This window comes from Lentzea sp. NPDC055074, assembly GCF_053608005.1.
In genome coordinates this window covers 54,552-109,774 of sequence record NZ_JBSGUQ010000017.1, presented here as the reverse complement: position 1 = coordinate 109,774, position 55,223 = coordinate 54,552, and the positions used below count along the sequence as shown (strand labels likewise).

56 protein-coding genes and 1 pseudogene (2 of these 57 cut by a window edge) are annotated in these 55,223 nt (G+C 69.4%); 36 read left to right on the top strand and 21 right to left on the bottom strand.

The features are described from left to right. From ACWF7A_RS32105 to ACWF7A_RS32085, 5 genes are all read left to right on the top strand, one after another. Positions 1 to 443, top strand: the 3' portion of a protein-coding gene (locus ACWF7A_RS32105; RefSeq protein ID WP_452254251.1) for a copper homeostasis protein CutC. It extends 217 nt beyond the left edge of the window; only the last 443 of its 660 coding nucleotides appear in the window; its start codon lies beyond the left edge, outside the window; its stop codon occupies positions 441 to 443. 85 nt (positions 444 to 528) lie between these two features. After that, on the top strand, positions 529 to 1,806 hold the full coding sequence (locus ACWF7A_RS32100; protein WP_452254344.1) for an extracellular solute-binding protein: 1,278 nt from the start codon (positions 529 to 531) through the stop codon (positions 1,804 to 1,806). Positions 1,807 to 1,808: 2 nt separating this feature from the next. Next, positions 1,809 to 2,693 (top strand): carbohydrate ABC transporter permease, encoded by an 885-nt coding sequence (locus ACWF7A_RS32095; protein WP_394614177.1) that lies wholly within the window; start codon positions 1,809 to 1,811, stop codon positions 2,691 to 2,693. Further along, complete coding sequence (locus tag ACWF7A_RS32090) at positions 2,690 to 3,523, top strand: carbohydrate ABC transporter permease (protein ID WP_452254250.1); 834 nt, start codon at positions 2,690 to 2,692, stop codon at positions 3,521 to 3,523. The genes ACWF7A_RS32095 and ACWF7A_RS32090 overlap by 4 nt, the downstream gene beginning before the upstream one ends. Next, positions 3,520 to 4,890, top strand: a complete 1,371-nt coding sequence (locus ACWF7A_RS32085; RefSeq protein WP_452254249.1) for a beta-N-acetylhexosaminidase — start codon at positions 3,520 to 3,522, stop codon at positions 4,888 to 4,890. Before ACWF7A_RS32090 ends, ACWF7A_RS32085 begins: the two co-directional genes overlap by 4 nt. On the opposite strand, the gene ACWF7A_RS32080 is transcribed toward ACWF7A_RS32085, so the two are convergent. Next, positions 4,891 to 5,121, bottom strand: a complete 231-nt coding sequence (locus ACWF7A_RS32080; RefSeq protein WP_452254248.1) for a PspC domain-containing protein — start codon at positions 5,119 to 5,121, stop codon at positions 4,891 to 4,893. It abuts the gene before it with no gap. 83 nt (positions 5,122 to 5,204) lie between these two features. Next, on the bottom strand, positions 5,205 to 5,588 hold the full coding sequence (locus ACWF7A_RS32075) for a VOC family protein (RefSeq protein ID WP_452254247.1): 384 nt from the start codon (positions 5,586 to 5,588) through the stop codon (positions 5,205 to 5,207). Between the two features lie 29 nt (positions 5,589 to 5,617). Here ACWF7A_RS32075 and ACWF7A_RS32070 point away from each other — a divergent pair, with 29 nt between their 5' ends. The 9 genes from ACWF7A_RS32070 (at position 5,618) to ACWF7A_RS32030 (ending at position 14,632) form a co-directional block, all read left to right on the top strand. After that, a complete protein-coding gene (locus ACWF7A_RS32070; RefSeq protein ID WP_452254246.1) occupies positions 5,618 to 6,448 on the top strand; it encodes an AAA family ATPase in 831 nt (276 codons plus the stop codon). Further along, complete coding sequence (locus ACWF7A_RS32065; RefSeq protein WP_452254245.1) at positions 6,445 to 7,419, top strand: vWA domain-containing protein; 975 nt, start codon at positions 6,445 to 6,447, stop codon at positions 7,417 to 7,419. The genes ACWF7A_RS32070 and ACWF7A_RS32065 overlap by 4 nt, the downstream gene beginning before the upstream one ends. Continuing rightward, entirely contained in the window at positions 7,412 to 8,503 is a 1,092-nt protein-coding gene (locus tag ACWF7A_RS32060) for an XdhC family protein (RefSeq protein ID WP_452254244.1), read from the top strand. Before ACWF7A_RS32065 ends, ACWF7A_RS32060 begins: the two co-directional genes overlap by 8 nt. 81 nt (positions 8,504 to 8,584) lie before the next feature. Next, entirely contained in the window at positions 8,585 to 9,118 is a 534-nt protein-coding gene (locus ACWF7A_RS32055) for a (2Fe-2S)-binding protein (RefSeq protein ID WP_452254243.1), read from the top strand. Beyond that, positions 9,115 to 11,541 (top strand): xanthine dehydrogenase family protein molybdopterin-binding subunit, encoded by a 2,427-nt coding sequence (locus tag ACWF7A_RS32050; protein ID WP_452254242.1) that lies wholly within the window; start codon positions 9,115 to 9,117, stop codon positions 11,539 to 11,541. Before ACWF7A_RS32055 ends, ACWF7A_RS32050 begins: the two co-directional genes overlap by 4 nt. Further along, positions 11,538 to 12,359 carry an FAD binding domain-containing protein gene (locus ACWF7A_RS32045; protein ID WP_452254241.1) on the top strand — a complete coding sequence of 274 codons (822 nt, stop codon included), beginning with the start codon at positions 11,538 to 11,540 and terminating at the stop codon, positions 12,357 to 12,359. Before ACWF7A_RS32050 ends, ACWF7A_RS32045 begins: the two co-directional genes overlap by 4 nt. Next, positions 12,356 to 12,952, top strand: a complete 597-nt coding sequence (locus tag ACWF7A_RS32040) for an SRPBCC family protein (RefSeq protein ID WP_452254240.1) — start codon at positions 12,356 to 12,358, stop codon at positions 12,950 to 12,952. The genes ACWF7A_RS32045 and ACWF7A_RS32040 overlap by 4 nt, the downstream gene beginning before the upstream one ends. Positions 12,953 to 12,978: 26 nt before the next feature. After that, entirely contained in the window at positions 12,979 to 14,073 is a 1,095-nt protein-coding gene (locus ACWF7A_RS32035; RefSeq protein ID WP_452254239.1) for a CapA family protein, read from the top strand. 28 nt (positions 14,074 to 14,101) lie between these two features. Beyond that, complete coding sequence (locus ACWF7A_RS32030) at positions 14,102 to 14,632, top strand: Uma2 family endonuclease (RefSeq protein ID WP_452254238.1); 531 nt, start codon at positions 14,102 to 14,104, stop codon at positions 14,630 to 14,632. On the opposite strand, the gene ACWF7A_RS32025 is transcribed toward ACWF7A_RS32030, so the two are convergent. The 4 genes from ACWF7A_RS32025 to ACWF7A_RS32010 are packed head-to-tail and all read right to left on the bottom strand — an operon-like array spanning position 14,622 to position 18,116. Then, entirely contained in the window at positions 14,622 to 15,542 is a 921-nt protein-coding gene (locus ACWF7A_RS32025; protein WP_452254343.1) for an o-succinylbenzoate synthase, read from the bottom strand. The genes ACWF7A_RS32030 and ACWF7A_RS32025 overlap by 11 nt on opposite strands. 8 nt (positions 15,543 to 15,550) lie before the next feature. Continuing rightward, on the bottom strand, positions 15,551 to 16,066 hold the full coding sequence (locus ACWF7A_RS32020; protein ID WP_452254237.1) for a GerMN domain-containing protein: 516 nt from the start codon (positions 16,064 to 16,066) through the stop codon (positions 15,551 to 15,553). Next, on the bottom strand, positions 16,063 to 17,439 hold the full coding sequence (locus ACWF7A_RS32015; protein WP_452254236.1) for an ATP-binding protein: 1,377 nt from the start codon (positions 17,437 to 17,439) through the stop codon (positions 16,063 to 16,065). The genes ACWF7A_RS32020 and ACWF7A_RS32015 overlap by 4 nt, the downstream gene beginning before the upstream one ends. Beyond that, entirely contained in the window at positions 17,436 to 18,116 is a 681-nt protein-coding gene (locus tag ACWF7A_RS32010; protein WP_452254235.1) for a response regulator, read from the bottom strand. The genes ACWF7A_RS32015 and ACWF7A_RS32010 overlap by 4 nt, the downstream gene beginning before the upstream one ends. A 129-nt stretch (positions 18,117 to 18,245) precedes the next feature. On the opposite strand from ACWF7A_RS32010, the gene ACWF7A_RS32005 reads away from it, so the two are divergent. Beyond that, positions 18,246 to 19,700 (top strand): trypsin-like serine protease, encoded by a 1,455-nt coding sequence (locus ACWF7A_RS32005; protein ID WP_452254234.1) that lies wholly within the window; start codon positions 18,246 to 18,248, stop codon positions 19,698 to 19,700. Here ACWF7A_RS32005 and phnE read toward each other — a convergent pair. From phnE to ACWF7A_RS31985, 4 genes are read right to left on the bottom strand one after another with little or no spacing between them, the layout of a single operon-like run. Next, positions 19,689 to 20,483, bottom strand: coding sequence for a phosphonate ABC transporter, permease protein PhnE (gene phnE / locus ACWF7A_RS32000; RefSeq protein WP_452254233.1), 795 nt, complete (start codon positions 20,481 to 20,483; stop codon positions 19,689 to 19,691). The two genes, ACWF7A_RS32005 and phnE, sit on opposite strands and share 12 nt — an antisense overlap. Further along, positions 20,480 to 21,097, bottom strand: a complete 618-nt coding sequence (locus ACWF7A_RS31995) for a phosphonate ABC transporter ATP-binding protein (RefSeq protein ID WP_452254232.1) — start codon at positions 21,095 to 21,097, stop codon at positions 20,480 to 20,482. Before ACWF7A_RS31995 ends, phnE begins: the two co-directional genes overlap by 4 nt. Further along, positions 21,097 to 21,996, bottom strand: coding sequence for a phosphate/phosphite/phosphonate ABC transporter substrate-binding protein (locus ACWF7A_RS31990; protein WP_452254231.1), 900 nt, complete (start codon positions 21,994 to 21,996; stop codon positions 21,097 to 21,099). Before ACWF7A_RS31990 ends, ACWF7A_RS31995 begins: the two co-directional genes overlap by 1 nt. Further along, complete coding sequence (locus ACWF7A_RS31985; protein ID WP_452254230.1) at positions 21,996 to 23,159, bottom strand: TIGR03364 family FAD-dependent oxidoreductase; 1,164 nt, start codon at positions 23,157 to 23,159, stop codon at positions 21,996 to 21,998. Before ACWF7A_RS31985 ends, ACWF7A_RS31990 begins: the two co-directional genes overlap by 1 nt. A gap of 106 nt (positions 23,160 to 23,265) precedes the next feature. Here ACWF7A_RS31985 and ACWF7A_RS31980 point away from each other — a divergent pair, with 106 nt between their 5' ends. Further along, a complete protein-coding gene (locus ACWF7A_RS31980) occupies positions 23,266 to 24,012 on the top strand; it encodes a GntR family transcriptional regulator (RefSeq protein ID WP_452254229.1) in 747 nt (248 codons plus the stop codon). Then, positions 24,009 to 24,698 carry a phosphonatase-like hydrolase gene (locus ACWF7A_RS31975; RefSeq protein ID WP_452254228.1) on the top strand — a complete coding sequence of 230 codons (690 nt, stop codon included), beginning with the start codon at positions 24,009 to 24,011 and terminating at the stop codon, positions 24,696 to 24,698. Before ACWF7A_RS31980 ends, ACWF7A_RS31975 begins: the two co-directional genes overlap by 4 nt. A gap of 146 nt (positions 24,699 to 24,844) precedes the next feature. Here the strand turns inward: ACWF7A_RS31975 and ACWF7A_RS31970 are convergent, their stop codons facing one another. Together ACWF7A_RS31970 and ACWF7A_RS31965 are read right to left on the bottom strand one after the other, a co-directional pair. Next, on the bottom strand, positions 24,845 to 25,273 hold the full coding sequence (locus ACWF7A_RS31970; RefSeq protein WP_452254227.1) for a hypothetical protein: 429 nt from the start codon (positions 25,271 to 25,273) through the stop codon (positions 24,845 to 24,847). Beyond that, positions 25,270 to 26,910, bottom strand: coding sequence for a DNA repair helicase XPB (locus ACWF7A_RS31965; protein ID WP_452254226.1), 1,641 nt, complete (start codon positions 26,908 to 26,910; stop codon positions 25,270 to 25,272). Before ACWF7A_RS31965 ends, ACWF7A_RS31970 begins: the two co-directional genes overlap by 4 nt. A gap of 109 nt (positions 26,911 to 27,019) precedes the next feature. Between ACWF7A_RS31965 and ACWF7A_RS31960 the strand changes: the two genes are divergently transcribed. Together ACWF7A_RS31960 and ACWF7A_RS31955 are read left to right on the top strand one after the other, a co-directional pair. Next, entirely contained in the window at positions 27,020 to 27,607 is a 588-nt protein-coding gene (locus ACWF7A_RS31960; protein ID WP_452254225.1) for an LppU/SCO3897 family protein, read from the top strand. A 50-nt stretch (positions 27,608 to 27,657) separates the two neighbouring features. Next, positions 27,658 to 28,140, top strand: a complete 483-nt coding sequence (locus ACWF7A_RS31955) for an LppU/SCO3897 family protein (RefSeq protein WP_452254224.1) — start codon at positions 27,658 to 27,660, stop codon at positions 28,138 to 28,140. A gap of 18 nt (positions 28,141 to 28,158) precedes the next feature. On the opposite strand, the gene ACWF7A_RS31950 is transcribed toward ACWF7A_RS31955, so the two are convergent. Continuing rightward, the gene (locus ACWF7A_RS31950; protein WP_452254223.1) at positions 28,159 to 28,524 is read right to left on the bottom strand and encodes a hypothetical protein; all 366 of its coding nucleotides are present in this window, start codon (positions 28,522 to 28,524) and stop codon (positions 28,159 to 28,161) included. A gap of 137 nt (positions 28,525 to 28,661) precedes the next feature. Here ACWF7A_RS31950 and ACWF7A_RS31945 point away from each other — a divergent pair, with 137 nt between their 5' ends. From ACWF7A_RS31945 to ACWF7A_RS31935, 3 genes are all read left to right on the top strand, one after another. Next, positions 28,662 to 29,174, top strand: a complete 513-nt coding sequence (locus ACWF7A_RS31945; protein WP_452254222.1) for an LppU/SCO3897 family protein — start codon at positions 28,662 to 28,664, stop codon at positions 29,172 to 29,174. A gap of 126 nt (positions 29,175 to 29,300) precedes the next feature. Beyond that, complete coding sequence (locus tag ACWF7A_RS31940) at positions 29,301 to 29,861, top strand: LppU/SCO3897 family protein (RefSeq protein ID WP_452254221.1); 561 nt, start codon at positions 29,301 to 29,303, stop codon at positions 29,859 to 29,861. Between the two features lie 84 nt (positions 29,862 to 29,945). Further along, positions 29,946 to 30,785, top strand: a complete 840-nt coding sequence (locus ACWF7A_RS31935; protein ID WP_452254220.1) for an LppU/SCO3897 family protein — start codon at positions 29,946 to 29,948, stop codon at positions 30,783 to 30,785. Positions 30,786 to 30,852: 67 nt separating this feature from the next. Here the strand turns inward: ACWF7A_RS31935 and ACWF7A_RS31930 are convergent, their stop codons facing one another. After that, the gene (locus ACWF7A_RS31930; RefSeq protein WP_452254219.1) at positions 30,853 to 31,794 is read right to left on the bottom strand and encodes an ABC transporter substrate-binding protein; all 942 of its coding nucleotides are present in this window, start codon (positions 31,792 to 31,794) and stop codon (positions 30,853 to 30,855) included. Between the two features lie 520 nt (positions 31,795 to 32,314). On the opposite strand from ACWF7A_RS31930, the gene ACWF7A_RS31925 reads away from it, so the two are divergent. The 4 genes from ACWF7A_RS31925 (at position 32,315) to ACWF7A_RS31910 (ending at position 37,456) form a co-directional block, all read left to right on the top strand. After that, positions 32,315 to 35,653 (top strand): nitrate- and nitrite sensing domain-containing protein, encoded by a 3,339-nt coding sequence (locus ACWF7A_RS31925; protein ID WP_452254218.1) that lies wholly within the window; start codon positions 32,315 to 32,317, stop codon positions 35,651 to 35,653. Further along, entirely contained in the window at positions 35,650 to 36,069 is a 420-nt protein-coding gene (locus tag ACWF7A_RS31920) for a roadblock/LC7 domain-containing protein (protein WP_030470879.1), read from the top strand. The genes ACWF7A_RS31925 and ACWF7A_RS31920 overlap by 4 nt, the downstream gene beginning before the upstream one ends. 216 nt (positions 36,070 to 36,285) lie before the next feature. Continuing rightward, entirely contained in the window at positions 36,286 to 36,870 is a 585-nt protein-coding gene (locus ACWF7A_RS31915; protein WP_452254217.1) for a DUF742 domain-containing protein, read from the top strand. Then, complete coding sequence (locus ACWF7A_RS31910; RefSeq protein WP_030470877.1) at positions 36,851 to 37,456, top strand: GTP-binding protein; 606 nt, start codon at positions 36,851 to 36,853, stop codon at positions 37,454 to 37,456. The genes ACWF7A_RS31915 and ACWF7A_RS31910 overlap by 20 nt, the downstream gene beginning before the upstream one ends. 149 nt (positions 37,457 to 37,605) lie before the next feature. On the opposite strand, the gene ACWF7A_RS31905 is transcribed toward ACWF7A_RS31910, so the two are convergent. Together ACWF7A_RS31905 and ACWF7A_RS31900 are read right to left on the bottom strand one after the other, a co-directional pair. Continuing rightward, positions 37,606 to 38,361: a hypothetical protein gene (locus tag ACWF7A_RS31905; RefSeq protein ID WP_452254216.1), complete on the bottom strand. Its 756-nt coding sequence runs from the start codon at positions 38,359 to 38,361 to the stop codon at positions 37,606 to 37,608. Between the two features lie 119 nt (positions 38,362 to 38,480). Beyond that, positions 38,481 to 40,727, bottom strand: coding sequence for a helicase-associated domain-containing protein (locus ACWF7A_RS31900; protein WP_452254215.1), 2,247 nt, complete (start codon positions 40,725 to 40,727; stop codon positions 38,481 to 38,483). Positions 40,728 to 40,814: 87 nt separating this feature from the next. Between ACWF7A_RS31900 and ACWF7A_RS31895 the strand changes: the two genes are divergently transcribed. The 5 genes from ACWF7A_RS31895 to ACWF7A_RS31875 all read left to right on the top strand — a co-directional run bounded on the left by ACWF7A_RS31895 (position 40,815) and on the right by ACWF7A_RS31875 (position 43,901). Next, entirely contained in the window at positions 40,815 to 41,000 is a 186-nt protein-coding gene (locus ACWF7A_RS31895; RefSeq protein WP_452254214.1) for a hypothetical protein, read from the top strand. Positions 41,001 to 41,107: 107 nt separating this feature from the next. Then, entirely contained in the window at positions 41,108 to 42,490 is a 1,383-nt protein-coding gene (locus ACWF7A_RS31890) for a malic enzyme-like NAD(P)-binding protein (RefSeq protein WP_452254213.1), read from the top strand. A gap of 48 nt (positions 42,491 to 42,538) precedes the next feature. Beyond that, positions 42,539 to 43,012, top strand: a complete 474-nt coding sequence (moaC, locus tag ACWF7A_RS31885) for a cyclic pyranopterin monophosphate synthase MoaC (RefSeq protein WP_452254212.1) — start codon at positions 42,539 to 42,541, stop codon at positions 43,010 to 43,012. After that, a complete protein-coding gene (locus tag ACWF7A_RS31880; RefSeq protein WP_452254211.1) occupies positions 43,009 to 43,479 on the top strand; it encodes a MogA/MoaB family molybdenum cofactor biosynthesis protein in 471 nt (156 codons plus the stop codon). Before moaC ends, ACWF7A_RS31880 begins: the two co-directional genes overlap by 4 nt. Further along, complete coding sequence (locus ACWF7A_RS31875) at positions 43,476 to 43,901, top strand: molybdenum cofactor biosynthesis protein MoaE (protein ID WP_452254210.1); 426 nt, start codon at positions 43,476 to 43,478, stop codon at positions 43,899 to 43,901. Before ACWF7A_RS31880 ends, ACWF7A_RS31875 begins: the two co-directional genes overlap by 4 nt. Before the next feature lie 690 nt (positions 43,902 to 44,591). Here the strand turns inward: ACWF7A_RS31875 and ACWF7A_RS31870 are convergent. Then, positions 44,592 to 45,239, bottom strand: coding sequence for a transglycosylase family protein (locus tag ACWF7A_RS31870; protein WP_452254209.1), 648 nt, complete (start codon positions 45,237 to 45,239; stop codon positions 44,592 to 44,594). A 491-nt stretch (positions 45,240 to 45,730) separates the two neighbouring features. Between ACWF7A_RS31870 and ACWF7A_RS31865 the strand changes: the two genes are divergently transcribed. Then, positions 45,731 to 48,121 (top strand): tetratricopeptide repeat protein, encoded by a 2,391-nt coding sequence (locus ACWF7A_RS31865; RefSeq protein WP_452254208.1) that lies wholly within the window; start codon positions 45,731 to 45,733, stop codon positions 48,119 to 48,121. On the opposite strand, the gene ACWF7A_RS31860 is transcribed toward ACWF7A_RS31865, so the two are convergent. Next, a complete protein-coding gene (locus ACWF7A_RS31860; RefSeq protein WP_452254207.1) occupies positions 48,085 to 48,351 on the bottom strand; it encodes a MoaD/ThiS family protein in 267 nt (88 codons plus the stop codon). The two genes, ACWF7A_RS31865 and ACWF7A_RS31860, sit on opposite strands and share 37 nt — an antisense overlap. After that, positions 48,348 to 49,406 (bottom strand): GTP 3',8-cyclase MoaA, encoded by a 1,059-nt coding sequence (gene moaA / locus ACWF7A_RS31855; RefSeq protein ID WP_452254206.1) that lies wholly within the window; start codon positions 49,404 to 49,406, stop codon positions 48,348 to 48,350. Before moaA ends, ACWF7A_RS31860 begins: the two co-directional genes overlap by 4 nt. A gap of 114 nt (positions 49,407 to 49,520) precedes the next feature. On the opposite strand from moaA, the gene ACWF7A_RS31850 reads away from it, so the two are divergent. The 3 genes and pseudogenes from ACWF7A_RS31850 to ACWF7A_RS31840 form a co-directional block, all read left to right on the top strand. Continuing rightward, complete coding sequence (locus tag ACWF7A_RS31850; RefSeq protein ID WP_452254205.1) at positions 49,521 to 49,967, top strand: MarR family winged helix-turn-helix transcriptional regulator; 447 nt, start codon at positions 49,521 to 49,523, stop codon at positions 49,965 to 49,967. Between the two features lie 4 nt (positions 49,968 to 49,971). Beyond that, entirely contained in the window at positions 49,972 to 50,763 is a 792-nt protein-coding gene (locus ACWF7A_RS31845; protein ID WP_452254204.1) for an HAD-IIA family hydrolase, read from the top strand. 311 nt (positions 50,764 to 51,074) lie between these two features. Continuing rightward, positions 51,075 to 51,293: pseudogene (locus tag ACWF7A_RS31840) on the top strand (HD domain-containing protein); the annotation flags it as partial. A gap of 194 nt (positions 51,294 to 51,487) precedes the next feature. Here the strand turns inward: ACWF7A_RS31840 and ACWF7A_RS31835 are convergent. Beyond that, complete coding sequence (locus tag ACWF7A_RS31835; RefSeq protein WP_452254203.1) at positions 51,488 to 53,557, bottom strand: discoidin domain-containing protein; 2,070 nt, start codon at positions 53,555 to 53,557, stop codon at positions 51,488 to 51,490. Between the two features lie 106 nt (positions 53,558 to 53,663). Beyond that, positions 53,664 to 54,173, bottom strand: coding sequence for a hypothetical protein (locus tag ACWF7A_RS31830; RefSeq protein ID WP_452254202.1), 510 nt, complete (start codon positions 54,171 to 54,173; stop codon positions 53,664 to 53,666). Between the two features lie 266 nt (positions 54,174 to 54,439). Between ACWF7A_RS31830 and ACWF7A_RS31825 the strand changes: the two genes are divergently transcribed. Then, on the top strand, positions 54,440 to 55,223 hold the start of the coding sequence (locus ACWF7A_RS31825; RefSeq protein ID WP_452254201.1) for a polymorphic toxin-type HINT domain-containing protein. 3,293 nt of this gene lie beyond the right edge of the window; only the first 784 of its 4,077 coding nucleotides appear in the window; its start codon is at positions 54,440 to 54,442; the stop codon falls past the right edge of the window.

The following is a 55,223-nucleotide window of genomic DNA, read 5'->3' as shown; positions in this document are numbered from 1 at the left end:
GCAGGCAGGCGCGCGACCTCAGGGACGCCGGCGCCACCGAGTTCGTCCTCGGTTTCCTCGACGCGGGCGGCGAGATCGACGAGGGTGTCACCCTCAACCTCGTCGCCGAGCTGGAGGGCTGCGCCTGGACCTTCCACCGCGCTCTCGACAACTCCGGCGACGTCTTCCGGTCGTGGGAGGTCGTCAAGACCCTCGGGTGTGACACGGTGCTCGCCGCGGGCAGCGCGAAGGGCGTCGAGGACGGCATCGAGAACCTGAAGAAACTCGTCACCCAGGCCCCGCCCGCGCTGCTCGTCGGCGGCGGTCTGCAGACGCGTCACGTGCCGGAGTTGCTGGCAGCGGGCGTGAACGGATTTCACGTCGGCAGCGCGGTCCGTCCGTCCGGATGGGACTCCCCGGTCGATTCGGCATCAGTTCGGGAATGGGTCAATCGTCTGGTCTAGACCCTTGACGTAGTCCGTTCTACAGTCACGTTGCTTCCTGTGAAATAGCTGTTGCAACATACGCAACGTGAAGGGCGCGACGACGATGCGGCTGAAGACACTTGCGGCGGTGCTGGGCGTGGGCGCGGTGGTCGCCTGCGCACCGGTGCAGTCGGGACCGACCAACTCCGGCACGGACGAGCAGACGGGACAGCTGCGCGTGTGGCTGTTCGACGAGGTCAACCGCGGCCCCAAGGAGGCCGTGGTCAAGGAGGCGATCTCCGAGTTCCAGGGCAAGCACGCCGGCGTGACCGTCGACGTGCAGTACATCCAGGTGTCCAGTCGGGCAGAGCGCTTCAAGGCCGCGTTCAGCGACCCGAAGAGCGCTCCGGACGTCGCCGAGTTCGGCAACACCGACCTCGCGGGCTACGTGTCCGCGGGCGGCTTCTCCGAGCTCGACCTGGGCAAGTGGGACGAGTCGAAGGACCTGGTCCCGACGATCCTCGACACGGCCAAGGTCGATGGCAAGACGTACGGCGTGCCGTGGTTCGTCGGCGTGCGCGCGTTGTACTACCGCACGGACGTGTTCACCGAGCTCGGCCTCAAGCCGCCGACGACGTTGGACGAGATCGCGACGACGGCCCGTGAGATCCGGCAGCGCAAGCCGGAGCTCATCGGAATCTCGGCCGGTGGCAAGTACCTGTTCGCCGCGCTGCCCTTCATCTGGGCGCAGGGCGGGGACCTGGCGAAGTCCGACGGCGGCAAGTTCACCGCCGCGATCGACAGCGCCGAGGCCAAGGCCGGTGTCGCCAAGTACACCGAGCTGATCAAGGACGACATCTGCCCGCCCGCCACCTGCGCGGGCAACGGCGGTGACGCGAGCGTCGAGGCGTTCCGCGCGGGCAAGGCCGCCATGACCATCGGTGGCGACTTCAACCGCAAGTCCGTCGACGCGTCCAGCGCCGCGGGCAAGTACGGCGTCGTACCGCTGCCCGGCAAGGAGAAGGGCTCGATCGCGCCCGCGTTCGCCGGCGGCAACCTGCTCGGCGTCATGAAGGGCACGCAGCGCAAGACGCTCGCCAACGAGTTCACGCAGCTGCTCGCGTCGAAGAAGTACCAGCAGAAGATGTACACGGCGATGGGCAACCTGCCGACGTTCACCGACGTGCAGAAGCAGGTCGCGGACTCCGACAAGTTCCTGGAGCCGTTCACCAAGACGCTGCAGTCCGGCACGAAGTTCGTCCCCGTCACGCCGGCGTGGGCGAAGATCGAGGCGCAGACCGTGGTGCCGACGATGCTCCAGGAGATCGTCACCGGAGCGAAGAACGTCGACACAGCGACCGCCGACGCCGCCAAGACCATGAACGCGGCCTTCACGTCGTGAGCATGACCGCCAAAGGCCAGGGGCGGACCGCGTTCGCCTACCTGGCTCCAGCGCTGCTGATCCTCGGGGGCCTGCTGGCCTACCCGATCTATCAGCTGGTGCTCATCTCGCTCTACGACTACGGCCAGGAACAGGTCAGCGGCGGCGCGCCGCTCGAGTTCCTCGGTCTCGGGAACTACCAGAAGCTGCTGGGAGACCAGCAGTTCTGGACGGTGTTCGGGCAGACCGTCGCGTTCGCGGCGGTCTGCGTGGTCGGCACGTTGCTTGTGGGCGCGTTCCTCGCAATCCTCGCCACCCGCGTACGCACGTGGGTGCGCATGACGTTGTTCCTGGCGGCGCTCGGCGCGTGGTCCACGCCCGCCGTCGCCGGTTCGACGATCTGGCTCTTCCTGTTCGACGCGAACTTCGGGTTCGTGAACGAGGTCCTGGGCATCCAGGGCTTCTCCTGGACGTTCGACAAGTGGACGGCGTTCGGGCTCGTCGCCGCACAGGTGATCTGGTGCTCGTTCCCGTTCGTCATGGTGACGCTCTTCGCGGGCATCAAGGCGATCCCGGGCGAGGTGCTGGAGGCCGCCGCGCTGGACGGCGCGTCGGCGTTCCGCACGGCGTGGAGCGTCACGCTCCCGTTGCTGAAGCCGATCATCCTCGTGGTGACGATCCAGTCGATCATCTGGGACTTCAAGGTCTTCACGCAGATCTACGTGATGACGAACGGCGGCGGCATCGCCGGGCGCAACCTCGTGCTCAACGTCTACGCCTACCAGCAGGCGTTCGCGGCGTCGGAGTACGGCCTGGGCGCGGCCATCGGTGTCGTGATGACCGTGCTGCTGCTGGGAATCACGATGTTCTACCTGCGTGCGCTCAAGAAGTCGGGGGAGGTCCTGTGAGGCGCTGGCTGACCGAGGGCTTCGTCCTCATCGTCGCCGCGGTGGTGGCGTTCCCGCTGTTCTGGATGGTGCTGAGCGCCTTCAAGCCGGAGGACGAGATCATCTCGGCCGACCCGGTGCCGTGGACGACGCGGCCCACGCTCGACAGCTTCACGCGGGCGCTGACCGTCGCGAACTTCGGGCGCTACTTCATGAACAGCATCATCGTCGCGTTGATCGTGGTCGCCCTGAGCATCCTGGTCTCGTTCCTCGCGGCGACCGCGCTGACCCGCTTCCGGTTCCGCAGCCGCACGACGCTGCTGATCATGCTGCTGGTCGTGCAGATGGTGCCGGTCGAGGCGTTGACCGTGCCGCTGTTCTTCCTGATGCGGTCCGTGGGCGACTCGGTTCCGGTCTTCGGCCTGAACCACCTCGGCTCGCTCGTGCTGGTGCACCTGGCTTTCAGCCTGCCGTTCGCGATCTGGATGCTGCGGGGCTTCGTCGCCGCGGTGCCGGTGGAGCTGGAGGAGGCCGCCACCCTGGACGGCGCCTCGCGGTTGAGGTTCCTGTGGCAGGTGCTGTTCCCGCTCGTCGCGCCCGGCCTGGTGGCGACGAGCGTGCTGTCGTTCATCCACGCCTGGAACGACTTCCTGTTCGCCAAGACGTTCATCATCTCGGCCGTGGAGAACCAGACCCTGCCGCTGGCTCTCCAGGTGTTCGTCAAACCCGACCAGAACGATTGGGGCGCGATCATGGCGGGCTCCACCCTGATGACCATCCCTGTGCTCATCTTCTTCGTGCTCGTGCAGCGCCGGCTCGTGTCCGGTCTCGCGGGGGCGGTGAAGGGATGAACCTCCTCCCGCGACCGGTGTCCTACGTGGACGGCGGCAGACTCTGCGAGTACCAGGGCTGGGAGACCGTCCTCGTCGACGGGCCTCCCGGCGGCTATCGGCTGCTGTCCTCGGACGACGGCGTGCTGATCGAGGCGAACGACGCGGCCGGCGAGATGAACGCGCTGCAGACGTTGCGGCAGCTCCTCGGCGTGCAGTCGTTCCGGGCCGCAGGGGAGAAGCCGTCGGTCATCCCCGCGTGCGAGATCGTGGACCACCCGCGGTTCGCGTGGCGGGGCGTGATGCTCGACGTCGCCCGGCACTTCCTGCCCAAGCGGGAGGTGCTGCGCTACGTCGAGCTGCTGTCCGTGCACAAGCTCAACGTCCTGCACCTGCACCTCACCGACGACCAGGGCTGGCGCTTCGAGTGCCGGCGCTACCCGAAGCTCACCGAGGTCGGGTCGTGGCGGGAGGACTCGCGGTTCGGCGACCGGCGCTCCGGTGGGCTGAAAGGCCGTCCGCACGGCGGTTTCTACACGCAGGACGACCTGCGGGAGATCGTCGAGTACGCGCGGGCACGGCACATCACCGTCATCCCGGAGATCGACGTCCCGGGGCACTCGCAGGCGGCGATCGCGGCCTACCCCGAGCTGGGCGCGCACGGCGGTGGCGTCTGGACCGACTGGGGCATCAACGAACGCGTGCTCAACACGGAGGAGTCCACAGTGGACTTCTACCGGAGCGTGTTCGACGAGCTGATGGACGTCTTCCCCGCGGAGATCATCGGACTCGGCGGCGACGAGGCGCCCGGTCACGAGGACGGCGTGCTGGTCCGGGCGATCGCGGAGCACGTCGTCAGCCGGGGACGCCGGCCGTACGGGTGGGACGAGGTCCTGGACGCCCGTCCGCTGCCTCCGGACACGGTCGTCGCGTCCTGGCGCGGCGTGGAGAACGGCGTCACGGCGCTCGGCGCGGGTCACGACGTGGTCATGTGCCCCGAGCAGCACGTCTACCTGGACTACCGGCAGTCGGACTCGCCCGACGAACCGATCCCGGTCGGAACGGTGACGACGCTGGAGGACGTCTACGCGTGGGACCCGGTGCCCGAGGGCCTCACGGGCGAGGAACCCGGACGGCTGCTCGGCGCGCAGGCGAACATCTGGACCGAGCACCTCGACTCGGCCCGGCGGGTGGACTACGCGGCGTTCCCCAGGCTGGCCGCGTTCGCCGAGGTCGTGTGGTCCCCGGCGGAGAAGGACCCCGAGTTCGTGCGACGGCTCCAGGAGCACCACCTCCCCAGGCTCGACGCCCTGGGGGTGGAGTACCGGCCCCTCACCGGTCCCCACCCCTGGCAACGGCTACCTGGTGTTCCCGGGTTCCCACGGTGATCACACGGCCGGCTCTTCCTCGGGCATGAGGATCCAGGCGGCGACGTAGAGGATCGCTCCGGTGCCGAACCCGAGCAGCGTCGCCGCCACGAGGATGATCCGCAGGATCGCGGCGTCCACGCCGATCATCTTGGCGACGCCGCCGCAGACACCGGCGAGCATCTTGTCGCTGCGGCTCCTGCGGAGCTTCTTGACCTGGGCTGTCGCGTCGTCGAGCACGTTGTTCGTCATGCACCAAGAATCGCGATCTCCACGACCCGGCACATCGGTGAGCACCCCGAATCCGACCCTGATTCGGGGTGCTCACCCCAGGGTCAGTCGAGGCAGAACTCGTTGCCCTCGACGTCCTGCATGACGATGCAGGACTCGTTCTCCTCGTCCGCCTCCATCACGCGCACCAGCGTCGCGCCCAGTGGTTCGAGCCGGGCGCGCTCGGCCTGCAGCGCGGCGAGACGTTCCACGCCCACGAGCCCGGTGCCGGCCCGCACGCAGACGTGCACGCGGTTCTTGACGACCTTGCCCTCGGGAACGCGCTGGAAGAAGAACCGCGGACCCTCACCCGACGGGTCGGCGCAGGAGGACCACGAACCGTCGGACTCCGGCGGAGCGTCGTAGCCCAGCACCTGGCTCCAGAACTCCGCGACGCGCACGGGTTCCGCGCAGTCGAACGTGACCTGGATTTTCTTGATCGACGCCATTCGCCCACGGTAGTCGTACCCTGAGCCTCATGGAGTCCCCTGAGGAACTGGCGTCAGGGCTCGACCGCGCGGGCTACCTGCCGGACGGCGGCATCGCCACGGCGGCGTTCCTCGCGGTCGCGATGGGCCGGCCGTTGTTCCTCGAAGGCGAACCCGGCACCGGCAAGACCTCGCTCGCACTGGCGCTCGCCAGAGCGCTCGACGTGCCGCTGATCCGCCTGCAGTGCCACGAGGGCATCGACGCCACCCAAGCCCTCTACGACTGGGACTACCCGCGCCAGCTCATGCACCTGCGAGTCCTCGAGACCCGTGGCGAGGTGGACGAGGCGTCCCTCTACACGCGACGGTTCCTGCTGGCCAGGCCGCTGCTCCAGGCGTTGGAGACCGCGCCGTGCGTGCTGCTCGTCGACGAGATCGACCGGGCGGACGACGAGTTCGAGGCGTTCCTGCTGGAGGTGCTCTCCGAGAACGCGGTCAGCATCCCCGAGTTCGGCGAGATCAGGGCGACGACACCGCCGCTGACCGTGCTGACCTCGAACCGCACCCGCGAGGTGCACGACGCGCTGAAGCGCCGCTGCCTCTACCACTGGCTGGAGCACCCGTCCCTGGACCGCGAGGTGGCGATCCTGCGCCGCACCCTGCCCGGCCTCGACGACCGGCTCGCGCAGAAGGTCGCCGAGGCCGTGCAGAAGATGCGCGGCCTCGATCTGCTCAAGCCGCCGGGCGTCGCGGAGTCGCTGGACTGGGCGCGCGCGTTGCAGGCGCTGGGCCGCGCGGAGCCGGACGAGGAGACCCTCGGCGCGGTGCTGAAGTACCGGGAGGACGCGGAACGCGTGGTCGGGAGCACAATCGTGGGGTGACGGAAGCCTGCGTGGGGTTCACGAGCGTCCTTCGGGGCGCCGGCCTTCAGTGCGGGCCCGATCGCGTCCAGGCGTTCCTGCGGGCCACCGAGCACGTCGGCCTCTACTGGGCCGGGCGCCTCACGCTGTGCGCCGATCCGGACGACCTGCCGCGCTACGACGCCGTCTACCGGGCGTACTTCGGCGGCACCCCGCCCCGTCCACGCACGACGGTCGAACTGGACTCGCTGACCGTCGGCGTGGCCGCGTCCGACGTGGAAGTGTTGAAGCACAAGGACATCTCCGAGTTCAGCGCCGGTCCGTTGATCGCCCGGCTGAAGCCGCTGCCGCCGCGCAGGCGGTCACGCCGGCTGCGCAGGGCCCGGCGCGGGCGGATGGACCTGGCCCGCACGGTGCGCGCGATGATCGAGACCGGCGGCGAGATCGCCCTGCCGCGCCACCGCCGCCGGGGCGTGAAGGCGCGCCGGCTGGTGTTGCTGATCGACGTCTCCGGCTCGATGGCCGCCTACTCGGACGCGCTGCTGCGGTTCGCGCACGTCGTCGCGCACGCCATGCCCGTCGAGGTCCGCACGATCGGCACCCGGCTGACCCGCGTGACCCGTCAGCTGCGGGAACGCGACCCGGAACGGGCCGTCCGCGCCGCGGGCCGGGCGATCCCGGACTACGAGGGCGGCACCCGGCTCGGGGACGCGCTGCGGCGGTTCAACCAGCAGTGGAGGCAACGGGGTGCGGTGGTCGTGCTGTTCAGCGACGGCTGGGAGCGGGGCGACCCGAGCCTGCTGGCGACCGAGATGGCGAGGCTGCGGCGGGTGAGCCACAAGGTCATCTGGGCCAACCCGCACGCCGGCAAGGCCGGGTACCGGCCCGTTCAGCGCGGGGTGTTGGCCGCGCTGCCCCACGTCGACACGATGGTCGCGGGCCACAGCGTGCACGCGTTGGAAGAACTGCTGAAGGAGGTGCGCCGTGCGTGATGTCCTCTACGACCTCGCCGAACGGGTGGCGAACGGCGAGACGGTCGGGGTCGGCACGGTGGTCGCGACCTTCAGCTCGGCACCGAGGCCCGCGGGTGCGGCGATGCTCGTGACGCAGGACGGCGAGGCGGTCGGCAGCGTGTCCGGCGGGTGCGTCGAGGGGGCCGTCTACGACCTGGCGCAGTCGCTGGAGACCCCGGTGCTGCAGCGGTACGGGGTGAGCGACGACGACGCGTTCGCGGTCGGGCTGACCTGCGGCGGGATCATCGACATCTACGTCGAGAAGATCAACGCCGAGACTTTTCCGCAGCTCGGCGAGGTGGTCGAGACGGTCCGCGCCGAGGAACCGGTGGCGGTCGCGACGGTGATCGAGCACCCGGACGGCATCGGCCGGCGCATGGTCGTCTGGCCGGACCGGCGTGACGGCAGCCTCGGGTCCGCGCGGATCGACGACGCCGTGGCGGACGACGCGCGCGGCATGCTGGCCTCCGGTCGCAGCGGCGTGCTGCAGTACGGACCGGACGGTCAGCGGCGCGGCGAGGGCATGAGCGTCTTCGTGAGCTCGTTCGAACCGCCGCCGCGCATGCTCGTGTTCGGAGCGATCGACTTCGCCGCCGCGATGGCGAGGCTCGGCGCGTTCCTCGGCTACCGCGTGACGGTCTGCGATGCACGGCCCGTGTTCGCGACACGGAGCCGTTTCCCGGAAGCCGACGAGGTCGTCGTCGGCTGGCCGCACAAGTACCTCCAGGCCGAAGCGTCCAAGCTCGACGAACGCACGGTGATCGCGGTGCTGACGCACGACCCGAAGTTTGACGTGCCGTTGCTGGAGGTCGCGTTGCGACTGAAGGTCGGGTACGTGGGGGCGATGGGATCGCGCCGGACACACGAAGATCGACTGAACCGGTTGCGGGAAACGGGTTTGACCGAATCCGAACTTGCGGCGTTGTCGTCGCCGATCGGGCTCGATCTCGGCGCCCGGACACCTGAAGAGACCGCAGTTGCGATTGCCGCAGAGATCATTTCCTTGCGGTGGAAGGGAACCGGACGCCGGTTGGCGGAGATCGAGTTGCCGATTCATCGGTGATCGGGTTGTTGAACCCGCAAACAGGGAGCAAGCTGGAGTGACCCTCGTCACTGAAGGCCCCACCACCCTGGGAGGGTTTCAATGCACATCTCGGTCAACGTCGACGGAGTGACATACGCCGACGAGGTCGAACCCCGCCTCCTGCTCGTGCACTACCTACGGGAGCGATTGAGCAAGACCGGCACCGTCGTCGGTTGCGACACCGGCAACTGCGGCGCCTGCACTGTTCACCTCGACGGCCACAGCGTGAAGTCGTGCCAGATGTTGGCCGTGCAGGCGAACGGGCACGACGTCACCACGATCGAAGGCCTCGCTCGCGACGGCAAGCTGCATCCCGTGCAGGAGGCGTTCCACTCGAACCACGCGTTGCAGTGCGGTTTCTGCACGCCCGGCATGATCATGCAGGCCATCGACCTGCTCGCGGACGAGTCCGACCCCGACGACGAGACCGTGCGCAAGGGCCTGGAGGGCAACCTCTGCCGGTGCACCGGCTACCAGAACATCGTGCGCGCCGTCCAGGACGCGGCCCAGCGGATGAAGCCCGGCGCGGGCCCGAAGCAGGAGCAGCACAGCGACGAGCACGTCTCGTCGAAGCAGCCGGTAGGTGGCGAATGACCGCCACGGCCGAGCCGGAGGTGGGCAAGGCGCGGCTCCGCAAGGAGGACGCGCGCCTGATCACCGGCCAGACGAGGTGGACCGACAACCTGCAGCTGACCGGCATGCTGCACATGGCGGTGCTGCGCAGTCCCGTCGCCCACGCCCGCATCACGAACATCGACGTCAGCCGCGCGACGACGCTGCCCGGCGTGGCCGTGGTCCTGACCGGCGAGGACCTCGCCGCCGAGCAGGGTTCCCTGCCGTGCGCCTGGCCGATCACCGAGGACATGAAGTCGCCGCCCGCGCCCGCGCTGGCCGTCGACCAGGTCAACTTCGCGGGTGAGGCCGTCGCGCTGGTGATCGCCGACAGCGCGTACCACGCCGCGGACGCGCTGGAAGCGATCGACGTGGACTACGAGGACCTCCCGGTCGTGCTCGACATGGAAGAAGCGTTGCGGGACAACGACCTCGTGCACGCGGACCTCGGCACGAACAAGTGCGCGACGTGGATCTTCGACTCCGCCGAGGCCGGTGCCGGGACGAACGTGGAGGACGAGATCGCGGCCGCCGAGGTCGTGATCGAGCGGACGTTCCGCCAGCAGCGGCTGATCCCGGCGTTCATGGAACCGCGGTCGGTCGTCGTGGACTCGACCGCGGGCATGTTCACCGTGTGGTCGGCGACGCAGATCCCGCACATCCTGCGGTGGATGCTCTCGGCCGTCACGGGCATCTCCGAGAGCAAGCTCCGCGTGATCGCGCCGGACGTCGGCGGTGGCTTCGGCGGCAAGCTCCAGGTCACGCCGGAAGAGCTGCTGTGCCTGCTGGTCGCCCGCCGCATGGGCCGGCCGGTGAAGTGGACCGAGACGCGCACCGAGTCGATGCTCGCCGCTCACCACGGCCGCGACCAGGTCCAGAAGATCACGCTGGCCGCCCGCCGCGACGGCACCGTGACCGGCCTCAAGGTCGAGCTGCTCGCCGACATGGGCGCCTACCTGCGCCTGGTCACGCCGGGCGTGCCGATCCTGGGCGCGTTCATGTTCAACTCGATCTACAAGTTCGCCGGCTACCGGTTCGAGTGCACCAACGTGTTCACGAACAAGGTGCCCACGGACGCCTACCGCGGCGCCGGACGGCCCGAGGCGACGTTCGCGATCGAGCGGATGATGGACGAGCTCGCGGTCGAGCTCGGCATGGAGCCGATGAAGCTCCGCGAGATGAACTGGATCAAGCACGAGGAGTTCCCGTTCACCACGGTCGCCGGCCTGACTTACGACTCCGGCAACTACGAGGCCGCCACGGCCCGTGCGATGGAGTTGTTCGGGTACGACGAGCTGCGCGAGGAGCAGGCACGCCGTCGTGCGGACGGTGCCGTTCTGCAGCTCGGCATCGGGATCTCCACGTACACCGAGATGTGCGGGCTCGCGCCGTCCCGGGTGCTGGGCGCGTTGAGGTACGGCGCGGGCGGGTGGGAGACCGCGTCGATCCGCATGCTGCCCACCGGCAAGGTTGAGGTGATCACCGGGACCTCGCCGCACGGGCAGGGTCACGAGACGGTGTGGTCGCAGATCGTCGCCGACAAGCTCGGTGTCCCGTTCGAGGACATCGAGGTGCTGCACGGCGACACGGCGACGTCGCACAAGGGCATGGACAGCTACGGCTCGCGTTCCCTGGCCGTCGGCGGTACGGCCCTGGTGCACGCGGCGGACAAGGTGCTGGCCAAGGCGCGGACGCTGGCCGCGCACATGATGGAGTGCGACGAGGCGGACGTGGAGTTCGCTTCCGGCTCGTTCTCGGTCCGCGGCACGTCGACGGTCCGTGCACTGGGTGACGTGGTGTTGGCCGCGCACGTCGCGCACGACCTGCCCGAAGGCATGGAACCCGGCATGGACGCCGACGCCACGTTCGACCCGGACAACTTCTCGTACCCGCACGGAACCCATTTGTGCGCAACGGAAGTCGACACCGAGACGGGCATGGTCAAGATCGTCCGGTACGTCGCCGTGGACGACGTCGGCACGGTCGTGAACCCGTTGATCGTCGACGGTCAGGTGCACGGCGGGCTCGCGCAGGGCATCGCGCAGGCGTTGTACGAAGAGGCCACGCACGACGAGATGGGCACGCTGACGTCGGCGACGCTCGCCGACTACCTCGTGCCGTGCGCGGCCGACCTGCCCTCGTTCCTCACGGACCGCACGGAGACGCCGGCGACGTCCAACCCGTTGGGCGCCAAGGGAGTCGGCGAGGCGGGCACGATCGCGTCGACACCGGCCGTGGTGAACGCCGTGCTGGACGCCGTGCGGCACCTGGGCGTGCGGGACATCGAGATGCCGATGTCGCCGGAGCGCGTGTGGACCGCGTTGCAGGGCAGGCCGGATCCCGGTGCGGGTGACGTGGCCGCGGGTGGGCTCGGTTCGATCGACGCGCAGGGAGGACAGTCGTGATCCCGGCGGAGTTCAAGTACCTCTTCCCGTCCACTGTGGACGAAGCCGTGCGGATGCTCGCCGAGGAGGGCGAGGACGCCAAGGTCATCGCGGGCGGGCAGTCACTCGTGCCGGTGCTGCGGATGAGGCTGGCGGCACCCACGGCGTTGATCGACATCGGCGGCCTGACCGAGCTGACAGGCGTGCGCGACGATGGCGACTCGTTGCTCATCGGAGCCATGACCACGCATTACGAGGTGCAGCGCGATCACCTGATCCACGACCACGCGTTGCTGCTCAAGCTGGTCACGGACACCGTGGCCGACCCGCAGATCCGGCACCGCGGCACGTTCGGCGGCTCGCTGTGCCACGCGGACCCGGCGGGCGACCTGCTGGCACCCGCGCTGGCACTGGACGCGGTGATGATCATCGCCGGGCCGTCCGGGCGTCGTGAGGTGCCCGCGGCGGAGTTCTTCGTCGACTACTTCACGACGGCGCTGGCCCCCGACGAGATCCTGCTCGACGTCCGCGTCCCGAAGTACACCGGCTGGGGCGCGCACTACGAGAAGCTCAACCGGGTCGCGCAGGCGTGGTCGATCGTCGCGGTCGCGGCGGCCGTGCAGGTCAGCGACGGCCGGATCGCCGCGGCCAGGGTCGGTCTCACGAACGTGGGGTCCGGGCCGCTGCGCGCGGTCGAGGTCGAGGAGGCCCTGGTCGGGCTGCCCGCCACCGCCGAGTCGATCTCGGCCGCCGCGGTGCGGGCGTCGTCGGGAGACGGCTACAAGGACAACCTCGCTCGGGTGCTGACCGGTCGCGCGCTGACGGCGGCGGTCGGATGAAGTTGACGCACTCGTTCACCTCTCCTGGGCCCGCCGAGGAGGTGTGGGAGGCGCTGATCGACCCCGAGAGGGTCGCGCCGTGCCTCCCCGGTGCCACGCTGACCTCCGTGGACGGCAAGACGTTCAGCGGGGAGGTGAAGGTGAAGCTCGGCCCGGTGCAGCTGCTGTACCGGGGCACCGGCGAGTTCGTCGAGATCGACCCGGTGCTGCGCCGTGCCGTGATGAAGGCCGCGGGCAAGGACACCCGCGGCAACGGCACGGCGTCCGCGGTGGTGACCTTCGTGGTCGGCGACTCGGTCGAGGTGGAGACCGACCTGGCGATCACCGGCCGTCCGGCCCAGCTCGGCCGCGGCCTGATCGCCGAGGTCAGCGGCAAGCTCGTCGACCAGTTCGCGGAATGCCTGGCGGGCACGCTGGGATCCGTGGATCCTGGCGAGGTGGCGCAACAGCAGCATCTCCGAGTGGTCCCCGACGAGCCGATCGACCTGATCGACACGGCAGGCGTTCCGGTGTTGAAGCGCGTGCTGCCCCTGGGGGCCGCAGCGCTGGCGGTCGCGCTGTTCGTGGTCCTGCGACGACGGCGGCAGCGCTGAGGCGTGCGGTCCGGTGGCCGGCATTCGTGCTGGCCACCGGCCTTTTGCTGTCCGCGTGCACCGGCTCGCCGGTCGTCGTCACCTCGACGCCCGTGCCGGAGTCGTCGCCCACCTCCCAGGGCCCGCCACCGGCCCGTTCGTTCGTGCTGACCGCGGGCGGCGACATCCTGATCCACCCCGCGCTGACCGACCAGGCCGTGGCCGACGGGGGCGCGGCCGGACGGGACTTCCTGCCGCTGTTCGCGGGCATCAAGGACACGCTGAAAGCCGACCTCTCGCTGTGCCACCTCGAGGTGCCGCTGGGCCCGAAGGAGGGCCCGTTCTTCGGCTACCCGGCGTTCCTCGCGCCGCCCGAGGTGGCGAAGGGCCTGGTCGACGTCGGCTACGACTCGTGCTCGACCGCCTCGAACCACACCCTCGACCGGGGCGTCTCGGCGATCACGTCGACCCTCGACGCGATGGACGCCGTCGGCCTGAAGCACACCGGCTCGTTCCGCACCCAGGAGGAGTCGGCCGCGCCGCTGATCCTCGACGCGGGCGGCGTGAAGGTCGCCCAGCTGTCGTTCACCTACGGCTTCAACGGCATCCCGCTGCCCCAGCCGTGGCGCGCGAACCAGATCAACGCCACGAAGATCCTCGCCGACGCCCGCGCCGCCCGTGCCGCGGGCGCCGAGGTCGTCGTGCTGTCCGTGCAGTGGGGCAACGAGTACCAGCACGAGGCCACCGAGGACCAGAAGGCCCTGGCCAGGCAGCTCCTCGCGGACCCGGCGCTGGACCTGATCATCGGCACGCACGTGCACGTCGTGCAGCCGTTCGAGAAGATCGGCGGGAAGTGGGTCGCGTACGGCCTCGGCAACGAGGTCGCCCGGCACGCCGAGCCCCGCGGTGTCACCGAGGAGGGGGCGATCGCGCGGTTCAAGTTCGAGCAGAGCGCCTCGGGGTGGTCCGTGGTCGAGGCCTCCTACACGCCGACCCTGGTGGAGCTGGGGCCGCCGATCCGGCTGGTGGACCTGACCCGTGTGCCCGCGTCGGCGCGCCGGACCGAGGCGATCAACCGGACCGAGGGCGTCGTGTTCAGCCTCGGAGCCGCGGAGCAGGGCCTGAAGCGCGGCAAGCCTTAGATCGTCTCCATGTGGGACGGTGCCGTGCATGACCGATCTGCTCACCGTCGCCCAGTACGCCCGCCTCGGCGGGGCCGGGTGCACGGAGCTCGTCGAAGGCAGGCTGATCACGTCGCCCGCCAGGCCCTCCTCGCACAACTTCGCCTGCGGCAACCTGATCATGCAACTGGCGGCACAGCTCCCCGCCCACCTCGGCGTCGTGTACGGGCCGGACGTCGATCTGGAGCTGGCACCGCCGGACGCGCCCGGTTTCGTCCGGCGCCCGGACGTGGTCGTGTGCCACCGCGGCTCCCAGGACGTGCTCAGGGCGGCCGAGGTCGTGATCGCGGTCGAGGTGGTGTCGCCGGACTCGCGCTACACGGACCGCCGGGCCAAGCGCCTCGACTACGCGGAGGCCGGCATCCCGTTCTACTGGATCGTCGACCTCGCGCCGCTCTCGCTGACCGCGCTGCGGCTGGGGCCGGACCGCCGGTACGGGGAAGTGCCCGCCGCGGCCGAGGTCCACGAGTCCGCCGAGCCGTTCCCCGTGAGGATCCGGTTGGACCAGCTCATCGACTGAGCACCCTCTCGTACCGGTCGACCCATGCCTTCGGTTCCCGGTTCTCGAACTCCCCGATGCGATCCGGCACCGGTGCCTTCGTCAGCACCGGCAGGTAGCCGTCCTCCGGCAGGAGGGAGTCGCTCGTGACATCGCCGTCCAGCAGCGACAACGTCGCCAGCCCGCAGGCGTAGTCGAGCTCGGGCAACGCGGCCGCCAGCGCGACCCCGGCCGCCATCCCGACCGACGTCTCCAACGCCGACGACACCACGCACGGCAGCCCGCACGCCTCGGCCACCTCGAGGGCCTTCCTGACCCCGCCGAGCGGCGCCACCTTGATCACCGCGATGTCCGCGGCCCCCGACACGGCGACCTTCAGCGGGTCGTCGGCCTTGCGGATCGACTCGTCGGCGGCGATCGGCACGCCGACCCGTCGGCGCACCGCCGCCAGCTCGTCCAACGTGTGACACGGCTGTTCCACGTACTGGAGCCCGCCGGCGGCCTTGTCCATGGCCTTGATCGCGGCGACGGCCGTGTCGACGTCCCACAGCATGTTCGCGTCGACCCGGACCGCTCCCCGCGGCCCCAACGCGTCCCGCACGGCTTCGAGCCGAGCGCAGTCCTCTTCCAGCGTCGACTCGGCGACCTTCACCTTGGCCGTCGAACAGCCGGAACGCGCCACGATCTCGTGCGCCTTCTCGGGACTGACCACGGGCACCGTGCAGTTGACCGGGATGCGGTCGCGGACAGGAGCAGGCCAGCCCTCGTTCGCTGCCTCGAGCGCACACGCGAGCCAACTGGCGGCCTCGTCGTCGCCGTACTCCTCGAACGGGCAGAACTCGCCCCACCCGGCCGGACCCTCGATCAGCAGCCCGGTGCGTTGCGTGATGCCGCGGAACCGGACGCGCATCGGAATGGAGTAGACGTGCACGGCCCGATTCAAGCGCACTTCTGGAACTCCAGCGAATGCCCGCCCCCGCGCAGGTTCACCGTGCCGACGGGCTGGACGGCGAGCAACGTGCACACGATCTGCTGCACGGCAGCGGGGCTGAGCTGCAAGACGTCGCTCGACAGGTTCACGTCGAGGCCGTTCGCGACGCGGTCCACGGTGGCGGGTGCGGCGTCGAACGGGACCTCGGTGGTGAGGCCGCGGGCCTGCTCGGAGTTGGTCGGGCCCTGGGCGAGCAGCGCGACGACGTCGAAGCCGCTCAGGCTGCCCTCCGACCGGCTGACCGCCACGACCCGGCCCTCGGAGACCCAGAAGAGCGACGGCGAGGTGTTCTCGACGGGGCCGCTGGGGGCTTCGAGGCCGGGGATCGGGTCGGTCGGGCGGACACCACACGCGGTGAGGAGGGTGAGGACGAGCGCAGCCAGCCCGAGCTGACGCAGGGGTCCCCTCCAGGGGGTCCCCCTGATTCCATTCTCCCAGGCGGCACCGACAGTTTTCGGCCTCACGACTCACCACCCAGCGGCAGCCGCAGCGTGAACAACGCCCCGCCGCCGGGCCGGTTCGCCGCCACCAGCGTGCCCCCGTGCAACCGCGCGTTCTCCCACGCGATCGCCAGCCCGAGCCCCGACCCCTCCGACCGCCCCCGCGACGAGTCGGCCTTGTAGAACCGCGCGAACACGTGCGGCAGCACCTCGGCGGGCAACCCCGGCCCGGAGTCCGCCACCTCGATCACCAGCGAAGGACCCTCCACCGACAGCGCGAGCGTCACCGGCGGCGACCCGTGCCGCAGCGCGTTGCCCACCAGGTTCGCCACGATCACGTCCAGCCGTCGCGGGTCCAGCCGCGCCCGCACCCCCTCCGGCAGCGACGCGGACACCTCCGCGAAGCCGCGCATCCGCAGGCAGGTCCGCACCACCTCGGCCACGTCGACGTCGTCCAGCGCGAGCGCCGCCGTGCCCGAGTCGAACCGCGTCACCTCGATCAGGTCGTTCACCAGCCGCGTCAGGTTCAGCGTCTCCCGGTTCACCAGCCGCGCGGCCTGCCCGGCCACCCCCGGCAGCGACGCGGTCTCGGCGTCCAGGACATCGGTCACGGCCGTCATCGCGGCCAGCGGAGTCCGCAGTTCGTGCGACACGTCCGCGACGAACCGCCGTGCGTCGGCCTCCATCCGTCGCAGCTCACCCACGTGGTGCTCCAGCGACGTCGCCGTGCTGTTGAACGTCGACGCGACGGAGGCCAGTTCGTCGCGCCCACGCACCGGCACCCGCGCCGAAAGATCTCCCTGCCCGAGCCGCCAGGCCGCGAGCTGCAGCTCCCGCACGGGCCGCAGCACGCCGCGCGCCGCCAGCAAACCCAGTCCCAGAGCCAGGATCAGCACGGCGCCGCCGATCAGCCACGCGTTGCGCGCGAGCTCGTCCACGAACGCGATCTCCGACTTGAACGGCCGCAGCACGTACACCTCGATGCCCGACGGACCGCCCGACGACACCCGCAGCTGCATGCCGACGACGAGCCACACGCCGCCCGCGTACGAGACGCGCTGCCACCCGACGCGGCCGGTCGACACGAGCGCACGCAGCTCCGACGTGATCACCGACGGGTCCATGCCGCCCGCGGAAAGCCCGTTGCCGTAGGCCAAAGCCGACCCCTCACGTCCCGAGACTCGTGCGGCGACCCGTTCCAGCACGGCGGCGTCGACGGCTCGTGCGGGCAGCGGGTAGAGCTGCTCGACGCGGTTCGTGGTCTCGATGACGGCGTTGTCCTGGGCGCGCTGCACGATCGCGTCGCGCGCCCGCACGTACCCGGCACCGGCGACGGCCGCGGCGGTCACGACGGTCAGCAGGGCGAACGCGAGCAGCAGTCGCAGGCGGAGCGTCACAGCGGCCCGAAGCGGTAGCCGAAGCCCCGGACGGTCTGCACGTACACGGGTGCGGCCGCGTCGTCCTCGATCTTCGACCGCAGCCGTTGCACGCACGCGTCGACCAGCCGCGAGTCGCCGAGGTAGCCCTGGTCCCACACGGAACCCAGCAGCTGCTGGCGCGACATCACCCGGCCCGGCGACGACGAGAGCTCCAGCAGCAGCCGCAGTTCCGTCGGTGCCAGCGAGACCGGTTTGCCGAACCGCGTCACGACGAGGCCCTCGCGGTCGATCGTCAGGTCGCCGTGGCGCTCGGCCACGACCTCGGCGACCGAGGCGGTCGAACGGCGCAGCACGGCCCGGATGCGCGCCTCCAGCACGCGGGCCTGCGCCGGCTTGGCCACGTAGTCGTCGGCCCCCGCCTCCAGGCCCGCGACCACGTCGATGTCGTCGTTGCGCGCGGTGAGCATGATGATCGGCAGGTCGCCGCCGGCCCGGATGCGCCGGCACACCTCGAACCCGTCCACGCCGGGCAGCATCAGGTCCAGCACGACGACGTCGGGCGTGACGCTGCTCAGCAGTTCGAGGCCTTCCTCGCCCGTGCGCACCGCGTCCACGGTGTGTCCCTGGTAGGTCAGGGCGAGCGACAGTCCCTCGCGGACCGCCTCGTCGTCCTCGATCAGCAGTACGCGCGGCATGCCCTCCAGCCTTCCCGACGGGTCTCATGGGGACGTTCGTGCGACGTCATCGTTGCGTAACGACCGCCCGTGCGCAGTTGTTGCACAGCCATCACGCCGTGCGGACACAGCTCCGACAACCTCTGCGACATGCGAAAAGTCCTACTGGCGATGAGCTTCGCGGCCACAGCGGTGATCACCACCGCCGCCCCTGCGCTGGCCATCCGCGGAGGTACCGAGGCTCCTCGGCCGTACCCGTTCTCGGGCTCGCTGCAACGGCCCGACTCGCCGCGCGAGGACGGCCACACCTGCGGCGTCACGCTGGTCGCGCCGGACTGGGCCGTCACCGCCGGCCACTGCACCCGCAACAACCCCAGCCTCGCCCAGGTCGGACGGCCGCGGGACTGGACCGTCCGGCTCGGCACCGCGGACGCGGGCAGCGGCGGCGAGGTGATCGCGGTCGAACGCTTCATCACCTACGCGCCCAACCCTGCCCACGAGGGCGACATCGGCCTGCTGAAGCTGAGGAAGCGGGCGAAGACCCGGCCCGTCGCGCTGCCGTCGGCGAGGCCCGCCGAAGGAACTCCGGTGCGGATCCTCGGCTGGGGCATGACCTGCTCCCAGCGCGCGCCCGAGTGCTACCCGAAGAAGCTGCGCGAGGCCGACACCGTCGTCCAGTCCCCGCAGGCCTGCGACGGCATCTACGCCGACCGCGAGCTCTGCATCGGGGCACTGGACGGCAGCGTCGCCGCCACGAACATGGACTCGGGCGGTCCCGCACTCGTCCGCGACGGCGACCGCTGGGTGATCGCCGGTCTGGTGAGCGGCGCCGGCCGCGACGACGCACCGGTCATGTACACCGACGTCCACCACTTCACCGGCTGGATCGCCGACGTCGTCAGCGGCAGGGTGAACCCGCCGGACACCCCGGTGCCGAACCTCGAGGGCGCCGCGTCGCTCGCCGGCGTCTGCTCCGGATCCGTGGTCAGGACCGACGACACCAGGCCCGGCGACCCGGCGTTGCTGCTCACCAACGGTCACTGCGTACCGGAACGTCCCGCGCCGGGCGAGACGCTGGAGGACGTCCCGCTCGACGCGCCGGTGACCATCGGCGACCGCCAGGGCTACGTCCAGGCCAAGGCCAGGACGACCCGCATCGTCTCGGCCACCATGACCGGCGCGGACACCGCGCTCTTGCAGCTCGACCAGACCTACGCGCAGCTCCGCGCCAAGGGCGTGAAGATCTTCAGCCTCTCCGGCCGGTCGGCCAGGCCGGGCGACCGCGTCGACATCATCTCGTCCGGCAACGGCAAGCGCTTCAGCTGCACGATCGAGGCCGTCGTCCCGCACCTGCGCGAAGAGGGCTACACGCAGGACAACGCCTACCGCTACGACCCGGCCTGCACGCCGTCGCACGGCGGTTCGGGCTCACCGATCGTGCTCCGGGACGGCGTCACCGTCGTCGGTGTGCACAGCACCGGCAACGACAGCGGCGAGCAGTGCACGGCCGACAACCCCTGCGAGGTCGCGGCGGACGGCTCGGTGACCGTCCGCCGAGGCGCCCGCTACGGCCAGCAGGTCAAGCACCTCCGGTCAGGCACCTAGCCGCTTGCGCACCCAGCCGGAAGCCTGGTCGACCACGACGACGAGAAGCAGCACCACGAGGATGTGCGTGACCATCTCGTCGAACCGGAACAGCTTGATCGACTGGTTGATCAGGAAGCCGATCCCGCCCGCGCCGACCAGCCCGAGCACGAGCGAGGACCGCACGTTCACGTCCAGCCGGTAGAGCAGAAGTCCCGCCAGGGAAGGCAACACGGTCGGGAGCACCGCGTGCAGCGCGATCTGCGGACCGGACGCACCGGTCACCTTCAACGCCTCGCGCGGCCCGCGGTCGCTCTCGTCCATCGCCTCGGCCCAGAGCTTGCCCATCACACCGGTGTTGTGGAACACCAGCGCCAGCACGCCCGCGAACGGCCCGAGCCCCACCGCCGTCACGAAGATCAGCGCGAACACCACGTCCGGCACCGAACGCAGGAACGACAGCACCGCCCGTGCCGCTTGCTGAGCCCACGCGGCCGAGGTCGTCGCCCTGGAGGCCAGCAGCGCCAGGGCCAGGCCGAACGGGATCGAGAACGTCGTCCCGAGCAGTCCTATGTAGAGCGTGATCACCGCTGCTTCCAACGACTTCCCGAGCACCGAGAGGTCCGGCGGCAACGACTCGGCGAGGAAGTCGGCCATGCCCTCCCAGCCCTCGACGAGCGCGGCGGGGGAGAACTCCGTGGCCTGCCAGGCGAGCACGTGCACGACGACCGCGATCGTGAGGCCGGCCCAGACGGCGGGAGAAGGCCGACGGCGACGAGGAACCGCGAGCTTCGGGGTGCTCACGCCGCCACCACCGCCTTCATCTCCACGACGCGATGCGCATGGGCGCGAGCGAGCTCGGGCTGGTGCAACACGGCCACCACCGTCATCCCCTCGTTCGCCAGGTATCGGAGCAGCTCCATCACCTGCACCGCGGCCTGCGGGTCGAGCGCGGACACCGGTTCGTCGGCGAGGATCACGGTGGCGCGCTGGCACAACGCCCGCGCGATCGCCACACGTTGCTGCTGGCCACCGGAAAGCCGTGCGCACCGATCCAGCGCGCGGTCCGCGAGCCCGACCCTCGCGAGACACCCCATCGCCTCCTCCCGGACCGCCTGGGGGAAGAAGAACGAGCGGTGCAGCGGAAGCCGCCCCAACGCCCCGGAACAGACGTTGTCCAGCGCGTTGCGCCGGCCGACCAGGTGGATCTTCTGGAACACCATCGCGGCGTTCCCGCCGACCTCGATCTCGCCACCGTCCGGCGACTCCAGCCCGACGACGCACCGCAACGCCGTGGACTTGCCCGACCCGTTGGGCCCGAGCAGCGCCACGAACTCACCGGGCTCCACCGACAGGTCGAAGCCGTCCAGCACGGTGCGGCCACCGAACGACTTGCGCAGGCCGCGGATGGCGAGCATCAGACGTCCTCTTCCTTGAGCCCCAGCGTCGCCGCGAGGTCGAAGAGCACCTTGTACGTGTCGTTGCTGACCTGCACGAGCGGTCCGGGAGGCGTGACGTCCAGGAACGCGCCGACCTTCTCCACGTCCTGCGGCCCGAGCTCGAGCAACGCCCTGCGCACCCTGTCCTTGAACGCCGGGTCGAGGTCACCGCGCACGGTGATCGGGTCGTTCGGGATCGGCTCGGACTTCCAGATCTGCCGGAACCTCGACTCGTCGAACGTGCCGGCCGCCTTCGCGGTGGCGAGCTGCTGGCTGTTGATCTCGGCGGCGTCGACCTTCCCGTTGACGAGCGACAACATCGCCTCGGGATGCCCGCCCGCGTAGTCGAGCTTCACGTCCTCGACGCCGTGCTTCTTGAGGCCGTAGCGAGGAAGCGCGTCCCCGGAGGCGCTGCCGACGCTGCTCAGCGCGAGCGACCTGCCGGCCAGGTCCTCGATCTTCTGGGCGGCCGAGTCCTTCCGGACCCAGATGCCGGCGGTGTAGCTGGTGAGCTTCCCGGACCCGTCCGCGAACGACACCATGGGCTCGGCCCCGGCCTTCTGCGAGGCGAAGACGTACCCGAGCGGACCGAACTGGGCGATCTCCAGCTTGTCGTTGCGCATCGCCAGGACCTCGGCCGCGTAGTCGTCGACCACCTGCAGCTCGACCTCGCAGCCGAGCTCGGTGCTCAACGCCTTCGCCAGCACCTCGTAGGCGGGCTTGAGCTTGGCGGGGTCCTCGTACGGCTCGACGCCGAAGCGCACCTTGCCGCCGGGACAACCGTCGGTCTGGTTGGAAGTCGTTGTGCCACAGGCGGTCAACGCGAGTGCCGCGGCAAGCACGACGCTCAGGTTCCTCATCACGCTGGGGGTTCTCATCACATCTCCTGGAGGAGGTCGTCGAGCACGGCCGGGGCGAGGCCGAGCGCGGTGGTCATGCCGATGCCGGAGGTGACCGAGACGGCCCTGGTGAGCGGAACGGGCGTCGCGGTCAGGAAGGGTTCGGGGGCCGACGCGTAGATGCCGCGCCAGCGTTCGAGGACGCGGAGACGGGGAACGCCGAGCAACCTCGCCGTCTCGGTGAGCACCAGGTCGTCCAGGTCCTCGGGCCGGTAGGGGTCGACCGTGCGGCTGTAGTGGTGGGTGTCGCCGATGGTGAGCGAGCCGTCGGGGAGCTGGGTGAACATCAGGTTCAGCCCCGCCTCGACCAGCTCCGGGTGGTCGTTCGTGAGGCGCTCGCGGACCTTCGTGAGGCTCGGGCACCGTGCGAACGCGTCGTAGCGCAGCATCGAGAACCCGGTCAGCACGGCCGGGTCGACCACGCCGTCGTGGGCGACCCGCAGCATGCGCAGCTGGCAGCGCTGGACCTCGTGTTCTTCGGCCAGGTCCGGGAAGAACCTGTCGACGTCGTGGCCCACCGCTACGACGGTCGCCCGGCAGTGGATCTCGCCTCGCGACGTGCGGACCAGGCCGGGTTCGACGGTGAGGACGTTGGTCGACCAGCGGAACTCGACGCCGCGATCGTTCAACAGTCCTGCGATCGCGTGGACGGCTTCGCGTGGGTCGACGCGGATGTCCAGGGGGAGGCGGGCAGCGCCGAGGATCGAAGGATCGTTCAACAATCCCACTTTCGGCTTGTTCAACAATCCCACGTCCGGATCGTTGAACGATCCCTTCGCGGGATCGTTCAACGATCGATTTGAAGGATTGTTGAACAACTCAACGTCGCGGACCTCGGCGAACTCCTCCAGCACAGCGAGCTCGTCCTCCGCCCGGGCAACGACGAGCGTGCCGGACTCGCGCACCCAGAACCCGGCCTCCCTGGCCAGCGCCAACCACTCCCCGCGGGCCGCCGTCGCGTACTCGAAGGCCACCCCGTCCTGGGCGGTGAAACACCCGTGCCCGAAGTTGCGCACGGAGGCCCCGACCGCGTGCGAGTCACGCTCGACCACGACGACGGACAACCCCCGCCGCACCGCGTGCCAAGCGTGCGCGAGTCCGACGATCCCCGCGCCGACGACCACCAGGTCCACACTTGTCATAACAAGAACGATGAGCGGCGACGAGGCCAGAAGCAACCGGCAAGCGAAGGCGTCCTGATGTGTTCACCAGGAGTTCAGACTTGTTATGACATGTATCGTGGGCGGCATGGAGATGCCCCTGCACGAGCGCATCGCGGCCGACCTGCGCCGCCGCATCGCCTCCGGTGAGCTGGCCGTCGGAGATCCCGTGCCCTCCGAGTCGCAGCTGTGCGCCCAGTGGAACGCCTCGCGCGCACCGGTGAGGCAGGCGCTCACGTCGTTGCGGGCCGAGGGCATGATCGGTGGCGGCCGCGGCAAGCCCGCCGTGGTGCGGCGGCACACGTTGTCGCAGCCGTTCGAGACGTTCCTGTCGTTCTCCAGCTGGGCCGCGGGCCTCGGGCACGTGCCGGGGCAGCGGACCCTGGAGATCGCGCGCCGCGGGGCCGACGCCGACATCGCGGACGCCCTGCAGCTCGACGAGGGCACGCCGGTCGTGCAGTTGCTCCGGCAGCGGCTGATCGACGGGCGGCCGACGATGCTGGAGCGCACCACGTTCGTGGAACCCGTGGGGCGCCTGCTCTTCGACTTCGACTGCGACAGCGGGTCGCTCTACGCGCACCTCGCCGAGCAGGGGGTCGACATGACCGTTGCGCGGCACCAGATCGACGCTGTCGCGGCGGACGCCAAGGACAGCGAGCTCCTCGAAGTCGCCCAGGGGTCACCGCTTCTGCGGGAGCGGCGACGGGCGTCCGGAGTGGACGGACGGCCGGTCGAGTACTCCGACGACCGCTACCGGCCCGACATGGTCAGCTTTTCGATCGAGAACTCCCAGCAGGCGCACCCGGCGCTGCTGCGGGACTGGAGGGCATCGTGAACGGCGCGGTGAAGGTCGACCTGGTCGTGCTGGACATCGCCGGTACCACCGTGGAGGAGCACGGGCTGGTCTACCGGGCGTTGGCGGACACCGTGATCGCGGCCGGCGGGTCGGCGCGGGACGTCGGCAGGTGGATGGGCGCGGACAAGTACGAGGCGATCTCCGCGATGCTGGGGAGGTCCGAAGTGGACGAGGAGTTCGCGGACTTCCACACCCGGCTCGCGAAGTACTACGCCGAGACACCGCCGACGCCGATCCCGGGCGTGCCGGAAGCGTTGGCGCGGTTGCGGGGCAACGGCGTCAAGGTCGCGCTGACCACCGGCTTCGACCGGCCGGTCGTGGACGGGCTGCTCGACGTTCTCGGCTGGCGCGAAGGCGTGCTGGACGCGGTGGTGTGCGTGGACGACGTGCGGGCGGGGCGTCCGGCGCCGTACATGATCCACCGGGCGATGGAGCGGACGGGAGCGCGGGACGTCCGGCGCGTGCTGACCGCCGGTGACACCACCCGGGACCTGGAGGCCGGCACGAACGCGGGCGCGGGATTCGTGGTCGGGGTGTTGACCGGCAGCCAGACGGCGGACGAGCTCCGCGCCGCGAAGCACACGCACCTGCTCGGCAGCGTCGCCGAGATCCCGGCCCTGGTCGGCGAACGCCCCGACTACGCCCTCCGCGACTCTCGGCCGTAGCTCTCACCGAACAGACTTGCGGGACAGGGCTAGGCGCTGTCCCGCAAGTCTCATGGGGCGACAGTAGCGGCCGAGGGACCCGGAGGCGGCACCGCCTCCGGGTCTCTCGCCCGCGCCTGTCACCGAACGAACTTGCAGGACAGCGCCTAGTCGAGAGCCGCGGTGTGGCGGAGCTGCTCCGGAGTCGGATCCGCCACCAGCACCCGCACCGCGTCCGCGAACTGGTCGAACCGCCGATCGAACTCGGCCAGCTCGCGCGAGGGCTCGGCGACCAGGGCCGCCCGCCCGGCCCGGGGCACCGCGGTGGCCAGCGCGTCACGCAGCGGCTGGGCCCGGCGCAACGCCACGAGCAACGTCCACAGCCGCTGCTCGACCAGCGCCACCTGCACCGGGTCGCCGGACACGCGCAGGAAGTCCGAACGCACCGCCGTCGCGCGACGGCGCTGCACCGGGCAGGTGAAGTCGTCGGCCCGCACGACCTGCGTCTCGGGAGCAGATCGGGCGAGCGACTCCTCCGACCGGAACCGCCGTACCGGCACGGCCCCGGCCGGGTCCCACATCCACCAGGACGTCATCCGACCAGGTCGTCCGCGTCGACGATCTTGTAGGCGTAGCCCTGCTCGGCGAGGAAGCGCTGGCGGTGCGCGGCGTAGTCGGTGTCGAGGGTGTCGCGGGCGACGACGGAGTAGAAGTGCGCCTGCCGGCCGTCGCCCTTGGGGCGCAGGATCCGGCCGAGGCGCTGGGCCTCCTCCTGCCGCGAGCCGAAGGTGCCGGACACCTGGATGGCGACGGACGCCTCGGGGAGGTCGATGGAGAAGTTCGCGACCTTCGAGACCACCAACGTGCGGATCTCGCCGCGGCGGAACCGGTCGAAGAGCTCCTCGCGCTCCTTGTTCTTCGTCGATCCCTTGATCACCGGCGCCCCCAGTTCCTCACCGAGCTCGTCGAGCTGGTCCAGATAAGCACCGATCACGAGGGCCGGCTCGTCGGGATGGCGTTCCAGGACGCGGCGGACCACCGGGATCTTGGTCCGGGCCGTGGAGCAGAGCTTGTAGCGCTCCTCGGGTTCGGCGGTGGCGTACTGCAGGCGCTCGTTGTCCGTCAGCGTCACCCGGACCTCGGTGCACTCGGCGGGCGCGATCCAGCCCTGCGCCTCGATGTCGCGCCACGGCACGTCGTAGCGCTTCGGGCCGATCAACGAGAAGACGTCGCCCTCCTGGCCGTCCTCGCGGACCAGCGTCGCCGTGAGGCCCAGGCGCCGGCGCGACTGCAGGTCGGCCGTCATCCGGAACACCGGCGCGGGCAGCAGGTGGACCTCGTCGTAGACGATCAGGCCCCAGTCGCGCGAGTCGAACAGCTCCAGGTGCTTGTACTCGCCCTTCGACTTGCGGGTGATCACCTGGTAGGTCGCGATCGTGACCGGGCGGATCTCCTTGCGCTCACCGGAGTACTCGCCGATCTCGTCCTCGGTCAGCGAGGTGCGCGCGATCAGCTCCCGCTTCCACTGCCGGCCCGCCACGGTGTTCGTGACCAGGATCAGCGTGGTCGCCTGGGCCTCGGCCATGGCGGCCGCGCCGACCAGCGTCTTGCCCGCGCCGCACGGCAGCACGACGACGCCGGAGCCGCCCGCCCAGAACGTCTGGGCGGCCAGGCGCTGGTAGTCGCGCAGCTTCCAGCCGTCCTCCTCCAGCGCGATCGCGTGCGCCTCGCCGTCGACGTACCCGGCCTCGTCCTCGGCCGGCCAGCCGACCTTGAGCAGCAGCTGCTTGAGCCGCCCGCGCTCGCTCGGGTGCACGATGACGGTGTCGTCGTCGATGCGGGCCCCGAACATCGGCGCGATCTTCTTGTTGCGGAGCACCTCCTCGAGCACCGCCCGGTCGTTGGTGTGCAGCACCAGCCCGTGCGCCGGGTTGTTGGCGAGCACCAGCCGGCCGAACCGGCTCATCGTGTCGACCACGTCCACCAGCAGCGGCTGCGGCACCGGGTAGCGGCTGAACCGCACCAGCGCGTCGACCACCTGCTCGGCGTCGTGCCCGGCCGCCCGCGCGTTCCACAACGCGAGCGGCGTCACGCGGTAGGTGTGCACGTGCTCCGGAGCCCGCTCCAGCTCGGCGAACGGCGCGATGGACGTGCGCGCGTCGTCGGCGAGCGGGTGGTCGACCTCGAGCAGCAGCGTCTTGTCCGACTGGACGATCAAAGGGCCATCGGTCACGCCCACAAGTCTCCCTGACGACGCCAAATGCGTTCGACCTGCGTCAACTGGTGACGACAACTGTGAGGCGACACACGCAGCCAACACGCGGTGTCGTACGTTCTCGCCCATGAGCACCGAGTCGACTGATCCCGTCGAGCCGCCGGCCACGGTGGTACCGGCTCCCGAAGGGGCCGAGACCGACGAGTCGCCCAAGAACAACAACTGGCTGAAGTTCGTCATCGTCGGCGTGCTGGCGGTCGTCCTGGTCGGCGGGGGCGTGTGGGCGCTCACGTCGCTCGGCGGCACCAAGGTCGGCGACTGCGTCAGCGCCTCGCCGAAGGACGTGGACAAGCCGGACGGCGACTGGAACCTGTCCTCGAAGAGCTGCAGCGACGCGGATGCCAGCCATCGGGTCGCGAAGGTGCTGCAGAACGCCGACGAGGACCAGTGCTCCACCGAGGGCATCTACGACCAGATCAAGTCCGGCAGCGAGTCGATGTGCCTCATGCCGAACCTCGTCGAGGGCAACTGCTACACGTCGAACGACAACGGCGCCTTCCAGAAGGAGGCGTGCACGACCGAGTCCCCGGTGAAGATCGTGAAGAAGGTCGACGGTCTGCCGGAGGAGGGCACGGTGTGCCCCGAGGGCTCCAGCGAGCTGCGGTTCGCCGAGCCGGCCTCGGTCTACTGCATGGGTGTCCACGAAGGATCCTGATCGGGTGAACTCGGTTGAGTTGAACCCCTTCTGAAGCCGATACCCAGGCCATGAAGAAGGTCGGCCTGGGTATCGCCGTTGTCCTCGCGCTCGTGCTGCTGGGCGGGTTCGTCGTGAACCAGCTCGGCGACGTGGCCGCGACGGCGCGGGCGGGCGACTGCGCGAAGATCTCCGGCGCGCTCGACAACCCGCGCTACGAGGCCCTCGACTGCGGGTCCGAGCAGGCCAACGTCAAGATCGCGAAGGTCCTCGACTGGAACGAGAAGACCTGCCCGTCCGGCGGCATGGACTACTCGACGTACACGGGTGACGCCACGCTGTGCCTCATGCCGAACTTCGTCGAGGGCGCCTGCTACGGCCAGGACACCGACAGCGGCATCGCGAAGGTCGACTGCTCCACGAAGGACTCGGTCAAGGTCGCCAAGGTGGTCAGCGGCAAGGCCGACCGCGCAGCGTGCGGGGACTCGCGCGCCGCGGTCTTCCCGGAGCCCGCGGTCACCTTCTGCCTGGAGCGCGGCGACCAGAAGCAGTGACCGGCCGCCGCGCAGGCCTCAGAAGTTGCGGTACGACCCGGTCATCGGGCCTTCGCCCGAGTTGAAGGTCTTGATCCAGCCCTGGAAGTCCGTGCCGTGCTTGGCGCAGCTCGACGGGGTGTCGAGCACGATGCCGTCGCGCTCCGCCCGCACGGTCCTGTTCCCGCCGTAGCTGGCCAGCAGGTACACCGTGTCGCCGTAGCGCAGGCTCCTGCCCTGCGCGTGCAGGCAGCCGTTGCCGTTGTTGCGGAACAGCAGGACCTGCCGTCCCGACCTGGTCGCGTAGCCGACCTGCGTGTACGAGTCCGCGTGTGCGGCCGGCGTGCTCACGACGGTCAGGCCCGTCACGGCCACCGCGCTCAGCAGAGCTGCCCTGAACCTCATGTGAATCCCCGAATTCAAGATCGTTTCCAGTTCTGGAACGGATCGTAGGGAGGTTCACCGCTCCTCGCCGGGTCAACAGGAGTGATCTTCCGGGAAAGCGCTCCACTCGCGACCGTCCACGTGGAACGCTGCGCTGCGTGATCATCGACGAGCCGTCCGTGCCCGGCAGGAGCCTGGGCAGGCGTGCGCTGACCTACACCCTCACGCTGCTCGTCGCGGCCGTCGTGATCTACGGGGTCTCCGAGTTCCTCGCGCCGATCACGGCGCCGAAGGCGGGGGACTGCGCGAACGTCACCGGCTACTCGGACGAACCGGACTTCGACGCCGTGAGCTGCGGCTCGTCGAGCGCGAACTACCTGGTCACCGGCAGCGTCGCGAAGTCGAAGGACTGCGCGAGCTCCTACGCGGACATGGTCACCACACGGGCGCAGGACCCGGAGGTCAGGGTCTGCCTCGTTCCCCTGTGGACGGAGGGCGCCTGCTACCCGTCGGGGTTCGGGCGCATGGAGCTCACGCCCGTCGAGTGCGGAGTGGACTCGTTCAAGGTGACCAAGATCAGCCACGACGTGCCGCCGCCGGCGTGCGCGACGGACGAGCAGAGGTACAGCTATCCCGAGGTGAAGCTGACCTACTGCACCGCGATCCCGTGACTGTGATCCAAGCGGCCGTAACGTTTCCGTAAAGCCCGAGCGCTTTGCTGCGCCGCGTGGCACTCTCTGCTCCGGCTGTGTCGGGGGGCATGGGCCATCTGGGGTATTGGGAAATGAGAGAACCGCATGAGCACGACTGAATCCGCTTCGCCCGCGTCAGCGCCGGAGCCCACGCAGGAGCCCGCGCCGAAGAAGAAGTCCAGCATCGGCAAGCGGATCCTCACGTACATCGTCGGCCTGATCGTCGTTGGCGGCGCGTTCTACGCCTTCAACTACTTCAGCAGCGACGTCGCGCAGGCCAAGGTCGGCGACTGCGCCGCGGTCAGCGGCACGTCGACCGCGCCGGAGTACAAGGCGGTCGACTGCGGTGCGGCCGACGCGAACTACACCATCGGCAAGACCGGTGGCACCAGTGAGGTCTGCGGCACCGGCTACGACGAGTACACGCAGACGCAGCGCCGTGGCCCGAAGACGAAGCTGTGCCTCGCACCGCTTCTCGCCGAGGGCAAGTGCTACGCCGAGAACACCGGCGGTGTCGGCGCGAAGGTCGTGGAGTGCACCGAGTCGGCCGCCTTCAAGGTGACGAAGGTCGTCAAGGACTCCGCCGCACCGCAGTGCCCCGAGGGTGAGGAAGCACAGTCCTTCCCCGAGGCGAAGCTGCACTACTGCGTCGGCGCGCCCGCGTAACAGGCTCGAACCAAGTGAAACCGGAGTCGTGTCCCACGGCTCCGGTTTCGCTGTCTTTCGCGTGACTCATCCGAGAGGAATCCAGTGACCGACCCCAACTACCCCCAGCAGCCAGGGCCCTACGGGCCGCCTCCCGGTGGACAGCCGCAGCAGCCCTACGGTCAGCAGCCCGGCCCCTACGGTCAGCCGCCCCAGCAGGGTTACCCTGGCCAGCCCGCGGACCCTTACGCCCAGCCCGGCCAGCAGCCCTACGGCCAGCCCGGTCAGCCGTACGGCCAGCCCGGCGACCCGTACGCCCAGCAGCCGCCGAACCCGTACGGCCAGGTGTCCGGCCAGCCGATGGGCCAGCCGATGCCCTACGGCCCTCCGCCCAAGAAGAGCGGCGCGGGCAAGATCATCGGTTCGATCGTCACCATCGTCGTGCTCGTCGGCGTCGGCATCCTGGTCAAGGTCCTGATCGGTGGCGGCTTGAGCGCCATCACCGAGCCGTCGGCCAAGCCGGGCGACTGCGCGAGCGTCACGGGCACCACGTTCAGCCCGAAGTACAAGAAGGTCGACTGCACCTCGACCGAGGCGAACTACTTCATCGCCAAGGCCATGAAGTCGACGACCGAGGCGTGCCCGAGCGAGGACTACGCCGAGTACACCGAGTCCGGCCGGCGGTCCTCGTCGCTGAAGCTCTGCCTGGTCGAGAAGCTCGAAGAGGGCAAGTGCTACCAGGAAGAACTCGTCAAGATGAACATGGAGGGCATGAAGATCATCGATTGCTCCAAGGGGGGCAACGAGTTCGCCGTCCAGAAGATCCTGAAGGTCGAAAAGGTCGTCAAGGCGGCCACCGCGGAGTGCGGTGAGGCGACCGCCATTTCCTATGCGGAACCGGCTCCGGGCATCACTTACTGCATCTCGGCCGTCGGCGGACAGTGACGAACCACTGACGAACGAGAAAGGCGGGCCGGCATTCCGGCCCGCCCTTTCTCATGCGATCCAGCAACTAATTCGTCGTGCCAGGCGGCAGCAGCTGCTGCACGTCCAGACGCCCGGACAGCACGTCCTCGGTGTCCATCATGTCGGCCACGCGCTGGAGCCTGATCGGGTTCAGCGACAGCGGGAACGTGCCCACCGACACGAGGGCCGCGGTAGGTGCGTCCACGTCCGCGTAGCTGGTCAGAGAGTCCTGCACGGCGAGCTTGTTGGCCTGCGCGCGCTGCTGCGCCTGGCGCAGCACGTCCCGGAACACCTTCATCGTCTTCGGGTTCGCCTCGGCGAACTTCTTCGACGACGCGTAGCCGGACATCGGGAAGTCCAGTGTCGGGCCGCGGGCGGTGTCGGTCACGATCTTCGCACCGATCTTGCGCTGCGCCTTCGTGATGAACGGCTCGATCATGAACGCCGCGTCGACCGTGCCTGAGATCAGCGCGTTCTCCATGTCGGCGAACGCCATGGAGGTGAACTTGATCTTCTGCTTCTCGACCGCGGCGGTGTCCAGCACGGCACGCGTGGTCAGCGCGCCGATGTCGGTCTCGCTGTTCACGGCGATGCGCGGGGCGGTCTTCTTGCCGGGGTCGTCGTAGTCCGAGTCGGCCTTCGCCACCAGCGCCATCGAGTTGGGGCCGGCCTGGTAGGCCTCGCCCTGCAGCTGCAGCTCGGTGCCCTCGGCGACCGCGCGGAAGAGGCTGACGTGCGTCGCCCACGTGAGGTCGAGCGTGGTGTCCAGCTGCTTGATCGCCTCTGCCTCGTTGGGCTGGGTGACCAGGTTGACCTGCAGTCCGGCCTTCTCGAACAGCTTCTCGGTCAGCGCGATCCGCAGCGGGGCGACGTCGACGACCGGCAGCACGCCGATGCGGATGACGTTGCGTTCCACGTCCGCGTTGCCGCCGTTCGACGAACCGCCGAACAGGCCGCAGCTCGCGGTCAGGACGCAGGTTGTGAGCACTGCGAAAAGCCGCAGAGCTGTGGCTCGGGTAGCCATGGCACCTCTCGCCGGTAGGGCTTGGGTAGCTTCGAATTGATCAGTGAGTGTCGCCACAGACCAGGGTGCCCGCAGTCCGAACTGCGAGTTCGGACGGACATGGGGTGTGCCGACAACCGGGGATGTTAACCACCTGAACGTATGAAACGACACCCCATCTCGATACGGTGAGTGCTTCTGGAGACTTCCCCAACACAGGGGGTGCCCATTACCCTTCCGGCTCGGGTGGCACAGGTCGTAGTAGACCGACGTGTCTTCAGACGGGGTAGGGCGCCTCACCGGGCGAACAACCTCTGTGCTGCAATTCGGCCCGTTTGACGAGTCCATGCTCGGTCCTGGGGAGAGACCGGGACACTGCTGCTGGAAGAGGAAGCCCAGAGTGGCCCGACGTGAGAGAGGTCCCAGCCAGTTTGGCGTGGGTGACACCACACGCTCCGAAAGGCCCGAATCGGGTGACGGACTGGCTGCGCTGGGTAACGGACCGATGAACGCGACACCGGACCCGGTGAAGCACGAGGTCGGTGCCGGACCTGGTTCAGGATCTACCCGATCCGCGGGGTGGCGCCTGCGCAACTGGCGGCTGCGCACCAAGCTGCTCGCCGTTCTGCTCATCCCGACTGTCTGTGCGCTCGCCCTGGGTGGTCTGCGCGTGCGCACCGACCTCCAGGACGCGACGGAGTTCAACAACCTCGCGAACCAGATCCGCCTCGAGACCGCGGTCGCGGACCTGGTGCAGCAGCTGCAGCGCGAACGCGACCTTTCGGTCAGCTTCGTCGCGTCGAACAAGAAGCTCGACCGGGTCGTCCTCGAGCGCCAGCTGCGCCGCGTGAACGACACCAGCGAGGCCTTCAGCAACAAGATCGCCGAGCTCAGCTCCGACCTGAACCCCTCTGCCGTGGAGCGGTTCCAGGTCGCGTTCAACCAGCTCAACCGCCTGAACAGCCTCCGCAACTCGGTGCGCGACACGCAGTACCCCGCCGAGGCCGTCCAGCGCACCTACTCGGAGTCGATCGAGACGCTCATCAACCTCGGTGAGCAGACGATCTCCGAGATCAACGACCCGGAACTGGTGCGACTGCACCTGACCACGAACGCCATCGCGCGCATCAAGGAGCAGGAGTCGCTCAAGCGGGCGATCCTCCTGGACGTCTTCCAGCGCAAGGCGTTCACGCCGTCCCAGCTGCGGTCCCTGCAGGCCGCGGACGCCGAGCTCGAGGCCGCGCGGAACGACTTCCGCAAGGCCGCGACGCCCGAGCAGGCGAAGATCTACGACGACACCGTCACCGGCCTCATCGTCGACAACGCGAACGACATGCAGGAATCGGCGATCAACCAGCAGTCGGGTGCGAAGGACTTCACGCAGGTCACGCCCGAGAAGTGGGACATCGCCGCCACGCTGACGGTCAACCTGACGCGCGACGTCGAGAACCTGCTGGTCGAGCAGCTGCAGACCAAGACCGACGACCTGGCCGGCGACACGCGCGCCAGGGCCTACGTCGAGTCCGGCATCGTCCTCGCGATCCTCGCGCTCGCGCTGCTCATGGCGCTGTTCGTCGCCCGCTCGATCCTCAACCCGCTGCGCACGCTGCGCCGCACCGCCCTCGACGTCGCTGACCACGGTCTTCCGGACGCGGTCGAGCGGATCCTCGCGGACGCCAACCCGGAGGACGCGGCCAAGACCGCCGTCGAGCCGGTGCCGGTGCACACGCGGGAAGAGATCGGTCAGGTGGCGCGCGCGTTCGACGCGGTGCACGGTGAAGCGGTGCGACTGGCCGCCCAGCAGGCCCTCCTGCGTGACAACGTCAACGCGATGTTCGTCAACCTGTCCCGTCGCTCTCAGGCCCTGGTCGAGCGCCAGCTGAACCTGATCGACCGGCTGGAGCAGGACGAGCAGGACCCGGACCAGCTGGCCTCGCTGTTCGAGCTGGACCACCTCGCGACCCGCATGCGCCGCAACTCGGAGAACCTCCTGGTCCTCTCGGGCACGGACCTCTCGCGGCGCCTGACCCGGCCCGTCCCGGCCGCCGAGGTCCTCGGCGCCGCGGTCTCCGAGGTCGAGCAGTACGCCCGCGTGCAGGTCGGCCAGACCCCGGACCTCACGGTTCAGGGCCGCGCGGTCAACGACCTCGTGCACCTCATCGCCGAGCTGCTGGACAACGCCACGGCGTTCTCCGACCCGGTCACCAAGGTCACCGTTCGCACGGCGAAGACCCGCAAGGGCGAGCTGGCGATCGAGATCCAGGACCGCGGCGTGGGCATGGGCGAGCAGGAGATCATCGACGCCAACGAGCGTCTGGCCGACCCGCCGGACGTCGACGTCGCCGTCTCCCGCCGGATGGGCCTGTACGTGGTCGCGCGGCTCGCCAAGCGCCACGACATCAAGGTCCGCCTGCGCGGCAACGAGGACATCGAGGGCGGCACGACGGCACTGGTGATCGTGCCGGAGACGCTCACCGCGATCCCCGGCCAGGCACCGGTCCCGACCCCGCCGTCCGGTTCCGGTGGGCTCGCCTCCGCGTTCGGCATGTCGCCGAACGCCTCGTCCCCGTCGATGTCGCCCGTGCCGATGCCGCTGGCACCGGCCGAGCACACGACGGAGATCGGCACCACCGCGACGAGGGCAAGCGGCATCGCCGGCGCCTTCGGCGGTGCCACCGGCGTCCAGCCGAGGATCGACGAGTCGAGCCCGAGCATCCCGGTCAGCTTCGTGCCGAGCGGGATCACCGACACCGGTGCGGGCGCGACGGCGATCCCGGTCTACAACGACCCGCCGATCGAGGACGTGACGCCCTCCGAGCGGTGGCGTCGTGACCAGCTCGCGGCGGTCGAGCCGGAGAGCTCGTTCGAGTCGACCCTCTTCACGGCCTACGAGGACCGCAACGAAGAGGCCGGCGAGATCTCGTTCGAGCCCGGCTACGAGACCACCCAGTTCGTGCCGATCCCCCCGATCGAGGACGAGCCCGCCTCGTCCAACGGCGTCTCGCGCGCCTCGGTCGACGAGGGCCGGCTCGACATCGGGATGGGGCACCGCAACGGAACCTCGGAAGCCTCGCGCAAGAAGATCGAGCACGACCTGGACGCACCGACGGAACGCCTCCCGATCTACGAGGCCGTCCTGTCGCAGTGGTTCCAGGCCGTGGGCAGCGAGACGTCCGCTTCGGCCGCTCAGCCGGTCCCTGCGGGCTCCGAGGACGATGCACCGGCCGCCACCAACGGGCACGTCGAGTCGAGGCTCGGCGGGACCGGCAAGGGCCAGGTCGAGTACATCGACGAGCCGCCGACCGTCCCGCCGCTCTCGGACGGGCCGGAACCGGAGCTCCCGACCCGATCCCGCAAGCCTGTACCGGCGGTGGCACCCACCACCACGTCGGCCGCTGGTCTTCCGGTGCGCACGCCGCGCTCGAAGGTCCAGCCGGCGGCCGAGGAAGTATCCGCACCCGCCGAGCAGGAGCGAGTTGTGGAACCCGAGCCCGTTGTGGAGGAGACTCCAGCGGCGGCACCCACTTCCGAGTCGGCTTGGCAATCGCCTGCCGATGAGGGATGGCATGCGGCTCAGGCGTTGTTGAACAAGACGCCGGAGACGAAGACCACGGCAGGATTGCCGAAACGGACACCGAAGGCTCAGCTCGTGCCAGGATCTGCAGCACCCAAGCCGCAGAGCCTGACATCGACAGCGCAGCGCCCGCCGCTGCCGCCCCGCACCGCCGACGCGGTGCGCGGACGGATGTCGAGCCTGCAGAGTGGTGTCAAGCGAGGCCGGCACGCATTGATCGAGGCATACGCTGGTGACCAGTCGAGCCGGCAGAACGAGGAGCAGGAGTGACGACCGCAGCGCAGCCAGGCAGCTTTGGTTGGCTTATCACCGACTTCGTGCGGAGGGTGCCCGGTGTGGCACATTCCGTTGTGGTGTCCGCGGACGGGCTGTTGCTCGCCGGTTCCCAGGGCTTGCCCCGGGACCGCGCAGAACAGCTTTCCGCGGTCGCGTCCGGACTGGTCAGCCTCACCCAGGGTGCTGCCCGCTGCTTCGAAGCAGGCGGGGTCAACCAGACGGTCGTCGAGATGGAGCGGGGTTACCTGTTCCTCATGTCGATCAGCGACGGCTCTTGCCTTGCCGTCCTGGCGGCACCCAACTGCGACATCGGCCTCGTGGCCTACGAGATGACGCTTTTGGTCGAGAGAGTCGGTCAACAACTCACCCCTGAGCTGCGCGCGCAGCTTCAGGGCGTGGTCCGTCGCTAGACCTCATCTGAAGTTCAGGGGTGAGAACCAATGGCTGGTAGATCTGGCGCTAGAGGCCGGGGCTTCGGTAGGAACTTCAACTACCAGGAGTGGGCTTCTGGCGGGTTTCAGTTCGACGAGCCTGACGCGATACCCCAAGAATCAGAGGAAGCTGAGGACGCACCCCTCGATGAGCGGGTTACAGGGCAAGGGCTAGGCGATATGTCTCAGCGTGAGGTGGACGACTCGTCGTCGTACCCGTACGACGACGTGCCGAACCGGTTCGACATAGACGGGTACGGCTCGGGGCTGTTCGGTGGCCCCGGCGCGGACCTGTTCGGCCAGCACGAGATGCCGGACGCGGTGCCGGAACAACTGCCGTACACAACTGGCTCGCATCCGGTGTACAGCACCGGAGGCCAACCGGCGTACAGCACCGGTGCGCAGCCTCAAGTGCGTCCGGAGGAGAATGCTTCCGCGGACTCGGGTTCACTGGTGCGGCCTTACACACGCACCGGTGGACGCACACGACCCGACTACGACCTGGCTATCGAGGCGCTGATTTCGACCAGCGAAAAGGGCCTCGAACGGGATGCCGCAGTACTTCCCGAGCACAGGTCGATCTGCGGGCTGTGTGTGGACACGCGGTCGGTGGCCGAGGTCGCGGCACTCCTACGCTTGCCACTAGGCGTCGTGCGGGTGTTGATCGGCGACATGGCAAGCATGGGTTTGGTTTTGATTCACCAGGGCGGTCTGGTCGTGGGGGACCGGCCTTCCATGGAATTCCTGGAGAGGGTGCTCAGTGGGCTTCGCAGGCTCTAGTCCCCAGGGCGCCGAGGGCGCACGGAAGCCGACGACGTCCGCCAAGATCGTGGTGGCGGGTGGCTTCGGTGTGGGCAAGACGACGTTCGTCGGCTCGGTGTCCGAGATCGTCCCGTTGACCACCGAGGCGGTGATGACCGAGGCCAGCGCGGGGGTGGACGACCTCTCCGCCACGCCCAACAAGGTCACCACGACCGTCGCGATGGACTTCGGCCGTGTGTCGCTCGACAGCGACCTGATCCTGTACCTCTTCGGTACACCGGGTCAGCACCGGTTCTGGTTCATGTGGGACGACCTGGTCCGTGGTGCCATCGGCGCCATCGTCCTGGTCGACACCCGCCGCCTGGCCGACGCGTTCGCCTCGATCGACTTCTTCGACGACCGGCAGCTGCCGTACGTCGTCGGCGTCAACTGCTTCGACGGCCTCCTCCACCACAGGCTGGAGGACGTGCGCGAAGCGCTGACGATCGACGAGTCGGTGCCGATCGTGACGTGCGACGCGCGCAACCGGCAGTCGACGAAGCAGACGCTCATCACGCTGGTGGAGCACGCGATGCGCCAGTGGATGTCCGTCCGCGCGGGCTGAACTCCTTCCGCCGGAGTACGACCGCGACACGACTGAACGAGGCGAGCGCCACCTTCGGGTGCGGCGCTCGCCTCGTTGTCGCGGTCTGACTCAGTTCGGTGCTCTGCCCAAGCGGTCGTCCCTTCGTCGTCTCCTCACCGCCGTCGTCGTCAGCCGATGTTCAGGCCGACACCGATGACCGCGCCGATGGAGATGCCGTCGAGCAGGCCGTGGTGGTGATCCCAGTCGTGGTCCCAGTCGTCGTCATCCCAGTGGTCCCAGTCGTGGTCCCAGTGGTGACCGGTGTCCACGACGAGGCCGACGCCCAGACCGATGCCGATGCCCTTGTCGGCGTCGGCCTGCGGCTGAACCGTCGGAGAGGCGACCGCCGCGACCGTCGTGGTGTCGGCGACGGGTGCGGTCACCTCGGCCGGCACCGGTTCGACGGTCGGCGCGACCGGCGCGGCGGCGGGCTGTGCGGCAGCGGGTGCGCGGTCGTCGTCCGTCGCGCTCACGTCGGCAGCGACTTCTGTGTCAGCTACCGCCGCGGCGTCCAGGACTCCTTCCACTTCCACTTCCGCGTCGGCGACCGCGTCGAGCTCGATCTCGAGCTCGGACTCGAAGGCGTCGACGTCCACATCGGCGCCGACGCCCGCGCCGACCTGAGCCGCGAGCCCCAAAGCGACCTGGACGCCACCGTTGGACATGACGCTGATGCCGGGGCCGGTGTCGATCGCGAGGTGGGCGCCGGCCGCGACGTCGAGCATGTCGACGTTGCCGCTCACCCCCACCGTCGCGTTGACGTTGTTGTCCTGCAACAGGACGAGGATCGGGTCGGCGTTGGCGGTGCCCGTCGAGAACGGCACGGCGAACGCCAGGGTCGTGATGGTGGCGGCGGCTCTCAAAGCCCACCGGGAGCTGGCCATCTGCGCAGGACCTCCTTGGTAGGTGGACGTGTCTCGGGTACGTCCACGCCAACCGACGCTAGGTCGCGCAACAGCCACGCAAGGGTGATCCGGATTTCCTACCGGGGGATGACCGACCGTCAGGCCTCGTCCACCAATGCGGCGGACGTGATGCGATGCAGAGGGAACCTCAGCACCTCTCCGTAGCTGTGGTCGTAGCCCTCGAGCACGCCACCCCCGACGACGTGCGGCTCGATCACGCGCTGTGCCGCCGTGCCGTGGGAGTCGACGAACCCGACGAGGACCTTGCGACGCGCCCGTGCGGCCTGCTGGAGCAACGACAGCGTCGCGGACGGGCCCGCGCCGAGGTTGCTGGGAACGGCCACGCGTTCACCCCGTGGTGTCGCCGCGGCGCGATCACCGGCCCGGACCAGCCGGACGAGTTCACCCAGCCGCTCGTCGGCGGGCACGGCGGGTGACGTCGGTGTGCGGGCACCGCGCTGCCTCGGCGTGGTCCGGCGACCGCCCGGTCGCAGGTCGAGGACCTGGCCGTCCGGGCCCTCCGCGGCCGGGGCGAACCCGGCCGAGCGCAGTCCGTCCAGCACGTCCGCCAGCGGCAACGGGCTGACGAGCACGGTCGGGGCGATCCGGCGCAGCTCCAGGCGGCCCGCCTCCGGGTGCGCGAGGACCTCGCTGATCAGCACCGAGTCGTCGCAGCGCAGGAACGAGCCCGCCGCCCCGCCGCGCAGCCTGCCGTGGCGGCGCGCCGCGTCGTCGATGAGGTAGCTCAGCGACTGCGGGACGGGCGTGCGCGACCGGAGCTTGAAGAGCTCCTGCAGCTCGTCGGCGGTGCGCCCGGCGTCGAGGGCGCGGCGGACGGTGGCCTCGCTGACCCGGTAGACCGTGGCGCTGCCGGCGGACTCGACGTTCGCGACCAGTGCCATCTCGTCCGCGAGCTCCGGTTCGAGGCGGCCGGGGGCGACGACGGTGAGGTCGGCCTGCACCAGCACGTGGTCGAGCGGCGCGGGCAGGGCGTCGCCGAGGGCCTTCGCGGCGTGGCCGGGACCATCTTCGAGCAGCACGCGGCCCGCGCTGGTGATCGCGCCGAGGGCGAGCACGCCGACGGCAGTGCCCTCCTCGACCGTCCAGCGCACCAGCTCGTCGCGCTGACGTCCACCGCGGCGCGGTGCGCGCCAGCCGAGCAGGGAGGCCAGGTCGGCGGGGTTCGTGATCGCGGTGCCCTTGGGGAACGCGGTCAGGGTCTCGAGGACCCACCGGCGGTCGCGCGGGGCCTGGGCGCGGCGGATCTCGTCCGCGAGCGGGTTGAAGAGCTTGTCCTTCTCGTCGCGGCGGCCGATCAGCGCGGGCAGCCGCGGCAGCTCCAGCCACGCGTGCGCGAGCGTGGCCCAGCGGACCTCGGTGGTGGCGGCGAGCCACACGTCGGCCTTGGTCGTCGGGACCCACTCGGGTTCGGCGGCCTCGGTGTTCGCGGCCAGGTCGGCGCCGACCACCAGCTCGATCAACAGGGCCGCGCGGCGTTCGTCGACGTCGAGGTCCTTGACCACCTTGCGCAGCTCGCGGACACCCAGACCGCCCGTCCGCAGCACCGGCGCGGGCTCGGCCGACCAGCTCGCGAGGAGGTTCTCGACGTGCCGGACCAGCTCCAGCGCCTCGCCGCCGCCGGTGGCGTCGACGCTGCTCTGCTGCAGCGCGGTGGTCTTCGGCTTCGGCTCGGTGACCTGGATCGGGCCGAGCGGGCGGTCGCCCCGCAGCGCGATGCCGATCTCACGCGGCAGCTCGACGGTGCCGGGGTCGCGCCGCAGCAGCAGACCGCGGGCGAGCAGCCGTTGCACGGGCGTCTCGGCCTTCTCGAGCGGCACGACGCGGGAAGCGTCCTTGGTGTCGCCGATGGGCGGTCCGGCGGCGAGCTTCTGCAGGACCCGCTGCTCGCCCTCGGTGATGCCGTCCAGGTCGTACGTCTGCCCGGTGGCGCGGCCGAGCCCGCCGGGGTACGCGCCGAACGCCTCCCTGGTGACGGGCGGGACCGACAGCGCGTCGTCGTCACCCCAGGCGAGCGCGAGCGACCGCAGACGCGCGAGGGCCTGCTTGAGAGGCCTGGGCTTCACGTCCGGGCCGAGCAGTTGTGTGGGCAACGACACGGGCTGGGCGTCCGCACCCGCCACGACCAGGGCCTCGAGCACCGCCAGCGTGAACGTGTCGAGGTCCTCGCAGGCGCGCGCGATCGACGCCCTGGTGCCGACCCGTGTCGCGAGCACGGACATATCGGCAGGTGGGGGCGTTGCCAGGTCGGGGCGCGCGCGCAGCAGCGCGACTAGGGCGACGTCGTCCTGGGCGCGCAGCCAGTCGGCGAGTGTGATGCCGGACATTCTCACCACGGTATATGGGCCGCCGGTGAACACATCGTGCTCTGTCACACTTGTGCCCGTCAGCAGGCGCGTTATGAGGAGGAGATCGTGGCGAAAGGACGCCCGGGACGGGTCGACCCGCACTGGCCGGATGGCCCGGACGGCGGTCACCCCGTCACCGAACTGACCAGCGACCTGCAGGGTGCGCTCTCCCCGTTCGGCTCGGTGACCTTCCCGCTGCCGGTGGAGGACCTCCCGTACAAGCACCCGGTGACCGAGATCAACAAGTCCTGAGTGGATTGTCAGGCCGGTCTTAAAACTCGCCGAGTCGGGTGAGTACCGCAAAGGGCCCGGGGATAGGCTCGTTTCCCGCTTGAGCTGTACTTCGTGGGAGGACGACGATGCCGGTCCCCGGCCCTGGTTACTCGATCACCGTTCGTCTGGAGGCGCCGCCGTCAGCGAGCGCCGCGGGTGACCTCACCTCGGCCGTCGGCCGCGCCGGCGGTGTGATCACGGCGTTCGACGTCGTGGAGTCGCACAACGACCGCGTCGTCATCGACCTCACGTGCAACGCCCTGTCGGCGAACCACGCCAAGGACATCACCGACACGCTGGAGACGTTGCCCGGCATCGTCGTCCGCAAGGTGTCGGACCGCACGTTCCTCGTGCACCTCGGCGGCAAGATCGAGATCTCGTCGAAGGTTCCTCTCCGGAACCGTGACGACCTCTCCCGCGCGTACACGCCGGGTGTCGCCCGCGTCTGCGAGGCGATCGCCAAGAACCCGGACGACGCGCGCCGCCTGACGATCAAGCGCAACACCGTCGCCGTCGTGACCGACGGGTCCGCGGTGCTGGGCCTCGGCAACCTCGGCCCCGCCGCCGCCCTGCCGGTGATGGAGGGCAAGGCCGCGCTGTTCAAGAAGTTCGCCGGCGTCGACGCCTGGCCGGTCTGCCTGGACACCCAGGACACCGAGGAGATCATCCGCGCGGTCGAGCTCATCGCTCCCGTGTACGGCGGCATCAACCTCGAGGACATCTCCGCCCCGCGCTGCTTCGAGATCGAGGCCCGCCTCCGCGAGAAGCTCGACATCCCGGTGTTCCACGACGACCAGCACGGCACGGCGATCGTCGTCGTCGCGGCCCTGCGCAACGCCCTGCGCGTCGTGAACAAGGACATCAAGGACTGCCGCATCACGGTGTGCGGCGTCGGTGCCGCGGGTTCCGCGATCATCCGCCTGCTGCAGGCGCAGACGCCCGGCGACATCATCGCCGTGGACGTCGACGGCATCGTGCACCGCGACCGTCCGGGTCTGGACTCGAACCTGAAGTCCATCGCCGCGTCCACCAACAAGGACAACCAGTCCGGCCGCCTGCACGACGCGCTGGTCGGCTCGGACGTGTTCATCGGCGTCTCGGCCCCGAACCTGTTCGGCGCGGAGCAGGTCGCGACCATGGCGAAGGACGCCATCGTGTTCGCGCTGGCCAACCCGGACCCCGAGATCGACCCGATGGAGGCCCAGCAGCACGCCGCCGTCGTCGCGACCGGCCGTTCGGACTTCCCGAACCAGATCAACAACGTGCTGGCGTTCCCCGGCGTCTTCCGCGGTCTGCTGGACGCGCACGCCCGGACGATCACCGACGCGATGCTGCTGGCCGCCGCGCAGGCCATCGCGGACGTGGTGGACGGGGACCGGTTGAACGCGTCGTTCATCGTGCCGTCGGTCTTCGACAACACCGTCGCCCCGGCTGTGGCCGAAGCGGTGCGCAAGGCTGCGACTTCCTAAGGCCTTCACGCACCGGCTGTAGCTCTCGGGCAGGCATACGATCGCCGTATGACCAAGCAGTTCACCCACCTGGACTCCCAAGGCGCGGCCCGGATGGTCGACGTCTCCGGCAAGGAGCAGACCACCCGGACCGCCGTGGCGACCGGCGTCCTGCACACGACCGCCGAAGTGGTCGAGCTGCTGGGCGCCGACGGCCTGCCCAAGGGCGACGCCATGGCGACGGCCCGGATCGCGGGCATCATGGCCGCGAAGCGCACCTGGGAACTCGTGCCGCTGTGCCACCCGATCTCGTTGTCGTCGGTGGTGGTGGACCTGGCACTGGCCGCGGACTCCGTCCTGATCACGGCCACCGTCCGCACCACCGACCGCACGGGCGTGGAGATGGAGGCCCTGACCGCCGTCTCGGTGGCCGGCCTGACGCTGCACGACATGGTGAAGTCGGTCGACCCCGCGGCCTCGCTGGACGCGGTGCGGGTGGAGCGCAAAGAAGGCGGCAAGTCCGGCCTGTGGGAACGCCCGTGAAGGCAGTGGTGATCACCGCGTCCAACCGCGCGGCGGCCGGGGTCTACGCGGACCGCAGCGGCCCGCTGATCGTGGAATGGCTTGTGGGGCGCGGGTTCTCGGTGTCCGATCCCGTTGTGGTGCCGGACGGTGAGCCGGTTCGTGAGGCTTTGAGCGCCGCGGTGGCTTCTGGTGCCGACCTGGTGCTGACCACTGGTGGGACCGGGATCAATCCCACCGACCGGACTCCTGAGGCGACTCGTGCCGTGATCGACTACGAGGTGCCCGGGCTGGCCGACGTGATCCGGATGTCCGGGTGGCCCCGGGTTCCCGGGTCCGTGTTGTCCCGCGGGGTGGCCGGGGTGGCCGGTCGGACGTTGATCGTGAACCTGCCCGGGTCCACCGGCGGGGTGCGGGACGGGCTGGACGTGTTGTCGTCTGTGGTCGAGCATGCGCTCGACCAGCTGCGTGGAGGTGACCATCGATGAGCGTGGTGCTGCGGGCCGTCGTGACTTCCGAGCCGTTGTCGGTGGAGGAGCACGCCGCTCTGGTCGCTTCTGACCAGGCCGGTGCTGTGGTCACGTTCTCCGGTGTGGTGCGGGATCACGACGGGGGGCGGTCGGTGCTGGAGTTGGAGTACCACTCGCATCCGTCTGCCCCTGATGTGGTGGCCGAGGTTGTTGCTTCTCTCGCCGAGAAGTACTCCGGGGTGCACGGGATCGCCGTGTCGCACCGGGTCGGGCCGTTGAAGATCGGGGATGTGGCTTTGGCCTGTGCCGTCGCCGCGGAGCATCGGGGGGAAGCGTTTTCCCTTTGTGCTGACCTGGTGGACGAGGTCAAGGCTCGGTTGCCGGTGTGGAAGCGGCAGGTGTTCGCCGGGGGTACCGATGAGTGGGTCAACTGCCCCTGACGGTGCCTTGCGTGCGGGTGCTGTTGCGTTGGTTGGTTCCTGTTCCAGCGGAGGGGTCGCCTTGCTGTGGTGGCGAGTCGCTTTGCGTGGGTGGTCCGTCAGGCAGTGACGAATCAAAGGCGTAGCGATTGGGGCTTGACCTCGAGCCTCTGGCGGGATGCTTGACGGCCGAAAAAGGGCCGGGCTGAAAAGCGCCCGGCCGTGCCCGCGAGGGTGGCATCCCGCCCCCTCGAGGTAAAGCCCCAATCGCAGTCGAGGGGCCTACCGCTTTACGGGCGGGCAGCAGGTTCAGACGGCTCGCTCCGCATCGCCACTGCTCGGGCTGACCATGCCCTTTTGCTCGCACGAGCTCGCTTCGCATCGCGGTTGCCGCGCCGCTGTCCGCTGGCGCTTCCCGCCGACCCCGCCCGTCGGACCCATCGGCTCTGCCCGCTGGGTCTGCCCGCCCCGTTGGCTCTGCCTGCCCAGCCCTGCGCGCCAGTCCTACCGCCAGCTAGCCCCGCTGGCCCTGCCCGAGGCTCGCCTTCGTCGCCCCTGCCCGCAGGCTCGCCTCCGTCGCCTCTGCCCGTAGACGCAGGCAGGGACCTCACCGTCGGGGGGTAACGGTGAGATCCCTGGTCCTGTGTCAGCCCACGTCAGAAGGGCTGGCCATCATGCGTCGTGCTGATCCGAGGCGTGAGCCGGGGAGGCTCAGATCTGGATCTTGTCGCCCGGGAAGATCAGGTCCGGGTTCGTGAGGAAGCCCTTGTTCTTCTCCACGATGGCCTGGTAGCCGCCGGCGACCTTGTTGGCGTCCGCGATCTTCGACAGGGTGTCGCCCGCCTTGATCTCGTAGTTGCCGTTCGGGTTCGACTTCGAGCCCGCCAGCTGCACGACCGGCGCCTGCTGCACCGGCGCAGCGGCCTGGCGCTGCTGCACCGGGGCCTTGCGCTGCTGCTGCGGGGCCGGAGCGGCCTTCGGGGCCACGCCCGTGTAGTTGCCGATCCGCTTGCTGCAGGTCGGCCACGCGTTGGGGCCCTGGCCCGCGAGCACTCGCTCGGCGACGGCGATCTGCTGCTCGCGGGACGCGTTGGCGGGGTTGCCCACGCCGCCGTAGCCGTTCCACGTCTGCTGAGTGAACTGCAGACCGCCGTAGAACCCGTTGCCGGTGTTGGCGGCCCAGTTGCCACTGGCCTCGCACTGCGCGAGTGCGTCCCAGTTCATTCCAGGGGCGGCGTTGGCGGTGCCAACGGCCAGGCCCAGCGGGGCGCCGGCGATGATGCCGACAGCCGCGACCTTGGCGATAGTGCGAGCGGCGGTGGAACCCTGCTTGCCCTTGTTGCCTCGGTTGAAAGCCATGTGCCTCTCGGTCCACCTCACCTGCTGCCAGGAACTCGGGTTCGGGGCCCGGTGCGTTCCTGCGTCCCAGTCCGGCGGTTTCTCTCGCTCGGGGTAATGCCGGAGAACCCTTGGACTGGGTTCGGTGCTCGGTCCTCCGGTGGTGCTTGCGGCTGGTTCGGGCCAGCCGAGGAGCGACCGTACGTAACCGTCGGCGGGCTCTCCAAATGTTTCGGGCTGTGACGCGCGCCACAGTAACGATGTGGAGCGTTGTGCGGAGGCCACAAAACAGCAGCTCAAAGGGTCCGTTATCGGTCCGTTTCCATTCCGAGATCGGCCGAGATCTATTACGGAAAGTGAGGCGTGGCTCACGCGTGTTGAGCCATCGGGGGCGGTCGTTCACGGCCGAGCGATGGCCTCCGCGGGCGGGCGGAACCGGTCTCGCGGGTGCCGCCGGACGCCATCGGCGGGACTGCGGATCTGAGGGCCGGCGGCTGCTCGATGATGTCGCCATGAGCAAGGAGTCCCGCCAGGAGGCGTTGCACCGTTCGTTGCTCGAGAACGCCGGTCAGCCGGTGCTGTTCGGCGACCTCGTCCGCGCGGTGTGGGGTGACGAGCCGCCGGGGCAGCCGCTGCCCGCGTTGCGCAGCCTCGTGCGCCGGCTGCGGCGGTCGGTCGAGGACGAGATCGTCACCGACGTCTCCGGCTACCGGATCGTCGTGCGCCGGCCCGGGCCCGCCCAGCTGCCCGCGGACCTGCCGGACTTCGTCGGGCGGGAGGACGAGCTCACGGCGCTCGCCGGGTCGGACGCCCCGGTACTCGCGATCACCGGCCCGCCCGGCGTCGGCAAGACCGCGCTCGCGGTGCGGCTCGCGCACCGGATCCGCGACCGGTTCCCCGACGGTCAGCTCCACGTCGACCTGCGCGGGTTCGCGACCGGCCCGGCGGTGACGGTCGAGCAGGCGCTCGGCCGGTTCCTGCGCGCGCTGGGCGTCGCGCCCGCGAACGTCCCGGTCGACCTCGAAGAGCAGGTCGCTCTCTACCGCGCGAAGCTCCAGGGCCGCCGCGTGCTCGTGGTGCTCGACAACGCCACCGGACTGAGCCCGCTCGTGCCGGACGTCGAGGGCTGCAAGGCCATCGTGACCAGCAGGAACGAACTGCCGGGCCACACCGTGCTCGACGTGCTGGCCGACGACGAGGCCGGCGCGCTGCTCGACCGGCTGAAGATCGACGGCGCGGCGGACGATCGGGCCGAGTTGATCAGGCTGTGCGCGAACCTGCCGCTGGCGCTGCGCATCGCGGGCGCGCACCTCGTCGACCGCCACCTGCCCGACTACCTCGCCGACCTGCGCGGAGACGGCAGGCTGGACGCGCTGGAGATCGAGGGCGACGCGGCGGTCCGGGCAGCGTTCGCGTTGTCCTGCAAGGCTTTGCCGGAGGACGCACGCCGCCTTTTCGGGCTGCTGAGCGTGCATCCCGGTGCCGACTTCGACGTGGAGGACACCGCCGCGCTAGGTGGCCTGTCAACGGAGGAAACCGCACGTCTGCTCGGAGTGCTGCTGCGTGCCGGGCTCGTGCAGCGGTCAGGAGAACAGTTCGCGCTGCACGACCTGATCCGGCTCTTCGCCTCGGAACAGGTGGGCGAGGACGGACCGCCGGCGTTGCACCGGCTGCTGTCCTTCTACACGGCTACGGCGTTCAACGCCGCGGAACTGGCGTTCCCCGCCGTCGTGAGACTGGATCCGCTGACGCTCGACGTCGACGGGCTGCGGTTCGCGACCGCGGACGAGGCACGGGCCTGGCTCGACGCCAAACGTGCGGTGCTCGTAACGGCCGTGCAGGTTGCCTCGCACCCGTTCGCGAGTCATCTCGGTGACTCGATGCGCGGCTACCTCGTCTACGGCGGCTACCGGACGGAGTCGAACGCGGTGCTGACCGCGGGGCTGAGGACGGCACGGGCGGCGGGAGACGTCGTGTGCGAGACGGCGGTTCTCAACGGGTTCGGCCAGCTGCGCTGGCTGCTGGGTGCGTACGGCGAGGCCCTGGAGACGTTCGGCGCGGCGGCTCGGCTGACCACCTCGGACCGCCTGAAGACCATGATCTTCAACAACATGGGCCTGGTGAGGAGGGACATGGGCGACCTCGCGGGCGCACTCGCGGACCTGGGGGAGGCGCTGCGCCTCGTGTCGGACGACCCGGTCCTGCTCACGAACCTGCTGACCAACATCGGCACCGTCCACGGCGCCCGCGCGGAGCTGCGCAAGGCGATCGAGCACTTCGAAGAGGCCAGACGGCTTTCGGAGGAACACGGGTTCCTCACCAAGGTCGTCATCAACGTCGAGAACATCGGTATCGCCCACCGCGAGCTCGGTGAGTTCGACCAAGCCCGTCTGCGGCTCGAGGAGGCGCTGACGCGGTACCGGGAGATCGGCTCGCACATGGACGAACCGAACGTGCTGGCCAACCTCGCGGGAATCGCCGCGCAGACCGGTGACCACGAGCAGGCGCGGGTGTTGGCCCGACAGTGCCTGGAGTCCGCGCGGGACGTCGATGACGCACGGGTCGAGGTCGAGGCGCTGGTCCTTCTGGAAGACCTCGACACGGCCATCGCACTGGCGAACCAGATCGGCTACCCGGTGGGACGGCACAAGGCGCAGCTGAAGCTCGCGCGGCACGACCGCACGCTCGCCGAAGAGCTGGTGAAGGACGTGCGGGACAGCGGTGACCTGCTGATGGAATCGCAGGCGGTGCTCGCGCTGGCCGAGGCCAGTGGTGACCAAGAGCTGGCTGTTGAAGCACTCGAGCTGGCGCAGGCGCGCGAACAGGGCGCTGTGGTGGCTCGTGCGGAGGCGTTCCTCGCGGAGCGTCAGCCGCCCGCGAACGGGGGCAGCACGTCCAGCTGAGACCCGGCGGGCACGCGCGTCGAGGTGTCGCGCACCGCGACGCCGTCGAGCAGGAAGCTCGACGCCGCCAGGACCTTGCCGAGTTTCGAGCCGTGGCGTTCACCGATGGCGCTGACCACGAGCGCCACGGTCGGCTCGGCGGTGTCGAGCAGCAGGTCCTCGTCGGCCACCCCGGCCGCGGCCCGCGCACCCGCGAAGTAGCGGATGTTCACGGCGGTGCTCACTGTCATCCTCCGATGGAGCTCATGGGGCGGTCGGGCTGCGAGAAGCCCGCGTCGTTGATGCCGTGACCGGCCGCCTTGGCCCACATCGTGGCGCGCCAGGCGTCGGCGATCGCGGCGTCGGGGGAGCCGTCGCGCAGCAGCGCGCGCAGATCGGTCTCGCCGTTGCTGAACAGGCAGTTGCGGATCTGGCCGTCCGAGGTGAGCCGGGTCCGGTCGCAGGCGGCGCAGAACGGCCTGGTCACCGAGGCGATCACGCCGACGACCGCAGGGCCGCCGTCGACCAGCCAGCGCTCGGCCGGGGCACCTCCGCGCGGGACCTCCGAGGGCGTCAGCGTGAACGCGGACGAGAGCTTCGTGAGGATCTCGTCGGCCGTGACCATGTTCGTGCGCGTCCAACCGTGCTGCGCGTCCAGCGGCATCTGTTCGATGAACCGCAGCTGGTAGCCGTTCTCGACGCAGAACCGCAGCAGCGGGACGGCCTCGTCCTCGTTCATGCCGCGCATCAGCACCGAGTTGACCTTCACCGGCTCCAGCCCGGCCTCGCGGGCGGCGTCGAGGCCGTCCAGCACGTCGGTGATGCGGTCGCGCCTGGTCAGCGTCGCGAACCGGTCCGGGTCGAGGGTGTCGAGCGAGACGTTGATCCGGTTCAGGCCGGCGTCCTTCAACGACCGGGCGCGCCGCGAGAGCCCGATGCCGTTCGACGTCATCGACATGCGCGGACGCGGTTCGAGCTCGGCCGTCGCGGCGATGACCTGCTCGAGGCCCCGCCGCAGCAACGGCTCGCCGCCGGTGAACCTGATGTCCGTGACGCCCAGGTCGACCACGGCGATGCGCATCAGCCGGATCAGCTCGGCGTCGGTGAGCAGCTCGTCCTTCTGCAGCCAGTCGAGGCCCTCGGCGGGCATGCAGTAGGTGCAGCGCAGGTTGCACCGGTCGGTCAGCGAGACCCGCAGGTCCTTCGCCACCCGTCCGAACCTGTCGACGAGCGCGGGCGTGTCCGGACGTGCGGACGCGTCCGGCGTGCCGCGCACGAGGGGGATGCCCAACTCCACTGCTGTCACCTTATTTAGCTTAATGAACAACTCGTTGTAGATGACTCCACAAACGAGGTTTCTCACGTTCCGCCCGTTTGGAGCACCCCACAAGGAATTGTCTTACTGGCTAAGATGTTCGACATGGAACCAGAAGTGCTGGAGAGGTTCACCTGGTACATGAGGGAGCAGAGCGCGCTCACCGTCATGTTCCACGCGCGGGTCGCCGAGCAGATGGGCCTCTCCGCGACCGACGAGAAGTGCCTCGATCTCGCCATGCGGGCGGAGGGTCCGCTCACGGCGGGCCGCCTCGCCGACCTCTCCGGCCTCTCCACCGGTGCCGTCACGGGTGTCATCGACCGCCTCGAACGTGCCGGATATGTCCGTCGTGTCCGCGACCCGCACGATCGCCGCAAGGTTCTGGTCGAGGTCACGGTGGGGGACGTCGACAAGTTCGGTGCGCCGTTCGAGAAGGCGCGCGACAGCCTCGTAGAGGTGCTCGGGCACTTCGGCGAGGCCGAGCTCGACGTGATCGAGCGTTATCTCCAGCTCCAGATCGAGACGTTTCGCAAGCGCGTCATCGATACTTAGGCCCATGTGGCACTACTTGATGGACATGGACGGCGTCCTCGTGCACGAGGAGCACCTCATCCCCGGAGCGGACGAGTTCGTCGCGGAGCTGCGGGCGTCGGAGACCCCGTTCCTCGTGCTCACGAACAACTCCATCTACACGCCACGGGACCTGCGCGCGCGTCTGCACCGCACGGGCCTCGACATCCCGGAGAAGTCCATCTGGACCTCCGCGCTGGCGACGGCCAAGTTCCTCGACTCGCAGCGCCCGAACGGCTCGGCGTTCGTCATCGGCGAGGCCGGCCTCACCACGGCGCTGCACGAGATCGGCTACACGCTGACCGACCGCGACCCGGACTACGTCGTGCTCGGCGAGACCCGCACGTACAGCTTCACCGCGATCACCAAGGCCATCCGCCTGGTCGAGGAGGGCGCGAAGTTCATCGCGACCAACCCCGACGCCACCGGCCCGTCGCGCGAGGGCTCGCTGCCCGCGACCGGCGCCGTGGCGGCGTTGATCGAGCGCGCCACCGGACGTGAGCCGTACTACGTCGGCAAGCCGAACCCGTTGATGATGCGCTCGGCCCTGCGGGCGCTCGGCTCGCACTCCGAGCAGGCGTTGATGATCGGCGACCGGATGGACACCGACGTGCGGTCGGGCCTGGAAGCGGGCCTGTCGACCATCCTCGTGCTGTCCGGCGTCTTCAGCGCCGAGAGCGCGGAGATGTACCCGTACCGCCCGACGCGCGTGCTGAAGTCGATCGCGGAGCTCGTCGGTCACTCTGCGGACCCGTTCGGAGACTGGGCCGCCGTCTAGCTTCTGCGCGTTGGCGAGCAGGTGGGCGCGCAGAGCAGCGCGTCCGCGTGGTCCGGGTTCAGGCGGTAGACGAACTCGGGACGCCCGTGTCCGGGTCCGACGTCGCGCAGTAGGTAGCCAGCCTGGAACAGTTCGGTCAGCGGGGTTCGCAGGCTCGTGCGTTCGCTCCAGACCTTGTCTAGCAAGGACTTGACGGTGAACGACTCCTTCGGACTTTCGTACACAGCCCACAGGACCTGTTGGTAGGCCCTGCGGGCAGGCAAGGACGATACTGGGTGGGGCTTCTCCGGCGGTTGCCGGGGGAACTCGCGGCCGTCGACGAGTACGAGAGCCAGGAGTCTGCCGAGGCGCGGTGTGCAAAGGACGCGGACGAACTGGAGATGCTCCTGCAGGCGGTCGAGTACCGGGACGTCGGTGTTGCGAGGGTCGACGGGTGGATCGACTCCGCGCTCAAGGGCGTCCGGACGGAGGCCGCGCGCAGGATCGCCGAGGCTGCCTTGGCGATTTCCCCGCTGGCCTGGCAGGACCGTTCAACCGGGATGAACGCTGAAGCGCGAGGGTTCATGGCCGAACTCGTCGGTCACTCGGCGGACCGTTGGGCGACTGGGCCGGCGGACGGGCGAAAGACCCGTGGACGCACGAAGGCGGGACACCGGGACCTGCTCCCGACGCCCCGCCCACCGAGTGGAGAGGGGTGGCCAGGGCGACTGCCCCGGCCACCCGGTCACCAGGCTTCGATCTCACCGAACTGCAGGTAGTGGTCACCGAAGGCGTCCGCGCCGAACCCGGTCCCGGTGATCTTGAGGTAGCGGGTCGTCGAGGTCGGGATCGGGAAAGACCGGCCAGGCAGTCCGGGAGTCGCCATGCCCGCCCCGGTTGCCACCGTGGTCCAGGTCTGACCGTCACCGGACACCTCGATGGTGACGCCGGACGGGAAGCCGGAACGGCCGTCGAGCTGGTCGGTCCTGGGCAACAGGTCCACCCGGTTGACCGCGGTCGGTGCGGCGAGATCGACGGTGACCGACTCGCTGCGGCCCGCGGGCCCGATAGGGCTGCTCCACCCGGCGGCGCCGTTGCCGGTGCTGACGCGGATCCCGTCGGTGGCGTTGCGACGACCCCACCCTGGCGGCGCTTCGATCGAGCCGGCCGAGGACACGGTCTTGCCGGTGGCCAAGCTCGCGCCGTGGACCTCGATTTCGGCGAACTGCATGCGGTAGTGCCCGTTGTCGTCGGTGCTGAGGTTGGTGCCGGTGATCTTCAGGTAGCGGCCTGACTTCCCGGCCAGGCTGAACTCCTGGGCGCCTGCGCCCGGCTTGCCGAAACCGGTTCGGGTGAGCGCCGTCGTCCAGTTCTGACCGTTGTCGGAGACCGCGATCGTGAAGTCACGCGGGAAACCCGTGCCGGTGGCGGCACCATCGGAACGCGGGTAGAGGTCCACCCGGCTCAGCGGCTGGGAGCGGCCCAGGTCGACCGTCAGCCACTCCTCGTGGTTCACGGTGAGGTTGTTGTTGCTGCTCCAGCCTGACGAGTCCGAGGTGCTCGTGCGAACACCGTCGACCACCGCCGCGGTGCTCCACTGCGGAATCCCGCCGACGGTGCTGGAAGCGACGACCGACTTGCCCTGGACCGAATTCGGAACGTAGGCCTCGATTTCGGCGAACTGCATGCGGTAGTGCCCGATGTCGTCGGTGCTGAGGTTGGTGCCGGTGATCTTCAGGTAGCGGCCTGACTTCCCGGCCAGGCCGAACTCCTGAGCGCCTGCGCCCGGCTTGCCGTAGCCGGTGCGGGTGACCGCGGTCGTCCAGTTCGTACCGTCATCGGACACCGCGATCGTGAAGTCACGCGGGAAACCCGCACCCGTACCGGTGCTGTCGGAACGCGGGTAGAGGTCTACCCGGCTCAGCGGCTGGGAACGGCCCAGGTCGACCGTCAGCCACTCCGTGTGGTTCGTGGTGAGGTTGCCGTCGCTGCTCCAACCGGAGGAAGCCGAGGTGCTCGTGCGAACGCCGTCGACGACCGCCGACGTGGTCCACGTGGGACTGCCCCCGTAGCTGCTGGAAGCGGTCACCACCCTGTCCTGCGCCAGGTTGGCGTTGGCCTGCCCGAGTTGCCCGATCCAGCCGGCGAGGTCGTCCACCCGCGACTCGGTGCTGCCTTGACGCGTCTCGGTCACACCGAGGCAGCCGTGCTGCCACGAGGTGGAGTTGATGGCGACCAGTTCGACCCGGCCGGCGGTCTCGCGGAACGCCGGGCCGCCCGCGTCACCCTTGCAGGTGTCCGCACCGGCGGCGTTGCCGAGGGCGAGGGTGGTGGCGGTGGCGGCCCCGGCGGTGAACTCGGTGACGGCGAGCCGGTCGGGCACCCACGTGGTCGCGGTGCGGCCGTAGCCCGCGACGCGCAGGGTCTCTCCCGCGCTCGGCGCGGTGGTGCTCACCGGAATCGGGGCGATGTCGTTGATGATCGTGTCGAGCCTGGCCAGCACCACGTTCCGGTCCACGCGCGGTACGAGGTCGGTGACCTTGGCCACCCGGCCCGCGGTGCCCGCGAGGTTGGTCCGCCCGATGGTGACGGTGGTGGGCTTTGCCGGAGCACCGGCCCGTTGGGCGTTCTCGGGGAAGCAGGAGCGGGCGGTGACGATCCACTGCGGGTCGATCAGGGCGCCGGTGCACGCTCGGCCCTCGATCTCCACCTTCGCGACGAACTGGTACGTGCCGTCCGGAACGGGCGTGCCGACCGAAGCGGCTTGAGCCGATCCGGTGACGAGCAGACCGCCCGCGAGCGCGGTTGCCGCCAAGGCAGCGATTCTTCTGTCCTGCAATGACATTGGTTGAACCCTCACGTGTTTGTGAGCGACGTTTAGTCGCAGAAATGAAATAATCGACCGATCACCTGATTTCGAATTAGGCAAAAGAACGCAGTTCGACCAGAGCGGCCATACCCTCCTCGGGGTGGATGGTCTCGCCGACCGGGGTCAGGGTGCCGGGCTGAATGGTGTATTCACGCTTGACCTCCTGGCCGTCGACCTTGGCGGTCAGGAGGGCCTTGATCTTGAGGCTGCCCGCCTTGATGAAGTACGTCGAGGGAATCTCCAAAGCCAGATATCCATCGCGGCCGGTGACCCTGAAGCAGGCGATGTGGTCAGGCGTGGTAATGCTGTCGCTCTCGACGGTGAGCAGGTCGCCACCCACCGCGCAGTCCACCCAGTAAATCCTGCCGTCACCCTTCTTCAAGGTGATGCCGATCGCTGCGGCAGCCTCCTTGTTCGGGTGCTCGAAGTCCTCGATGAGTGACGACTGGCCCGTCGGTTCGTCAGAGGCGGCGGCACCAACGTTCAGCGCAATCGCGGTCGTCGCCAGGATCGCGGCGGCACTCAACACGCCTACACAGGCAACAGTCAAAGTCGAACGCATGAAAAAGAACCCCCCAGTGCAGGCACGGACAAAAGTACGATAAAACAAGATCAACAAAGGGCTGTGCAACTGCGGAAGCGCATGACAAGCAACGCCTTACACTTTGTTGAACCCCCAGCCCAGCCCCCACGTCAAGCAGGAAGATACGCCTTGACGATTCGCGCGTCAATGCTAAGGTGGCGCGAACTTTCCCGGAGTAGCGAAGAACACGGGGCTCTCGTCATCCGGATGGCTTCTCGGGGGAAGCGTTGACAATTGGGGGATTTGTGGACGACAACGTCCGTATAGCTTTGTCGCGCGCAAGTACCGCGCGCGTTACCGTAATTCTCGTCACCATCATGGCCTTGGTCGCCGCGATTCTCGGCACCTCCGCCACCGTGACCCCGCCACGAGCAACTGCCCAAGCCGCCCTCGACGACCGGGCCGTGGCCGTCGAACTGCTCAAGACCGGCGGCCGAGCCACGAAGAGCGCCGCCGAAGCCGCGCTCCTGGGCTCCGACGACCAACTCCGCGAGTTCGTCGCCACCGGCCAACACGCCGCCATCGCCCACGACAACCGCCTCAAGGCCGGCCAGATCATGGCCGTTTCGGGTCGGCGGGTGCGCGAAGCCGCCCAGGCCGCGCTCGGAGGCACCCCGGAGGACGTCCGGAAGTTCCTGGCCGGAGGCTGGCAGGAACCGCACCGCCTCGACCTCCGGGCCAAGGTCGGCGAGATCATGGCGGCCAACGGCCCCACCACCCAGCGCGCCGCCCAGGCAGCGCTGGAGGGCACCGCAGAGGACGTCCTCAAGTTCATCGCCGCCGGCCAGTACTCCCCGGCCGTCATCGACCGCCGCAAGAAGGTCGGCGGGATCATGGCCAACGGCGGCACGGAGGTCAACAAGGCCGCCCAGATCGCCCTCAGCGGCAGCGACGACGACGTTCAGGAATTCCTCGCGACCGGCCAGCACACGGCACGGGCCAGGGACAACGAACAGGCCAGCATCACCGAACTGGTCAACCTCGCCAAGGCGGCGGGCACGGAGGCCGCCCTCGAGACCGAAGCCGCCA

Bases quoted from the DNA above. Each gene is read 5' to 3' on its own strand.
- ACWF7A_RS31865 (WP_452254208.1), top strand. From the start codon at position 45,731: ATGAGCAAGGAGTCCCGCCAGGAGGCGTTGCACCGTTCGTTGCTCGAG.
- ACWF7A_RS31950 (WP_452254223.1), bottom strand. From the start codon at position 28,524: ATGAGGTTCAGGGCAGCTCTGCTGAGCGCGGTGGCCGTGACGGGCCTG.
- ACWF7A_RS31860 (WP_452254207.1), bottom strand. From the start codon at position 48,351: ATGACAGTGAGCACCGCCGTGAACATCCGCTACTTCGCGGGTGCGCGG.
- ACWF7A_RS31870 (WP_452254209.1), bottom strand. From the start codon at position 45,239: ATGGCTTTCAACCGAGGCAACAAGGGCAAGCAGGGTTCCACCGCCGCT.
- ACWF7A_RS31850 (WP_452254205.1), top strand. From the start codon at position 49,521: ATGGAACCAGAAGTGCTGGAGAGGTTCACCTGGTACATGAGGGAGCAG.
- ACWF7A_RS32050 (WP_452254242.1), top strand. From the start codon at position 9,115: ATGACCGCCACGGCCGAGCCGGAGGTGGGCAAGGCGCGGCTCCGCAAG.
- ACWF7A_RS31905 (WP_452254216.1), bottom strand. From the start codon at position 38,361: ATGGCCAGCTCCCGGTGGGCTTTGAGAGCCGCCGCCACCATCACGACC.
- ACWF7A_RS31995 (WP_452254232.1), bottom strand. From the start codon at position 21,097: ATGCTCGCCATCCGCGGCCTGCGCAAGTCGTTCGGTGGCCGCACCGTG.
- ACWF7A_RS32085 (WP_452254249.1), top strand. From the start codon at position 3,520: ATGAACCTCCTCCCGCGACCGGTGTCCTACGTGGACGGCGGCAGACTC.
- moaC (WP_452254212.1), top strand. From the start codon at position 42,539: ATGACCAAGCAGTTCACCCACCTGGACTCCCAAGGCGCGGCCCGGATG.
- ACWF7A_RS31830 (WP_452254202.1), bottom strand. From the start codon at position 54,173: ATGCGTTCGACTTTGACTGTTGCCTGTGTAGGCGTGTTGAGTGCCGCC.
- ACWF7A_RS31985 (WP_452254230.1), bottom strand. From the start codon at position 23,159: ATGACAAGTGTGGACCTGGTGGTCGTCGGCGCGGGGATCGTCGGACTC.
- ACWF7A_RS32100 (WP_452254344.1), top strand. From the start codon at position 529: ATGCGGCTGAAGACACTTGCGGCGGTGCTGGGCGTGGGCGCGGTGGTC.
- ACWF7A_RS31960 (WP_452254225.1), top strand. From the start codon at position 27,020: ATGAGCACCGAGTCGACTGATCCCGTCGAGCCGCCGGCCACGGTGGTA.
- ACWF7A_RS32010 (WP_452254235.1), bottom strand. From the start codon at position 18,116: ATGCCGCGCGTACTGCTGATCGAGGACGACGAGGCGGTCCGCGAGGGA.
- ACWF7A_RS31890 (WP_452254213.1), top strand. From the start codon at position 41,108: ATGCCGGTCCCCGGCCCTGGTTACTCGATCACCGTTCGTCTGGAGGCG.
- ACWF7A_RS31980 (WP_452254229.1), top strand. From the start codon at position 23,266: ATGGAGATGCCCCTGCACGAGCGCATCGCGGCCGACCTGCGCCGCCGC.
- ACWF7A_RS31990 (WP_452254231.1), bottom strand. From the start codon at position 21,996: ATGAGAACCCCCAGCGTGATGAGGAACCTGAGCGTCGTGCTTGCCGCG.
- ACWF7A_RS32040 (WP_452254240.1), top strand. From the start codon at position 12,356: ATGAAGTTGACGCACTCGTTCACCTCTCCTGGGCCCGCCGAGGAGGTG.
- ACWF7A_RS32080 (WP_452254248.1), bottom strand. From the start codon at position 5,121: ATGACGAACAACGTGCTCGACGACGCGACAGCCCAGGTCAAGAAGCTC.
- ACWF7A_RS32030 (WP_452254238.1), top strand. From the start codon at position 14,102: ATGACCGATCTGCTCACCGTCGCCCAGTACGCCCGCCTCGGCGGGGCC.
- ACWF7A_RS31955 (WP_452254224.1), top strand. From the start codon at position 27,658: ATGAAGAAGGTCGGCCTGGGTATCGCCGTTGTCCTCGCGCTCGTGCTG.
- ACWF7A_RS31970 (WP_452254227.1), bottom strand. From the start codon at position 25,273: ATGACGTCCTGGTGGATGTGGGACCCGGCCGGGGCCGTGCCGGTACGG.
- ACWF7A_RS31900 (WP_452254215.1), bottom strand. From the start codon at position 40,727: ATGTCCGGCATCACACTCGCCGACTGGCTGCGCGCCCAGGACGACGTC.
- ACWF7A_RS32075 (WP_452254247.1), bottom strand. From the start codon at position 5,588: ATGGCGTCGATCAAGAAAATCCAGGTCACGTTCGACTGCGCGGAACCC.
- ACWF7A_RS32055 (WP_452254243.1), top strand. From the start codon at position 8,585: ATGCACATCTCGGTCAACGTCGACGGAGTGACATACGCCGACGAGGTC.
- ACWF7A_RS32095 (WP_394614177.1), top strand. From the start codon at position 1,809: ATGACCGCCAAAGGCCAGGGGCGGACCGCGTTCGCCTACCTGGCTCCA.
- ACWF7A_RS31845 (WP_452254204.1), top strand. From the start codon at position 49,972: ATGTGGCACTACTTGATGGACATGGACGGCGTCCTCGTGCACGAGGAG.
- ACWF7A_RS31925 (WP_452254218.1), top strand. From the start codon at position 32,315: ATGAACGCGACACCGGACCCGGTGAAGCACGAGGTCGGTGCCGGACCT.
- ACWF7A_RS32005 (WP_452254234.1), top strand. From the start codon at position 18,246: ATGCGAAAAGTCCTACTGGCGATGAGCTTCGCGGCCACAGCGGTGATC.
- ACWF7A_RS31875 (WP_452254210.1), top strand. From the start codon at position 43,476: ATGAGCGTGGTGCTGCGGGCCGTCGTGACTTCCGAGCCGTTGTCGGTG.
- ACWF7A_RS32070 (WP_452254246.1), top strand. From the start codon at position 5,618: ATGGAGTCCCCTGAGGAACTGGCGTCAGGGCTCGACCGCGCGGGCTAC.
- ACWF7A_RS31940 (WP_452254221.1), top strand. From the start codon at position 29,301: ATGAGCACGACTGAATCCGCTTCGCCCGCGTCAGCGCCGGAGCCCACG.